At 58.3% G+C, this 56519-nt stretch carries 47 protein-coding genes (1 of these 47 cut by a window edge); 22 read left to right on the top strand and 25 right to left on the bottom strand.

Going from position 1 to position 56519, the window contains the following annotated elements:
* Positions 1–1428, top strand: a 1428-nt coding sequence (locus I7X13_RS20485) for a c-type cytochrome (protein ID WP_198076913.1), incomplete at its 5' end; no start/stop codon positions are given.
* Positions 1429–1659: 231 nt separating this feature from the next.
* Here I7X13_RS20485 and I7X13_RS20480 read toward each other — a convergent pair.
* The 5 genes from I7X13_RS20480 to I7X13_RS20460 form a co-directional block, all read right to left on the bottom strand.
* Entirely contained in the window at positions 1660–2592 is a 933-nt protein-coding gene (locus I7X13_RS20480; protein WP_198076912.1) for an alpha/beta fold hydrolase, read from the bottom strand.
* A 288-nt stretch (positions 2593–2880) separates the two neighbouring features.
* Positions 2881–3645 (bottom strand): LytTR family transcriptional regulator DNA-binding domain-containing protein, encoded by a 765-nt coding sequence (locus I7X13_RS20475; protein ID WP_198070549.1) that lies wholly within the window; start codon positions 3643–3645, stop codon positions 2881–2883.
* 32 nt (positions 3646–3677) lie between these two features.
* Positions 3678–5546 carry a sensor histidine kinase gene (locus I7X13_RS21970; RefSeq protein ID WP_198076911.1) on the bottom strand — a complete coding sequence of 623 codons (1869 nt, stop codon included), beginning with the start codon at positions 5544–5546 and terminating at the stop codon, positions 3678–3680.
* 174 nt (positions 5547–5720) lie between these two features.
* Positions 5721–6422, bottom strand: a complete 702-nt coding sequence (locus tag I7X13_RS20465) for a hypothetical protein (protein WP_198076910.1) — start codon at positions 6420–6422, stop codon at positions 5721–5723.
* Positions 6423–6483: 61 nt separating this feature from the next.
* The gene (locus tag I7X13_RS20460) at positions 6484–7269 is read right to left on the bottom strand and encodes a ParA family protein (protein WP_198070552.1); all 786 of its coding nucleotides are present in this window, start codon (positions 7267–7269) and stop codon (positions 6484–6486) included.
* Between the two features lie 697 nt (positions 7270–7966).
* On the opposite strand from I7X13_RS20460, the gene I7X13_RS20455 reads away from it, so the two are divergent.
* The 3 genes from I7X13_RS20455 (at position 7967) to mobC (ending at position 11304) form a co-directional block, all read left to right on the top strand.
* Positions 7967–8290: a plasmid mobilization protein gene (locus I7X13_RS20455; protein WP_198076909.1), complete on the top strand. Its 324-nt coding sequence runs from the start codon at positions 7967–7969 to the stop codon at positions 8288–8290.
* On the top strand, positions 8287–9159 hold the full coding sequence (locus tag I7X13_RS20450) for a relaxase/mobilization nuclease domain-containing protein (protein WP_198076908.1): 873 nt from the start codon (positions 8287–8289) through the stop codon (positions 9157–9159). Before I7X13_RS20455 ends, I7X13_RS20450 begins: the two co-directional genes overlap by 4 nt.
* 135 nt (positions 9160–9294) lie before the next feature.
* Positions 9295–11304 carry a conjugal transfer protein MobC gene (mobC, locus tag I7X13_RS20445; protein ID WP_198076907.1) on the top strand — a complete coding sequence of 670 codons (2010 nt, stop codon included), beginning with the start codon at positions 9295–9297 and terminating at the stop codon, positions 11302–11304.
* Between the two features lie 17 nt (positions 11305–11321).
* Here the strand turns inward: mobC and I7X13_RS20440 are convergent, their stop codons facing one another.
* The gene (locus I7X13_RS20440; protein WP_198076906.1) at positions 11322–12143 is read right to left on the bottom strand and encodes a hypothetical protein; all 822 of its coding nucleotides are present in this window, start codon (positions 12141–12143) and stop codon (positions 11322–11324) included.
* A gap of 70 nt (positions 12144–12213) precedes the next feature.
* Positions 12214–12768 carry an NYN domain-containing protein gene (locus tag I7X13_RS20435; protein WP_156126582.1) on the bottom strand — a complete coding sequence of 185 codons (555 nt, stop codon included), beginning with the start codon at positions 12766–12768 and terminating at the stop codon, positions 12214–12216.
* Positions 12769–12907: 139 nt separating this feature from the next.
* Here I7X13_RS20435 and I7X13_RS20430 point away from each other — a divergent pair, with 139 nt between their 5' ends.
* The 3 genes from I7X13_RS20430 (at position 12908) to I7X13_RS20420 (ending at position 17706) form a co-directional block, all read left to right on the top strand.
* Positions 12908–13093, top strand: coding sequence for a hypothetical protein (locus I7X13_RS20430; RefSeq protein ID WP_198076905.1), 186 nt, complete (start codon positions 12908–12910; stop codon positions 13091–13093).
* 223 nt (positions 13094–13316) lie between these two features.
* Positions 13317–15527: a DUF3945 domain-containing protein gene (locus I7X13_RS20425; RefSeq protein WP_198076904.1), complete on the top strand. Its 2211-nt coding sequence runs from the start codon at positions 13317–13319 to the stop codon at positions 15525–15527.
* Between the two features lie 103 nt (positions 15528–15630).
* A complete protein-coding gene (locus I7X13_RS20420; protein WP_198076903.1) occupies positions 15631–17706 on the top strand; it encodes a toprim domain-containing protein in 2076 nt (691 codons plus the stop codon).
* 85 nt (positions 17707–17791) lie between these two features.
* Here I7X13_RS20420 and I7X13_RS20415 read toward each other — a convergent pair whose 3' ends face one another.
* Entirely contained in the window at positions 17792–18127 is a 336-nt protein-coding gene (locus I7X13_RS20415) for a hypothetical protein (RefSeq protein WP_198076902.1), read from the bottom strand.
* Positions 18128–18625: 498 nt separating this feature from the next.
* Between I7X13_RS20415 and I7X13_RS20410 the strand changes: the two genes are divergently transcribed.
* Positions 18626–18871: a hypothetical protein gene (locus tag I7X13_RS20410; protein WP_198076901.1), complete on the top strand. Its 246-nt coding sequence runs from the start codon at positions 18626–18628 to the stop codon at positions 18869–18871.
* A gap of 193 nt (positions 18872–19064) precedes the next feature.
* On the top strand, positions 19065–19325 hold the full coding sequence (locus tag I7X13_RS20405) for a hypothetical protein (RefSeq protein WP_198076900.1): 261 nt from the start codon (positions 19065–19067) through the stop codon (positions 19323–19325).
* A gap of 36 nt (positions 19326–19361) precedes the next feature.
* On the opposite strand, the gene I7X13_RS20400 is transcribed toward I7X13_RS20405, so the two are convergent.
* The 10 genes from I7X13_RS20400 to I7X13_RS20355 form a co-directional block, all read right to left on the bottom strand.
* Positions 19362–19628: a hypothetical protein gene (locus I7X13_RS20400; protein WP_198076899.1), complete on the bottom strand. Its 267-nt coding sequence runs from the start codon at positions 19626–19628 to the stop codon at positions 19362–19364.
* A 25-nt stretch (positions 19629–19653) separates the two neighbouring features.
* On the bottom strand, positions 19654–20457 hold the full coding sequence (locus I7X13_RS20395; protein WP_233454870.1) for a ZIP family metal transporter: 804 nt from the start codon (positions 20455–20457) through the stop codon (positions 19654–19656).
* 20 nt (positions 20458–20477) lie between these two features.
* The gene (locus I7X13_RS20390; RefSeq protein WP_198076898.1) at positions 20478–21161 is read right to left on the bottom strand and encodes a DUF305 domain-containing protein; all 684 of its coding nucleotides are present in this window, start codon (positions 21159–21161) and stop codon (positions 20478–20480) included.
* Between the two features lie 29 nt (positions 21162–21190).
* The gene (locus I7X13_RS20385; RefSeq protein WP_198076897.1) at positions 21191–23299 is read right to left on the bottom strand and encodes a heavy metal translocating P-type ATPase; all 2109 of its coding nucleotides are present in this window, start codon (positions 23297–23299) and stop codon (positions 21191–21193) included.
* A 37-nt stretch (positions 23300–23336) separates the two neighbouring features.
* Complete coding sequence (locus I7X13_RS20380; RefSeq protein ID WP_198076896.1) at positions 23337–23669, bottom strand: YnfA family protein; 333 nt, start codon at positions 23667–23669, stop codon at positions 23337–23339.
* A gap of 21 nt (positions 23670–23690) precedes the next feature.
* Positions 23691–24869 (bottom strand): efflux RND transporter periplasmic adaptor subunit, encoded by a 1179-nt coding sequence (locus I7X13_RS20375; RefSeq protein WP_198076895.1) that lies wholly within the window; start codon positions 24867–24869, stop codon positions 23691–23693.
* 48 nt (positions 24870–24917) lie between these two features.
* A complete protein-coding gene (locus I7X13_RS20370) occupies positions 24918–29366 on the bottom strand; it encodes a CusA/CzcA family heavy metal efflux RND transporter (protein ID WP_198076894.1) in 4449 nt (1482 codons plus the stop codon).
* 176 nt (positions 29367–29542) lie between these two features.
* Positions 29543–29869, bottom strand: coding sequence for a DUF6660 family protein (locus I7X13_RS20365; protein ID WP_198076893.1), 327 nt, complete (start codon positions 29867–29869; stop codon positions 29543–29545).
* Positions 29870–29959: 90 nt separating this feature from the next.
* Positions 29960–30739, bottom strand: coding sequence for a Fic family protein (locus I7X13_RS20360; protein WP_198076892.1), 780 nt, complete (start codon positions 30737–30739; stop codon positions 29960–29962).
* On the bottom strand, positions 30736–31038 hold the full coding sequence (locus I7X13_RS20355; protein ID WP_044518280.1) for a hypothetical protein: 303 nt from the start codon (positions 31036–31038) through the stop codon (positions 30736–30738). Before I7X13_RS20355 ends, I7X13_RS20360 begins: the two co-directional genes overlap by 4 nt.
* A gap of 425 nt (positions 31039–31463) precedes the next feature.
* Here I7X13_RS20355 and I7X13_RS20350 point away from each other — a divergent pair, with 425 nt between their 5' ends.
* The 5 genes from I7X13_RS20350 (at position 31464) to I7X13_RS20330 (ending at position 35195) form a co-directional block, all read left to right on the top strand.
* Entirely contained in the window at positions 31464–32375 is a 912-nt protein-coding gene (locus I7X13_RS20350) for an ArdC family protein (protein ID WP_198076891.1), read from the top strand.
* Positions 32376–32623: 248 nt separating this feature from the next.
* The gene (locus tag I7X13_RS20345; RefSeq protein WP_198076890.1) at positions 32624–32761 is read left to right on the top strand and encodes a hypothetical protein; all 138 of its coding nucleotides are present in this window, start codon (positions 32624–32626) and stop codon (positions 32759–32761) included.
* 36 nt (positions 32762–32797) lie between these two features.
* Positions 32798–33217, top strand: coding sequence for a hypothetical protein (locus tag I7X13_RS20340; protein ID WP_198076889.1), 420 nt, complete (start codon positions 32798–32800; stop codon positions 33215–33217).
* A gap of 40 nt (positions 33218–33257) precedes the next feature.
* The gene (locus I7X13_RS20335) at positions 33258–34481 is read left to right on the top strand and encodes a hypothetical protein (RefSeq protein WP_198076888.1); all 1224 of its coding nucleotides are present in this window, start codon (positions 33258–33260) and stop codon (positions 34479–34481) included.
* A 27-nt stretch (positions 34482–34508) separates the two neighbouring features.
* On the top strand, positions 34509–35195 hold the full coding sequence (locus I7X13_RS20330) for a hypothetical protein (protein ID WP_198076887.1): 687 nt from the start codon (positions 34509–34511) through the stop codon (positions 35193–35195).
* 148 nt (positions 35196–35343) lie between these two features.
* Here the strand turns inward: I7X13_RS20330 and I7X13_RS20325 are convergent, their stop codons facing one another.
* Positions 35344–39549, bottom strand: coding sequence for a hypothetical protein (locus I7X13_RS20325; protein ID WP_198076886.1), 4206 nt, complete (start codon positions 39547–39549; stop codon positions 35344–35346).
* Positions 39550–39688: 139 nt separating this feature from the next.
* Positions 39689–40831 carry a replication initiation protein gene (locus I7X13_RS20320; RefSeq protein ID WP_196288757.1) on the bottom strand — a complete coding sequence of 381 codons (1143 nt, stop codon included), beginning with the start codon at positions 40829–40831 and terminating at the stop codon, positions 39689–39691.
* Positions 40832–42131: 1300 nt separating this feature from the next.
* Here I7X13_RS20320 and I7X13_RS20315 point away from each other — a divergent pair.
* The 8 genes from I7X13_RS20315 (at position 42132) to I7X13_RS20280 (ending at position 47258) form a co-directional block, all read left to right on the top strand.
* A complete protein-coding gene (locus I7X13_RS20315; protein WP_196294820.1) occupies positions 42132–42476 on the top strand; it encodes a hypothetical protein in 345 nt (114 codons plus the stop codon).
* A gap of 10 nt (positions 42477–42486) precedes the next feature.
* A complete protein-coding gene (locus tag I7X13_RS20310; RefSeq protein ID WP_198076885.1) occupies positions 42487–42777 on the top strand; it encodes a hypothetical protein in 291 nt (96 codons plus the stop codon).
* Between the two features lie 9 nt (positions 42778–42786).
* Complete coding sequence (locus I7X13_RS20305) at positions 42787–43122, top strand: hypothetical protein (RefSeq protein WP_198076884.1); 336 nt, start codon at positions 42787–42789, stop codon at positions 43120–43122.
* 28 nt (positions 43123–43150) lie between these two features.
* On the top strand, positions 43151–43486 hold the full coding sequence (locus tag I7X13_RS20300) for a hypothetical protein (protein ID WP_198076883.1): 336 nt from the start codon (positions 43151–43153) through the stop codon (positions 43484–43486).
* Entirely contained in the window at positions 43450–44052 is a 603-nt protein-coding gene (locus I7X13_RS20295; protein ID WP_198076882.1) for a hypothetical protein, read from the top strand. Before I7X13_RS20300 ends, I7X13_RS20295 begins: the two co-directional genes overlap by 37 nt.
* Before the next feature lie 83 nt (positions 44053–44135).
* Positions 44136–44423: a hypothetical protein gene (locus I7X13_RS20290; protein WP_213019121.1), complete on the top strand. Its 288-nt coding sequence runs from the start codon at positions 44136–44138 to the stop codon at positions 44421–44423.
* A 151-nt stretch (positions 44424–44574) separates the two neighbouring features.
* Complete coding sequence (topA, locus tag I7X13_RS20285; protein ID WP_198076880.1) at positions 44575–46899, top strand: type I DNA topoisomerase; 2325 nt, start codon at positions 44575–44577, stop codon at positions 46897–46899.
* Positions 46869–47258, top strand: coding sequence for a hypothetical protein (locus I7X13_RS20280; protein WP_198076879.1), 390 nt, complete (start codon positions 46869–46871; stop codon positions 47256–47258). The genes topA and I7X13_RS20280 overlap by 31 nt, the downstream gene beginning before the upstream one ends.
* Before the next feature lies 1 nt (position 47259).
* On the opposite strand, the gene brxL is transcribed toward I7X13_RS20280, so the two are convergent.
* The 5 genes in view from brxL to I7X13_RS20255 are tightly spaced (at most 3 nt apart) and all read right to left on the bottom strand, a layout consistent with a single transcriptional unit that may run on beyond the window.
* Positions 47260–48753 (bottom strand): BREX system Lon protease-like protein BrxL, encoded by a 1494-nt coding sequence (brxL, locus tag I7X13_RS20275; RefSeq protein WP_198076878.1) that lies wholly within the window; start codon positions 48751–48753, stop codon positions 47260–47262.
* A 3-nt stretch (positions 48754–48756) separates the two neighbouring features.
* Positions 48757–51093 carry a hypothetical protein gene (locus I7X13_RS20270; protein ID WP_198076877.1) on the bottom strand — a complete coding sequence of 779 codons (2337 nt, stop codon included), beginning with the start codon at positions 51091–51093 and terminating at the stop codon, positions 48757–48759.
* Positions 51090–55751, bottom strand: coding sequence for a hypothetical protein (locus I7X13_RS20265; RefSeq protein WP_198076876.1), 4662 nt, complete (start codon positions 55749–55751; stop codon positions 51090–51092). Before I7X13_RS20265 ends, I7X13_RS20270 begins: the two co-directional genes overlap by 4 nt.
* Positions 55752–55754: 3 nt before the next feature.
* Positions 55755–56189, bottom strand: a complete 435-nt coding sequence (locus I7X13_RS20260; protein ID WP_198076875.1) for a hypothetical protein — start codon at positions 56187–56189, stop codon at positions 55755–55757.
* Positions 56176–56519, bottom strand: partial view of a hypothetical protein gene (locus I7X13_RS20255; RefSeq protein ID WP_198076874.1) — the 3' portion only. Its footprint extends 460 nt past the window's final position; the window shows 344 of its 804 coding nt (coding positions 461–804); the start codon falls outside the window, past its right edge; the stop codon is at positions 56176–56178. The genes I7X13_RS20260 and I7X13_RS20255 overlap by 14 nt, the downstream gene beginning before the upstream one ends.

The raw sequence follows: 56519 nt of genomic DNA, 5'->3' as shown, positions 1-56519 counted from the left end.
GGCAACGCCGAGGCCGGCCGCGACGTGTACCGCAACGAAACCTTCGGCGACGAAGGCTTCTGGACCGATGCCGTGCGGATGCCCCAAGGCATGAAATCCGCCAAGCTGACGGTGCTCGACGCGCTGAAAGCCGGGGTCAGCTTCGACGTGGACGCCATGCCGGCCGACCTGAAAGCGGCCTTCGCCAGCGAGCTGAAAACCGACCACTCGCCCGCCAAAGCGCCCAAGCTTAACGACCCCGCCACCCTGGAGGCGCTGGTGAAGGCCAACGCCGTTATTGGCATGGTGCCCAAGGGCGGCAAGGTGGGCGTGACCTGCGCCCTGTGCCACGCCATCACCGACAAGTCGATGTACGAGCTGACGGGCAAAGGCACGATTGGCAAGCGCATCGACGGCCCTACGCCGCACGGCCTGAATGTGGGCAAGCTGCTGGCCACGGCCGCCAACTCCCGCGCCCTGTTTCCCACCTTGCAGCTGCAGCAGCCCGACGGCAGCACCATCGGCCGCGCCCCGAAGGGCCTGACGGCCAAATCGACCGAAGCCGAGGTGGATGCCTACTTAAGTAACCCGAAGTTCTACCCCGTGGGCACCTTCGACGACTCGCCCGACGGTAACGGCAATTCCGTGCACATCACGCCCTTCTTCCGGCAGGATTTGGCCGCGCCCTACGGCTCGTCGGGCCAGAACGACAAGCTGGACGACTTCAACAACACGGTCTACACGGCCCTGTTCGACCAGAGCAACCTGCTCTCGCCCGGCGGGCGGCAGTTCATGCACGCCCTCGGCGCGGCGGGCGGCGACTCCATCGTGGCCGGCTACGCCAAGGTGCTGGCCGCCACGGGCGTCACCGGCTACCCCTTCGTCACGGCCCACCTGCAGGGCAAGGCCGGCGACCCGCCCACGCCCACCGGCAAGCGCGTGGACGAGCAGAAGCTGCGCGACCTGAACGCCTACGTGTCGAGCCTGCAAGCGCCCAAGGGCGTGGTGCGCAATGCCGCGCAGGTGGCCAGCGGCCGGGCGTTGTTCATTTCGCAAAACTGTACGGCCTGCCACAACACCAACCAGGGCGTGGCTGTCCAGGCCAAGCTGGTGCCGATGAAGGTCATCTGGCCCGGCTACGCGCCCAAGGTGCTGGCCCAGCGGCAGGCCCCGCTCACCCCCATTCAGAATGCCCCCGGCACATTTGATGACAAAATGGTGGTAGTGGATGCCAGCCCCGGCGGCGGCATTCGCGGCAACGCATTGCCCCTGCTGCTGGACCTGGCCCGCAAGCCCGTGTTTCTGCACGACGATTCCGTGCACAGCCTCGACGAACTGCTAAATCCCAAGCGGGGCAAAACCGCGCCGCACCCGTTCTACGCCGTAACCCCGGCCGAGCGTACCGCACTAGTGGCCTACTTGAATAGCCTGGACACCGACAGCAAGTAATAAGCTCCTTGCATTTGCTGCGGCGTCCCGCACGGCCTTTTTATCACCGGGCAGGACAAGCTTAGCCGCGACCTGAATGTCTTTGTCACTAACAGCGGGGTACGCGGTGCCCAGAGCAGCTAAGCGAGTACGTAATTGAAAACGAAAGCCCCGGCCCTGATAAAGGGCCGGGGCTTTTTCGTGCCTGGAAACCCGGCCAGCCATCGTGCTTACGCCGGGGTTCTCGCCGGGCTACCGTCCCCGCTTTCCCCGCGACGAGAGCAGCCAAATGCCACCGGCTAGCAGCGCCAGTGCGGTTGCCACGACGGCCGCCTTCGGCAAAGTCGGTGCCGCCACTTCTGATTTTGACAAAGCAATGGATTCATCGGTGAAGGGCTGGCGGCTGGTGGCGGCCAGAATCAGGCGCGTGGCTTCGGCGGGCTGGTCCCACTGTGGGAAGTGGCCGCAGTGCTCGAACCAGTACAGGCGCGCATCCGGGAACTTCGCCAGCGCCAGCGTCGACTGGCTGGGTAGGCACACCCGGTCCTGCCGGCCCCAGCCAATGACCAGCGGCCCGGGGATGCTGCCCTTGGGCGCGGGCTGCTGCACTTCGCCGTGCGCCAGCTGGTCGAGCAATTCGTCAAAGGCGGGCGAGTGGGCGAAGGTGTACATCTCGTCGATGGCCTGCTGCGAATCTACGGCCCAGGGGCGGGCCGAAAACTGCGGGAGCAACACCGTGCGGCCCACCGCCGAGCCGGCCAGGGCGGGCATCACCGGCTGCAGGGCCTTCACCAGCTTTACCGACAGGTCCACCGAGTGGTAGAAAAAAGGAATCTGCCAGCCCTGCCAAAATCCGCCCGGGTCCAGCGAAACCACGGCGCCGAGCACACCGCCGCGCCGGGCCAGCTCCAGCACCAGCCGCGCGCCCATCGAACTGCCCACGGCATCAATCCCGAGCAGGTCATGTTGAGTGAGAAAGGACGTCACCGCGTCGGCCAAGGTGGCGATGGAGTTTTCGCCGGTCATCTTGGGGGTTTCGCCGTGGCCGGGCAAGTCCACGGCGATGACGTCACGCTCGGCGGCCAGCGCGTCGATGATGGTATTCCAGGACCGCCAACTGCCGCCGATGCCATGGACTAGTAACAGGGGGCGGCCGGTGCCGCGGCGGACAAAATGCAAATCCATAAACGGAAGAATGAAAACGGGTGAAAAAGAACGTACAGCCCTGTAACAGCCGACCTCCCGAAACGGCTGAACGAAGCAGGCCCAAAAACGAAATACTGCCCCTAAGGCCCGCAAGCTGCAGGTTGACGCTCTGGCCTTTCAATGGCCCGTCAGCCTAGCCTTTCCGGACGGTTGGGAGTACAAACAACCGATTCGAGAGACTTGGCTGCGGGTTCTGCAACCGCCACAGTGAATTTTGTAGGGTGGATTTTGTGGCCTGAATGCTAATCATTGATAGCGGGCATTAGGCTACCCCACCAGATGAATGCGGTTTTTCAATTCGTCCTTGGATGAACGGCTGACGGGCACGTAGTCCTCGCCGAGCAAAACGCTACTCTCCTCATAAGCCTGTACACGGTCCAGATTCACGATATAGGAGCGGTGGGTTTTAAAGAATTGGTCAGGCAGCTTCTGCTCCAGCTCTTTCATCGTGGAATCGAACACGAACTTTTCCCGCACCGTGTGCATCCGCACGAAATTCTGCAGGGCTTCGAAATAGAGAATATCGGCGAGCAGCACCTTAACGTGGCCGGAGCCCTTGCGCACAAACAGGTAGTCCTTGAACTTGGGACAGCGCTCGGCCGCTCCCAATACCTCCGTGTCGGCGGCATTGGCGTTGTCTAGGACGGGGCCGGTGGGGCCGGCCTGATAGGCATTGTAAAGGGCCAGCTCGACCTGCACCCGCAGCGAATCATCGGTGAAGGGCTTGACCAAGTAGCCGTAGGGCTGGGCCAGCTTGGCGCGGTTCAGGGTGTCGGCGTCGGAGCGTGCCGTAAGGAACACCACTGGTACAGCAAACTGCCGGCGAATGAGCAGGGCGGCCGCGATGCCGTCGCAGTCGCCGGCAATGTTAATGTCCATCAGCACCAGCTCCACGGGCTGCGTGGCCAGCACGCGCAGGGCTTCGTCGCTGTTGTCGACGGGTTCGAGTGGAGTGTGGCCGAGACGAACCAGCGTGCGTTCTATCTCAGCGGCAATAAGCAATTCATCTTCAACTATGAGAATGGTAGACATAGGGTGGGATAAAGGACACGCCGCGAGGCTCGTCATTCACGAGTAACCTCCATGCGTGTGCCCGTGGGAAAGGAACGGGTCACCGACAGCTTCGCTTTCAGCTGTTTGGTGAGCGTGCGGACCAGCTGCATGCCCAGGGAGTGGGCCTTCGCCGGCGCGTCCTGGGCCGGCATTCCGGCCCCGTCATCGGCGATGGTGAGCTGAAAGCCGGTGGGGCGGCTGGCGAAGGAAACGAGCAGGTGGCCCTGGGCAAGGCCCCGAAAAGCGTGCTTGTACGCATTGGTCACCATTTCGTTCACCACCAGGCCCAGCGTGCTGGCCTCTTTGGGGCTCATGATTACCGGGGCCAGGTCCGTACTCAGCTGGATAGCTTGCTCGGGCGTAGTAAGCGCTGTTTTCAGAGAATCAAGCAGTTCGCGCAGGTACTGGTCCATGCGTACTTCGGCCAGATTGTCGGCTTGATATAAGAATTCATGTACCATGGCCATGCTCTGAATTCTGTCCCGGCTGGCGGTTAGTGCGGCCACCAGGGCAGGCTCGGGCAGGGTGCTGGCCTGCCAGCCCAGCAGGCCGCTCACCAGTTGCAGGTTGTTCTTCACCCGGTGGTGAATTTCCTGCAGCAGCACCTCCTTTTCGGCTACGGACCGGCAGTTAGCCTGATTGGCCACCGCCAGCAGGGCTTTTTGCCGCCGCAGCCGCCAGTACAGCCAGCTGCCCACCCCGATGGTCGTGGTCAGCCCGCCCAGCAGCAGCCAGAGCGAATGCAGCTGCGCCCGCTGGCTACGCTGCTCAAACTCGGCGGCCCGCTTCTGCTCCGTGAGCAGCTTCACGTCGTAGCGCACCTGCAGCTGGGCCAGCGCCTGCGCCTTGTCGCCGTTGAAGAGGGAGTCGCGCAGGTTCTGGGCCCGGTTGTCAAGGTCGAAGGAGCGGCGCATCTGACCCTGGTCGGCATGCGCCCAGGCCAGGTTGGCCAACGCGTCGGCCTCGTAATCGGGCATCTTCAGCTCGCGGGCCAGGGTGAGGGCCAGTTCCGCCATCCGCTGCGAGACGGCCGGCAGTCCTTGCAGCCGGTACACGCGGGCCAGTGCCAGGGCCGAGCTGGCCGTCTGGGGCCGAAATCCGTGGCGCTGCATGATGCGCAGCGCCCGGTTCATGTTCGTCGCCGCCGAATCCAGCGTGGCCGTGGTCTGGGGCTTAATCATGGCGTACACCTCGCCCCGGAACTGGTACACGTAGCCCAGGCCCCGGGCATCCTTCGCCCGCTGCATATAGGGCAGGGCGCGGGTCGCATAGTGCAGCACCGAGTCGTAGCGCTGCATCACCAGAAAGGTGTTGGCCAGGTTGAGCAGCAGCCCGCCCCGCTCGCGGGGTGGAACATTGCCTACAGCTCCTTGCTGCTGGTAGGCCTGCCGCATGTACTTCAGGCCCCCGGTCACGTCTTTGGTATCCACTGATACCAGGCCCATGCACTGCGTGAAGCGCCACTCGTCAGGTAGCTGGTGCATCCTGGCCACGCCGGCGCCTTCTTGGCTGTACTGCATGGCGGCCACGTAGTCGGCGGCCCGCTCACAGTTCACCACCAGCTGGTACAAGCCATCGGCCACGCCCGGCCAGTCCCGCCGGTGGCGGGCCAGCTGCACGGCCTGCTCCCCCACGCGGCGGGCCTCCGGCTCATCCTGTGCAAAGAGCGCGTCGCTGAGCGCGCGTAGCGTCTGAAACCGGACCGAGTCCGGCAGCTGTGGCCGCCGGGCTACTGCGCGCAGCGAGTCAACGGTGGCGCTGTCCCCAGGCGAGGCCAGGCTGTTTTCGGCCGGCAAACAGGTTGCGCGGGCTACCGTACCGGCCCACAGCAGGGCCAGCACGGTCAAACGCTTACCGCCCGCCACGTCGCTTTGACGCACCTTGGGGGCTGGGAATGGAAGTACTGCTGCTGCGCATTGCTGGTAGAGAATAGGGTCCCTCCCCTACCCTGCCCAGGTGGGCCGGCAGCGGAGGAGATAGTTTGAAATAGGGAAGGAAGAACCGCCCGGCCCGACATTGAGCCGCGCCGGCGAAATAGCCCCTAACGGATATACTTATTTTTTGGGCGACATCATCTGGCGCAGCTGCCGCTGAAACGCTTTCTGAATCTGGGCCTCGTTCGCCGCCTTGAACTGGGCGAGGATGTTGTGAATAACATCAGTCGAGGAGGCTCCCCCACCCAACAGCAGGCCCATCTGCTGGAAAAACTGCTGGTGGCTGGCCGTGATGCGAATCTGAAAGGTCTTCTTCTCCGCCGAATCCGCAAAGAGGGAAGTCAGGTCCAGCTTATCCTTGCCGTCCCCCGTGGCAGCTGGCATCGGCGCAGCTTCCACTGCCACCGCCTCTTCTTCCTCCTCATCAGCAACGGGTAGCACAGCCGCCGGAGCGGCCGATGGTGCCGGTGCTACCACGGGCGATGGTTTTTCTCCCTTTGGTTCTACTGGTACTGCACTGGCGGCTGGCTCGGGAGCCGCAGCAAGTTGAGGCGCGGGCTCCGTGGCGGCAACGAGTGCGACTGGCACCGACGGTTCCGGTTTTGCTGCTGGGACCGGGGGCGCGGCTTCGACGGGCACTGCTGCCGCCTCCGGGGCCGTAGTCGCCGGGGTGGGCGTAGCCTCCGGGGCCGGGGTGGGCAGTACGAAGGGCTGACTGGTCCCCATGTGGCTGATGGCCGCGACGGAGCCCGTCAGGCGGGCCAGCTCAGCCATTTGTTCTTCCGGGGTGAGTTTAGGTTTCTTGGTGGAGGCTTTGGCCATGATGAAGGAGGATGCAGGAGAGTAATTTTAAAGGAAAAGCAGCGGCGGATGGGCCATGAGGCTACGCGCCGGGGGCTGACTCGACAGCCGGGGCCGTAAACGCAATGGTTTTACCCGAGGGCGTAACGGCCCCCTCCCCTACCACGAGGGTGAGGATTTCCAGAATGAGCTGGCCCAAACCGAGCCGGCTGAGGTCGCGCTCCGGTAGCGGAAACATCGTGGAGCGGTTTTCCTTGTAAGTCATTAGTAGCTCCACCCGGCTTTTGAGCAAGGGCAGCCCTTTCTCCTGAAACAGCTCCTCCGTCTTGTCATAAATCCCCTTTTTCTCGGACTTCACGAACTTGTTCCAGAAGGCGTAAAAGCCCAGCAGGTTGGAGTCTTCATCGCGGGCCTGCACGAACTGACCCAGGATGCCCATGTAGGACATGGTGGAAGCAATTGAGCCCTTATCCGGCTCAATCGGCAGAAAGATGTAATCTACCAGCCGTAGCAGTTCGGGGAGCCCCACCACGTTCACCGTGCCGGGCGTATCCACCAGGATGAAATCATAGTCCTGCTCAAACAATCCCTCGATGGAACTCACGGCTTTTTCCACGCTGGAAATGATGACTGGGTACGGCGGGATGCCCTGCTTAAGCAGGCGGGCCTGAAACGGCGCTTCCGACTGCAGCCGGTTCTGCTCTTCGAGGCGGTAGGCGTGCAGGGAGTTCTGCGGGTAGTCGCAGTCCACCATGGCCACCTTGTAGCCATAGTAGTAGCACAGCGCAGAGGCCATGTGCGTGCCGATGGTCGACTTACCAGCGCCCCCCTTCTGGGTGGCGAATGCGAGTACGTGGGGTTGATTCATGCGAAGGGCCAGAAGGTTTAGAAATGCTGGATTATTAGTTGCAAAGTGGCGTTGTGGTATAGCCACTTGGGTGCAATGGTGCAACACAATAAAGTTGCTTTGTTGCAAGAAGTAAAAGTTGTCTAGTTGCAAAGTTGCAAAACAACAAAGATTGGATGTGACAATGTTGTTTAGTTGTAATGTGGCGAAGGTAATTAGTTGTATTGTTGCAAAGCAACTTTATGGCAAAAATTTGTGAAGAAGCTGTGTGGTAAAGTTGCAAAGTTGTTTTGGTGTATTGGTGCAGTCAATCAAATGTTCGGGCGCAATACATCCTGTCCTGTTTCAAGTTGTATAGTTGCAAAGGTGCAATGGGGTAATGTGGCAGAACTAACCAGGAGATGATGCTATACTATAAAGACAAAATTGTTGAGTTTATAGGGTGTAAAGTTGCAAAGAGTTAAAGTTGCATTGTGGCATAACTCACTAAGCCTAGCCCTAGTCCTAGCACCGTGCAACGCCACCGTCCCAATAGCTCGTTCATCGTCCAGCAAGCCATGTCTTTGTCCGGACAAACTTCGTTTGCCCGAGTCAATGACACCGCCAAGTTCGCAGGCTCACTTGGCTTGGCTTGCTAGTTTAGCGTATAGCATTTAGCAATTCGTAATTCTAAAATAGTTTTAGCAAGCCTGGGTAAGCTAATATCCCCAGAATCATTATGGAACCAGAGAAGCAAGCTGAGAATACCATTGACGCAGCCCGGACTTTACGCATTGACGTGCGGGTTAGCCCGGATGAGAAAAAGGATTTGCAGGCAAAAGCTACGGCCGCCGGCTACAAAAAAGTGTCGGCTTATTTACGTGACGTAGGCCGGGGGGTGGAGGTCAAAGAAAATATCCCGCCGGAGTTGCGACGGCAACTGGTAGGTATCGGTACTAACCTGAATCAGATAGCTCGACTGGCGCAGGCTGGCAAGTCCTTTAGTTCCCACGAAGCTCAGTTAGTGCAGGCACTGGCCATTATCAGAGGGTACCTCGTATGATTGCAAAGACCACCACCGGCAATGACTTCGAGGGGGCGCTAACATATGGTGCGGGGCAGCGCCAGGGCCGTGGCAAGGAGCCGGGGGAGGCCCCGCTTTTGGTCGTGGCTAATCTGATTCCGGGTACTCCCAGGGAGATGGCCCAGGATATGCGGGCGGTGGCAGCGCAGAGCAAAAAGATTCAGAAGCCGGTATGGCACACCGTGCTCTCGTGGAAGGCGGGGGAGGTGGTGAGCCAGGCGCAGAAGGTGGCCGCCGCCCAGCGGTATTGTGAGTTGATTGGTGCGCCTATTGACCGGCATCAGGTGGTGGTTTATGAGCACCGAGATAAGAAGCACGCGCACGTTCACATCTACCTGAACCGGGTGCCGATTGATGGAGGACCGGCGTTGCGGACGGATAATAACTTCTACCGGCAACCGGCCATTACGCGGCAGATAAGCCAGGAGCTGGGGATGGACCCCATCCCCGAGCGGCGGCGCAGCCTGCGGGCGCTGGACCCCACGAAAGAGGCCGCGCGGGAGCAGGTCAGCCGGGCGTTGCAGCACTTACTCGCGCAAGCTGATAGGGGAGGGGAGGAATGGCTGGCTTTGCAATTGCAAAAAGAGCTGATTGGCGTTCGCTATACCCACGACAAGGGGGGCATACTTCGGGGTGTGAGTTTTGAACTGAATGGCGTGGCGGTCCGGGGGCAGGAGGTGGGCTATAAAGGAGCGCAGCTACGCGAGGCATTGGCCGCGCCCGGGTTGCAGGCGGCGCTAGGGCCGGAAGTTGCGCGTGCGCCCGCCACGGACACGCCCGCCGTGCTACCGAAGCCCAGTCGGCCCGAGCCTACGAAGCGCCCCCGCCGGAAAGGGCCCGCCCGGTAGCGGCCGGACGGGTAGGGCGGTTCATTCGTGTGCCCGGCGTGCACCTCACCGCTGACTTTGGACCGCTCGTCAAATAATCCGCGCCGGGCGCTGCCGGCGGGGGTAAGTTGCTTGATTCACCAAGCGTTTCATGCGATGGAAGACGAGAAAGGACTGCGGAAAATCATGGAGTTTATGCGCCTGTTTGCCATTGTGCTGATGGGCATTAACATCTACTATTACTGCTTCGGCTACTTCAAAAGCATGGGCTGGACACCGGCCGTGGTCGAGCATATTCTGGAGAGCTTTACCAAAAATACCTTCCTGTTTAAGGCCAGTTGGGTGAGTAAGACGCTATCCGTGGTGTTCCTGCTACTGAGCTGCCTCGGCACGCGGGGGCGGGCCAATGAAAAGCTCAAAGGGGCTTCCGTGGCGGGCTACGCGGTCATCGGGTTGGCGCTGATTTTCGGGTCGGATATCGTGCGCAGCTTCGCGCTGGGGGCCGGGCTAACAACGGCGCTATATACCGGGCTGCTGTCGGCGGGCTTTCTGCTGCTGCTGAGCGCCGGGGCCTGGCTGAGTAGGTTGTTTAACAACGACCTGATGAAGGACATCTTTAACAAGGCCAACGAAAGCTTTCCGCAGGAGGAGCGGCTGATGGAAAACGAGTATTCGGTGAACCTGCGCACCGAGTACCAGCTGCGGGGCAAGCAGCACCACGGCTGGCTGAACGTGGTGAATCCCTTTCGGGCCACGATGGTGCTGGGCACGCCAGGCTCGGGCAAGTCGTTCGCCATTATCAACGAGTTCATCCGGCAGCACCTGGCCAAGGGCTTCTGCATGTACATCTACGACTACAAGTTTGACGACCTGAGCCGCATCTGCTACAACACGCTGCTGCGCCACCAGGACAAGTTTGACAAGCCGGTGGGCTTCTACGTCATCAACTTCGACAATCCCCGCAAAAGCCACCGCTGCAACCCGCTGCTGCCCGAGCTGATGACCGACATCGTGGACGCCTACGAAAGCGCCTCGACCATCATGCTTAACCTCAACAAGAGCTGGATTCAGAAGCAGGGCGACTTTTTCGTGGAGTCGCCCATCAACTTTGTGGCGGCCATTATCTGGTTTTTGAAGCTGTTTGAGAAGGGTAAATACTGCACCTTTCCCCACGTCATCGAGTTTCTGAGCCGCGACTACGAGGAGATTTTCCCGGTGCTGGCCTCGTACCCCGAGATTGAGAATCTGGTAAAGCCGTTCGTGTCGGCGTTCCAGAAAGATGCCATTGAGCAGCTGGAAGGCCAGATTGCTTCGGCGCGGATTCCGCTGGGCCGGCTGGCCTCGCCACAGCTCTACTGGGTGATGTCGGGCAACGATTTCACGCTTGACATCAACAGCAACGAGGAGCCCAAGGTCTTGTGCGTGGGCAACAACCCCGAGCGCCAAGCCATTTACGGGGCAGCGCTGGGCCTCTACAATGCCCGGCTAGTGAAGCTGGTGAACCAGAAGGGCAAGCGTAAATCGTCCATCATCATCGACGAGCTGCCCACCATCTACTTTAAGGGGCTGGACAACCTCATTGCCACGGCCCGCAGTAACAAAGTGAGCACCTGCCTGGGCTTTCAGGACTTCTCGCAGCTGGAGCGCGACTACGGCCAGAAGGAGGCCGAAGTCATTAAGAACACCGTGGGCAACGTGTTCAGCGGGCAGGTGTCGGGCAACAGCGGCAAGTGGCTGAGCGAGCGGTTCGGCAAAATTCTGCAGCAGCGCCAGAGTCTGAGCATCAATATGCGCGAAACCAGCACCAGCCTTTCGACTCAGATGGATAGCATGATTCCGGCCAGCACCATTGCCAACCTCACCCAGGGCAACTTCGTGGGCGCGGTGGCCGACAACTTCGGCGAGGAAATCGACCAGAAGGTGTTTCACGCCCGGATTCAGGTGGACGTGAAGGCGGTGGCCGCCGAGGCCCAGGCCTACCAGCCCATTCCCGACATTACCAGCTTTATTAACCCGGCGACGGGCAAGGACGAGGCGGAAGAGATGATTAAAGCCAATTTCAACCGCGTGAAAACCGAAGTGAAGGAGCTGTGCGCCCGGGAGTTGCTGCGCATCGGGCAAGACCCCACGCTGCGGCACCTTATCAAGGAGAAAACGGAGAAATAGGGGTGTTAATGAGTCTTTTACTTTATTGCTAATTGCTCAATTGATTGTTCAACAGGATTATATTCAATTGCCATATCGAGCTTCAATAAATCTTTTGCTTTTTTTTCTAAAGCAGTAGATTCTTCAATCATTCGTCTGCTGTAAGAGGCCGTATATGCTGATTCGATGTCAAAGACAATAAGTGCTCCGTACTCTTTTGTTTCGACGCGCGTGCATTGATTAGCCAAGTTAGATATGATTAGTTTTCTTAAGTATCTATCTTCTGGCATGTTTCTTATCTCTGCTTCAATCCAAAAGAAGTTATCTTTTCCTACTCTATTGATGCTGTTATCGAAAAAGACAAACTCTAAATTATCAATTGCACTAATAATTATTGATTTGTCTTTAAAATTCAAATCAATCTTTGAAAAACAATTGAAATCAATCAGTTTTATATCTCTTTCAGAATTGATATATTGATTTATAAAATTTATTACTTTGCCAATTATTTTGAAATCAATATTCCACCTTTTAATCTCAATTTTAGCATTCACATAGCTTGAAAGTGTTTTGTTAAATGCTTTTATATCAAGCTCTATGATAGAACTGTGCCCATGTTGTGGTAAAATTTGCTTGGCTGAATTGACCTGAACGTAAGAGATTGCGAGAGGACAGCTAAAAAATATATTGTCAGTATCAATGAAGCCAGGGGCAAAGTAGTAAGCCTGATTTTCTACCTTTTCTACTTTGAAAACAGGTCGTACAATAGTGCGTTTGACCTCGGGATTATGGTCATGCACGTAAACTTTTCCTAAGTCGGAAAAATTATCAATATGTAGAAAGCTGCCATTTGGGTTCATATATGAAATGGTGTTTTGGCTGGCTCTAGTATTAATCAATATGATGCTGAATGTAAATTATTAGAACAGTCTATTTTGCCCATCGTTGATTGTTGACGAAGGTGACTTTGTCGTAAACTGATTCTAGTGAGCGATAAATGCCTCTGGCTTCTGCAAATTCTTTCAAATGCCTGTTGCATCCTTTATCCCAACTCACAACCTCAATACTCCATCCGTGTTTGAGGGCTCTTTCTAATTGTTTAATAAAGCCCTTGCCGTTGAGATATCCACTTCCATCTCCTGTTAGTAATAGCATATGACTTGGTGCTTCGCTATCTAGGATTCTATTCGCCATCTGTAGTTGAATGGATTCATCCACAGCTATTTCGCCGCCTGAGGTTTGTCCGCGTTCTTGCTTTTCAACTTTAATATCTAGTTTAGAAAAGTAATTCCAGAGCGGGTCAGAGTTTGGTGGAATAGAACCACCTACATATGCGTAATCTACCGTTCGTGAATCAACAGCAAAATCAAACAAATTTTTTACGTGAATGCGAAAATCAAATTCATAACCAGGCTCTCGCATCTTGCAAACTTGTTGCCCCACAAGCCATATATTGGAATTGTCCCAAAATAAGTTAATACTCATAATCAAGTCGTTTTATCTAATGATGTTGTCAGTGCGAACATTGTTATTACTTCGCCTATAGCAATTCTGCTGCAGGGTAATCGCAAGTTAGTGCAGTTAAAGCAACACAGCTACTAAGCTGCTACTGGATGGGCGCGCCTTGTCAGCTCTTTGTTACGCCGGCTTCATCAACCCACCCACGGGCAAGGACGAGGCCGAGGAGATGATAAAGGCCAATTTCAACCGCGTGAAAACCGAAGTGAAGGAGCTGCGCGCGCGGGAGCTGCTGCGCATCGGGCAAGACCCCACGCTGCGGCACCTCATCAAGGAGAAAGTAGAAAAGTAAGGCCTGGACAGGTGGGCAAGCCGAACGGCGCGGAGTCAGGGTTTGCGCCCTGGCTGCGCGCCGTTCGTGTGTCCGGGTGGCACCTCACGGGCCAATTCCGGCCACTCATCAACTTTCTTACCAGGGCCTAATGAGGGCCGGTAGGTTTGCAGGGTCGAATTCCGAGCCGGTCGCACCTGCGCCGGCCGGAAGGGCAGCTTTTATTCACCTACCCATTTCTCCTATGGCTGAGCAAGATGAAGTGAATACCCCCACGCCGGAGCGCTGGTACCTGAGTGCGGTGCCGACCTCCAATGGCAACCTCAGCGGGCAGAGCCTGCAGCGGCAGCCCGCCGGGCACTCCCTCTATGAGATTCAGGTAAATCCCGCCAACCCCAACCAGGCGGCGCTGCTGCCGGCCCCCGGCGCGGATGGCCGGCTGCTGAATGCATTTGACCACGCCCTGATGCGGGCCTTTACCACCAACCGCCTCCCCGGCCGGGAGGATAAGTTTCTCAGAGTGGAAAAGCCCACGCTGCTGGAAAAGGTGGGCGATAACTGGAAAATCACCGAGCAGGGCCGCGTGGGCTACAGCGCAACCGAACCCGAGCAGCGGTTGCTGGTATTTGGCCAGGCAACCCCACAAGCTACCCAGCAAGCTGAATTGACGACGCGGGCCGAGGAACTGGCTGGCGAGGTGGCCACCACTAGGGGGGCAGTTCGTGCCGAGGCAGAAGCGGAGCTGGAAGGGGTGGCCAACCGTGCGCAGCAAGGCCCGGACGAGAGCCGGGCCACCTACGCGGATGCGTTACGAGACGAGGCCCGGGCAGAAGTAGCAGAAGGTGTCTCCGCACCGGAGCGGCAACAACCGGTAGGGGAGGGGCCAGGCAGCGAGCAGCCGCCCCTGGTTTCTACACCCGTCCCGGATGCTGCGGCCACTGCGGAGCCGGTCGGAGAGCTGCGCATTACCTGGCAGCAGAAAGGCGAAGAGGTGGCCCCGCTGCTGGAAATGCGCGCCTACCTCGACCAGCTAAAGGAAGCCGGCGTGGCGGTGGGCGCTTTGCAGCTGGAGCGCGACCCGGCGGGCAAGCTCAGCGGCGGCTTCGCAGTTAGCTACGACCCCGAGTCGCACAAGCTGGTCCAGCTCGAAGCGGCCCTGCAGGGATTTCGGCAAGTGGGGAATGGCGTGGCCGTAGTGGAGAAGCCCGAGCAGGCGGCGGCCCGGCGGCAGGAAGCGGGCTACGATGATGAATACGAGCCGCAGCGCAGCAAGCAGGTGCGCGAAGCCTTCGGCGTGAAGCAGTGGGATGCGCTCAGCGCCCAGCTCTCGGCCGTGCCCAAGCACGCCCTCACCGCCCCGGAGCAGGTGCAGCAGGCGGCGGCCGGGCAGCGGGTGCAGCAGCTGGCCCAGCAGCAGGGCAAAACCACTGAGCAGGTCATCCGTGACGGCAAGAGCATCTTTGACATCGACACGAGCGGCAACCCTGCATCGGCGTTTCTGAAAAACTTCTACGCCCACCTGAACGGCGGCCCGAAGACCCGGCTGAATCTGGAAGTGGACTACGAGAAAACCCGCCAGGATTTGCAGGCCCGCTTGGCTAAGCAGGCCGGGGCGGCCCAGCCGGAGCTCGCGCCCGGCCCGCCGGCGCAGAGTAAAAAGCCGCTCAGCGTAGCGGCGGAACCCGTCAATGGCAATGCCGCCCGTCAGACCGTCGCGCAGCCGTCGGAGCCTGCGTTATTCAAAGCCGATGAAGTGCCGCAAAAGGTGCTGGTTTCTCTTAGCCTGAATCTGGCGGAGTTAGCCGACAGCGGGCAGCTGCAAAAGTTGCTTAATGGCGAGAAAACGGACCTTTTGCCCATGCAGGTAGCGGGCAAGGAAGGCCAGGAGCCCGTGAAGTTCGAGGGGAAGATGGTGCTCCACCGCGAGGCCGACGGCACGGCTACGCTCAAAATGGAATTGCCCCAGGAAAAGCTGGTCATTCCCAACGAGATTGGCGGCCAGCCGTTCACGCCCGAGCAGCGCCAGCGCCTCGAAACCGAAGGCAACGCTGGATTGATTCGGGGCCTCAAGGACGAGCAGGGCCGCGAGTTCAACGGCTATGTAGCCGTGGATAAGGCTATGAACAAGGTCGTAGTGCTGCCCGAAAGCAAAGTGACCCTGCACGACACCGTGGCCGGCGTCAAGCTTACCCTTGAACAAAGCCATGACCTGCGCGAGGGCAAAGTAGTAGCGCTGGCTAACATGGCCAGCGGCAGCGGCGGGCAGAAGTTTGACGGTACCGTGCAGGTAAACGCCGCCAAGGCCTGCATTGAGGTGACGCCCGCCGCCCACGAGCTGGCCCAGCGCCAAGCGCCGAAAGCCGAGCAGACGGTGAAGGCCACCACCCAGACCGTAGCCCCGGCCCCGGTCAAAACCGAAGCGCCCCAGGTAAAAACCCGGGGCCCCCGCCACTAGGTCGGCCCGCTCCAAACCCACTTTTCCTCACTCCAAAAGCCCGGAAGCCTACTTCCGGGCTTCTTTTTTCTGCCTTCCATCCTTCGAATTAATCCGCTTTACCATGGAACATGAACTCACCTTCCAGAAGATTAAGGAGCAGGTTGAGCTGCCCGAGCTGCTAAGCCACTTCGGCTACAACCTCAAAAAAGGCGAGCGTTTGGGCAAAGGCAAATGGCACGTTTTTGAGGGCGATGATACGCTGGTGGTCTTCAAGGGCCGGGGCGGCGACTGGATGTATTTCAACGCCCAGGACGACCGCGACAAGGGCAGCGTCATCGACTGGATGAAAAACCGGGTCAGCTCCGACCGCATCGCCGGCCTTGGTCCGCTGCCGGGCCGCAACCTGTGGCAATCGGTTAACGACCACTTCCGCGCCTACCTCAACCTGCCCGAGGAGCAGCGCCCCCGGCTCGACCTGCCACCCATCGTGGAAACCGCGCCGGGGGAGAAATTCCATAGCATCTACACCCAACATTGCCGGCCGCTCGAAAACACGGCCTATCTGGAAGGGCGCGGTATTACCAAAAGCACGATTGCCAACCCGCAGTTCGCGGGCCGCATTCTCAACCAGCTCTACACGGTGCAGAAGGAGGGACTGCCGGCCAAGACCTACGTCAATACGGCCTTTCCGGCCTATCACGAGGGGCGCGTAGTGGGACTGGAGCTGAAAGGGGAGGGCTTCAAAGGTCAGGCTCCCGAAAGCCAGTTCACCCGCTCGCTGTGGCTGAGTAGGCTGCCCGAGGGCCGGCCGGCGGCGGTGCTAGTCGTAAGTGAATCGGCCCTCGATACGCTTTCCTACGCGCAGCTGCACCCCGGCGACAGCGCCCTGTACGCCTCGACGGCCGGCACGCTCACCCAGAACAAGATTTTCGAGTTGAAGCGGCTGCTCAGCGAAGAAGGCATTCCGGCTATTCGGGCCGCTTTTGACAACGATACGCAGGGCCACCACTTTGATACCCGGCTGCTAGCGGGCCTGGCTAGCGAGCAAAATCCCATGAGGGTAGTACGGGAGCACGAGCACCTGCTGACCGTCGAAATCACCGCCGTCCACCCCGCCGGCGTGCAGGCGCTCAGCCAGCACCTCAAAAGCTACAACGACCAGGCTACCCGGCAGTACGCCCAGGAAAACGGGGAGCCGGGCAATCCGGCCAGCAGCCAGACCCTGCGCGACGAGTTGATTCACTCCAACAAGCTGGGGGCCCACACCTACCAGTTTCACGTGCCGATGAGCCGGGAGGCGCTGGGGGCCTTTAATGAGGCGGCCAGCCAGACGCTGGGATTTGAGCACCGGGTGGAGATTGTGAAAAGCCAGGGCAAGGACTGGAACCAGGACCTTAAGCACGACCAGCTGCAACGGGTGGTGCAGCGTGAGTTGGGCGGCATTGACGAGGACCAGTACGGCTTCGGCCAGCAGCACTGGGACAACCCACCCGTCGAAGGCCAGGGCAAAATCACGCAGCAGCATGAGGCCCAAGTCCTAGCCCGCAACCAGGGTGAGCGGCTGCTTGTAGTCGAGTTTCGGGAAAGCCGCGATGCCATCGCGCTGCTGCCCGCCCTGCGGGAGAACCTCGAAAGGGTCGGGCTCACCATTGACCACGCTGTTAAGCTGGACACCAATGCGCCCCGGGAAATTGCCACTGAGCTCACCCTGCGCTACCGGCTGGATTCGCCGCAGCTGCCGGCCATCAGCGACGCGCTGGATGCATTGCGGCTAAATCCCAGGGCCACTGTGATTGAGCCGGTGCCGGATGCAATGGAGCGCCGGCAGCTGGCCGCCGTTCAGGAGCAGCAGCGCCGGGAGGGGCCTCAGCTGGTGCCCAGTGACTCGCTCGCCCACGACCAAGCCCGGCAATCGTTTATCGAAGCGGCAGGCTTGGTGGCCCGGGAGCTGCGTGAGAGCGCTGCCACACTGAACGCGGCCCGTTTGCAGGAGGTCAGCCGGCAGCTGCTGACGAAGCCGGCGTTGCAGGGCCTGAACCGGGAGAACGTGGAGAAAGTGCTGGCCGTGGTCGATAAGCTTGACACGTTGAAGGATAATCCCGCCGTGCAGCAGCTGCGCCAGGCCGTGCAGCAACTGGAGCAGCCCGCCCAGACGCAGCCAATACCGCAAAAACCTCGGCCCGGCCCCCGCTTGTAAGTCGTCAGGGTTGGTAGAACAGGAATCCTCGTTTTCAGCCGCTCCTTAACCGGGGCGGCTTTTTTGTGTGCGGCAAGGCAATGCTCTACGTGGCTGGCGGCAGGAGCAAGGCTAGCAGCTGCTGCTGCAGTTGTTCCATGGCCGTCATGCGCCCGGCCAGCTGCCCGATGGCGGCCAGGATTTCTTCCGTGGCCGGTGAGGCCTGGGCGGCGGCCACGGCGGTGGGCGTGCGCCCGCGCTCCTTGCGCCGGCGGGCTTTGGTGGCCGACTGGCTTTCGAGCGGGTGGGCTCGCCCGGCCCGCTGGTTGCACGCTGCTACCCGGCAGGGGCTGCCGCAGTATTTCTGGACCCACCGCTTCTTGGGAACAAACTTTTGCCGGCAGTATTCGCAGGCAATCTGGGAGGTGTCGAGCAGGGACAAGGGCGTTTCGCGTTAATACCAATTGCAAGTAACGAAATCGCATTTTGTGTCCTATGATTCGCTGCCCGGCGGTCGCAGGTTTGCAGCGATGAACCTGCTCCCAATTTTTGCTTCGACCCTCCGGCGGGCTGCTGCCCGGCCGCCTCGTGATGAAGTTGTATCTGCTCCCCCGGCCAAATCATGCGTGCAGCCCCCATGAGTCGGCTATAAATGAGCGCGCATTTTCAGTAAGATGCTGACTTAAATAAAGTTGGCTTTCTGAAGGCATCAGATAAACCGTTCGCCGGCTTCGCTCACCTTTGCGAGCGTCCGAGCTGGTCAGTCGCAAGATTTCCCGGCTGCAAAAAAAAGTTTGCCATTTGTCCCCATATGGACTGCCGACGATGCAGCCAGGGGGCTACTTAGTCGCGTCGGGGCGGTTTAACGCCGCCCCACCCAAATCTGGTTTCCCTCCTCGTATCCCCGGGCCTAAAGCCCGGCTTTTAACAAACACGTAGCATGAGCACGAAGAAAATTGCCGTTTACACGGCCCTACTGACCTTGATGGCCGCCGGATTATTTGCCGCCTACCGGGTGGTGCAGTTCTATCACGAAGTGACCCGGCCCCTGGTGCCGTTGGCGGCCCCTGCGGCCCCGTTCGCGCACCCCGGAAAGAAAGTTACGACCTACACCTTTTCGGTTATTCAGGAAGTGGTGGTGCCGCCCACCCCGGTATCCACGCAGCGCCCACGGCGGCATCGGTAGGTGGGAGGACATTGCTTACGGGGTGTAATACTGGCTCAGCAGCACCAGCAGACCGACGGCCAAGTAGATGCCGAAACGTTGGAGTTTGAGGGCGGGCTTGTGGTGGTGGCACATGCGGGGCCAACACGGCCCCCGGCCATTCCGTTGCATTTGGGCGGTGTCCCGTATAATTCAGCTTTTCCGCTACTTTGTTATGGCCCACCCCGAGGACGATACTGCCGGCATGACGCAGCTTATGCGCTACGTGCTTACCATCGACAATATGTGTGCGCCGGACTGCATCGTGTGGGTGCGCGAGCAGTTGGTTGGCCTGGGCCTGGTGGTGGACCGCGTGGCCGTGGGCGAAGCCGAAGTGGCCACCGCCCACGTCAACGGCCCCGACCTGAAAGCCATTGAGGCCGCGCTGGAAAACGGGGGATACCGGCTGGTGAGGGCCGTGACCAAAGTCGGCTAGCGGGTGATGGAAAGGGTTACAACGCCCATAAGCTAATCAAGCTACGGTGGTGCTTACGATGTGACTACGGGCCTCGGGCTCGCCCTGCTGCGTTTCGTGCTGCACGTAGTATTCCAGCAAGGTGCCGGGCGCAAAGGTGTCGGTATCGAGGAAGGGCGAGCGGGCGTTGACGGCCACCCGCTGCCAGGTGGAGGCCTCGCCCCCGACGCGGCGAAAGACGTGGGCGACTTCCAGGAGCTCCTTCGAGAAAGCCAGGTGGCGGCCGGTAGGCTCCAGGGTCAGGTCAATTTTGGCGGTGTGCATGCGTAGCGTATTCGAAAAGGGTGGGTTAGGCGACCATGCCCAGAATCAGAAACAGGAGAAAGCCCACGAAAAAGGCCAGCGTAAGCAGCGGCGTTTCGGTTTCCTCGTGCGCTTCGGTCAGGAGTTCCTCGGTGACCAGAAACAGCAGCGCGGCCAAGCCAAAGGAAAGCACGATTTCCAGCATATTGCCGGTGGCCCCGCGCAGCACCGTGGTGCCGATGCCCGCCCCGACCAGCAGCATGAGCGAAGTGCCGGCCACAATAGCGACGGCCCGGCCCTTGCCGTGGCCGTCCTGCCGCAACTCAATGGCCGTGGCCAGGCCCAGCGACAGCAGCTCGATGGTGAGGGCAATGGCCAGCAGGGTGCCTTCCTTCGCGCCCGCCGCAAAGCCAATGCCCAGCAGCAGCCCGTCGATGAGGATATCAATGCCGATGGCCACCAGCAGGCCCCAGGGTAGGGAGGCCGCGCCGGGTAGCGCCGTAGCACGAGTGCCAGCCGCTGGCTCATTGCCGGCATCTCCAAGCTCCTCTTTCTTTTCGAGGCGCTGGGTGAAGTAGCGCAAGCCCAGCATGGTAGCCACGCCCAGCCCGAAGCCCAGGGCCACTTCGTAGGGCGCATGGTGCTGCACAATGTCGGGCAGCAGCTCGACGGCCACGACCGAGAAGATGACGCCCGCCGCGAAATGCAGAATGGCGCTGCGCAGCTTCGGGCCAGGGGCTCGCCACACGGCCAGGGCCGCGCCGGCAATCATGACCACGGCCGGCAGCAGCGAGAAGCCCAGCATGGTGGACCAGGGCGGCGTGACGGCGGTGGGAATAGTAAGCAGCATAGAAGCAGCAGGTAAAAGTGTTAATGGATAGGGGTTGCCGCGTGGGTCTTGAGCCAGCGCTGGTACTGCTTGATTTCTGCCTGCTCGTCGCGCACAATCTGGCGGGCGGCGTTTCTTACTTCCGCGTCTTTGCCAAAGGCCAGCTCCGTTTGAGCCAGGGCCACCCCAGTTTGGTGGTGCACCTGCATGAGCGTGGCAAAATCGGCATCAAGGGTGCCAGGCAGGGGCGGCGGCTGACGCAGGGGAGCCAGCGCGGCGGTAATGCGCCGCACAAACGGGTCCCTGTCGTTGCCCGGCCGGTACTCTTGGCCGGCCGGCGGCTGCCGGGTGAGGGCCAGCGTCAGCACGTGGTTGTCGCGCTCATGCCCCTTGAGCACGTGCTGAGCCAAGGCGCGCAGGGTAGAGTCCTGGCCTTGGGCCACTTCCACCGCCGCCAGTCGCTGGGCCCCGCTGTGGTGCACGCTCATCAGGCGGGCAAAGTCCTCGTCCCAGCACCCGAGGCGGCGCACCGTATCGAGCTGCTGCGCGAGTAGCCGCAAGGTGTCGCCCAGGGCCGGGGGCGCGACCACAGGAGCGGGTTTGGGCTTCGCGCCAGCGTGCACTTCCTGCTCGTGCTCATCGGTGTCATGCCGGGAGCTGCAGCCGCTGATGGCCCCGCTGCCCGCTAGCAGCAGCAGGACCAGAAAAAAGGGTGGGAACGTCATGTTTCGTGCTTCAATGAGTGCCTGACAGTCTATGTTTTGGCGCTTGCTGCTTTGCTGGTGAAGTCCATGCGCTGAATCCGCACGGCGTTGAGGATGGCCAGCAGGGCTACCCCCACATCGGCAAAAACGGCTTCCCACATGGTGGCCACGCCGCCGGCCCCCAGCGCCAGCACGATTCCCTTCACGATAAAGGCCAGCCAGATGTTTTGCCACACCACGTTGTGGGTGGCGCGGGCAATGCGCCGGGCGGTAGCAATCTTGCTGGGGTGGTCGGTCTGAATGACCACGTCGGCGGTTTCGATGGTGGCATCGGAGCCCAGCCCGCCCATGGCAATGCCCACGTCGGCCAGGGCCACCACCGGGGCATCGTTCACCCCGTCGCCCACGAAGGCCAGCTTGCGGCCCTCGGTGAGGTACTGCTGCACGTATTTGGCCTTTTCTTCGGGCAGCAGCCCGCCGTGGGCTTCGGTGATTCCTAACTCTTTGGCTACGCGCTGCACGATGCTGTCCTTGTCGCCGGAGAGCATGACCAGCTTGCTGATGCCGTCGGCTTTAAGCTCCTGCACGGCGCGGGCCGCGTCCTCTTTCGGGGCGTCAGCCACCGTGAGGTAGCCGGCGTATTTCCCGTCCACGGCCGCCACCACAATGCTGTCCACCACCTGGTCGACTTCGGGCGGGTAGGCCACGCTGAACTTGGCCAGCAGCTTGGTGTTGCCCGCCAGCACGTCGCGGCCGTCCACCTTGCCGTGCAGGCCATGGCCGGCGATTTCTTCCACGTTATCGACGGAAACGCCCGCCGCGGCCGTTCCGACGTGGGCCACCACCGCCTTGGCAATGGGGTGCGTCGATTTGGTTTCCAGCGCTCCTACCAGGCGCAGCAGCTGCTCGGGGGTGGTGCCGGCCGCCGGCTGCACCTGCTGCACGGCAAACACGCCCTGGGTGAGCGTGCCGGTTTTGTCCATCACCACGGTATCAATTTCGCGCAGCACGTCCAGGAAGTTGGAGCCCTTGAACAGGATGCCTGCTTTCGAGGCCGCGCCAATGCCGCCGAAGTAGCCCAGCGGAATGCTGATGACCAGCGCGCAGGGGCAGGAAATGACCAGAAACACCAGGGCTCGGTACAGCCAGTCGCGGAACACGTAGTCGCTCACCACGAAGTAGGGCACCACAATGAGCAGCACGGCCAGCCCCACCACGATGGGGGTATAGATTTTGGCAAACTTGGTGATGAACTGCTGGGTCTTGGCCTTGCGGCCCACGGCGTCCTGCACCATGGCCAGGATTTTCGAGAGCTTGGTGTCCTGGAAAGCCGCCGTCACGGACACCTGAATCAGGGATTCCAAGTTAATCATGCCGGCCAGCACGGCCTCGCCCGGCTGCTTGGTTTGCGGGGCCGACTCGCCGGTGAGCGCGGCCGTGTTGAAGTTGGCCGCCGTGGTGTTCAGCGTGCCGTCGAGGGCTACTTTCTCACCGGGCTTCACTTCCATTACGTCGCCCACCTGCACCGCTTTGGGGTCGAGCACCATGCTTTGCCCGTTGCGCACCACCGTCACTTCGGTAGCCTGAATTTCGAGCAGGGCCTTGATGCTGCGCTTGGCGCGGTTCACAGCCGCGTCCTGAAACAGCTCGCCCACGGTGTAAAACAGCATCACGGCCACGCCCTCCGGGTACTCACCAATGGCAAAGGCCCCGATGGTGGCGATGCTCATCAGCAGAAACTCGTTGAAGATGTTGCCGCTGGGAATGCTGAGCACGGCGGCTTTGACGACCTTCCAGCCCACCAGCACGAAGGCTAGCCCGTACCAGGCCAGGCGCACGTAGCCGCTGAAAAAGCCGACTTTATAGTAGTCCAGCGCGATGCCGGCCAGCAGCAGCGCAAAGCTGATGCCCGGCACCAGGTAGGGGTTTGATTCCGCCGGGCCGTGCTCGTCGTCGAGGTCCAGCTCACCGGGGTCGTGGTCATGGCCGGCGTGGTCCTCGTTGTCGGCGTGGTCGTGGCCCGGCACGTCGTGGCCCTGGGGCGCGGCAGCGGCTTCGGGCGTGAGCTGGTCGCGGCTGAGTGCGCCCACGTTTTCGGGCTGCACCTGCTTGGCGGTGTTCAGCTCCTCGTTAAGCTTATCGGATGATGGGTCAGGCATGAAAGTCGGTCAGAATGTTAATAAGAAAACTGCCTGTTCAGGCACGGGGCCAGAACAGGATGATGCCAATGCCCACGAAGCAGACAACCCCGCCGATGACATCGAAGCGGTCGGGCCGGAAGCCATCGAAGTACCAGGCCCACGCGATGGACATGACAATGAAAATGCCGCCGTACACGGCGTAGGTTTTGCCAAACGAGGTGGGCTGCCAGGTCGCTATCCAACCGTAGAGCATGAGCAATACTGCCCCCACGACCCCCATCCAGCCGGGGCGGTCGGCCTTCAACCACTGCCACATGAGGTAGCCGCCCCCGATTTCGCAGAGGCCGGCCAGGAAGAAAATCAGCAGCGGTTTGAGCAGGTGGAGCATGGGCGTTTGAACAAAGGCAGCTTATTCTTCCTCCTCGGCGTTTTTGAGCTTGCCCAGCAGGGCGTAAGCTCCCTCTACGACAAAGCGCAGCGGTTTACCCTGTTCTGCCGTCGGTAGGTGGAATTCGGTGTAGCCGTCTTCGCTCACGCCCCGTGTCACGGGCACGAGGCGATAGGTGGCCCGGCCGGCCGCGGCGGCCGAATCGGCAGCCACGAACACGTAGGATTGGGCCCCGTACTGCACCACCGCTTTTTCGGGCAGCGTGGGCACGGTCACGCGGTTGGTTTCGATGACGGCCCGCACGAAGGTGCCCGGCAGCAGTTGCTCATCCTCGCGGTCCAGGTGGGCGTGCACGCGTACGGTGCGCTCGTCGCTGATGGTTTTGCTGATGAGGTACACGTGGGCCGTGCGCTCCCGGCTGAGCGAGTCGTTGCCCAGCGAAAAGCGCACCAGCTGGTTCTCCTTCACCTGCGGAATGTCCTTTTCAAACACCGTCAACTCGACGTGCAGGTGCTCGGGGTTCACGATTTCAAACAGCACGTCGGTCGGTGTCACGCTCTGGCCGATGCTCACGTTCACGGCCTTCACAAAGCCGCCCTTGGGCGCGCGCAGCGTGGCCGTGCTCACGATGGCCCCGCCGATGGGCAGGCCGGCCAGGCGCAGGCGGGCGGCCTGGGCGTTGGTTTTCACTTGCAGGGCCTCGTATTCGGCCTGGGCGCGCTGGAAGTTCTTCTGGGGTGCGACCTCCTGCCGGTACAGCTCGCCCTGCCGCTCGTACTCGGCGCGGGCCAGCTTAAGCTGGCTGAGGGTTTCGAGGTAGTCCTGCTGGAGCTGCACGAAATCGGGGTTGCGGATGACGGCCAGCACCTGGCCGGCGCGCACCCGCGAGCCCTGCAGCAGGTCAGTCCGGTCCACGAAGCCACCGAGCGGGGCACTGACCGATACCAGGTTTTCGGGCGGCACGTCGAGCACGCCGTTCACTTTCAGCCCCCCGCTCATGGGGCGCTGGGTGAGCGAGCCCAAGCGCACGCCGCCCACCTGCTGCTCGGCAGTGGTGAGCGTAATGCGGTCGGCGGGGCCTTTTTCGGCTGCTTCCCCGCCGGGGGCGGCGGCCGTTTCTTCTTTGTCCGTGGGGGCTTCCTGGGAGCCGCAGCCGCTTAGCAGGCCGAGCAGCACCAGGCAGAGGGGGATATAACGCATGATGATTCTGAAGTTGAAGGGAAAAGGCGGCGCGCGGCGCGGACCGGGCTACTGGCTGCCCAGCAGGTATTCCAGCTCGATAACGGTCTGGTTGTGTTGCAGCAGCGCGTCGAGGTAGTCGAGGCGCAGGCGGCGGGCGCGCTCCAGGTTGAGCAGGTATTCGGAATAGCCGGTTTCGCCGGCTTTGTAGGCGATGGTGGAAAGGCGGGTGATAACCGTGGCCTGCGGCAGAGCGGTGCTTTCGAAGTAGTCCAGGCGCTGCTGCTGCTCGCTACGCCGCAGCAGCAGCTCATCGAGCTGGCCGGCCAGCTCAGCCCGGTAGCGCTCGTAGCCGGCCTGGGCCACCTGCTCCTGCAGGCGGGCGGCCTGCACCCGCGCTTTCTGGGGCCGCCGCCACAGCGGCACGGCCACCCCGGCCTGCACGCCCTGAAAGCGAGCGCCGCCGCCAAAGTAGCGTTCGGTGCCGGCCGCGTCGAGGCGCTGGTAGCCGATGATGCTCTGGTTGAAGTAGCCCACGGTGAACTCGGGCAGCCCGGCCGCCTGCGCTACCCGGGTTTCGGCGCGGCGCTCGGCTACCTGCTGGGCCAGCACCCGCGCCTGCGGGTTGGTGCGCTTCAGCAGCGTATCGACCAGCGCCGGGGCCATGGTGTCGGCCAGCTGGGCGGCCCCCAGCAGCGCGAGCGGCCGGAGCACGCTGTCGGCCAGGGCCACGGCGGCCGGCACTTGCAGCAGCGCCTGCAGCTGGCGCTGCGCCACCCGGAAGTCGGTGCGGGCCGCCCGCAGCTGGGTGCGGACTTCGCCCTGCTGCACCAGGGCCGTGGCGGGTTCGAGCCGGGCCGCCTCGCCGGTCTTGAAGCGCAGGTTGGCCGAGCGCAGAAATTCCGAGTAGAGGCTGTCCTGGCCCCGCAGCACCCGCAGGCGGTGCCGGGCGTGCACGGCCTGCTCGTAGCTCAGGCGCACCTGCCGGCGCAGCTCGGCCTGCACCTGCGCCAGTTGCGCCTGTTGGCCGGCAATGCGGGCATCGGCCAGCCCGGCGGCGCTGCGGTACACGCCGGGCAGGGCCAGCGACTGCGTGAGGGTGAACTGGTTGTCGCGGTTCAGGGAGTTGTACTGCCCGTAGCTGCCGGTGAGCGTGGTGCGGCCGAAGTCGTAGGCCGTGCGGCGAATGGCCTGCTGGGCTTCGAGGGCGCGCTGGCCGGCCAGTACGGTGCCGTTGGTTTGCAGGGCCTGGCTTACGGCCTGCGCGGCGGTGAGCGGGCCCTGCGCCCGGCCCGGCAGGGGCAGGCCGAGCAGCAACATGAGTAGTACCGGGGCCACGGGCAGACTTTTTGCGGGGGCCGCCATGGTAGCGGTGGGCTGCGGTTCTTCAGGGGGGGCGCCGGCTTTCACGCGCTCACTCAGCGCGTAGAGTACGGGCAGCACCAGCAGCGTAAGCAGGGTAGCCGACACCAGCCCGCCAATAACCACGGTGGCCAGCGGGCGCTGCACTTCGGCTCCGGCCGAGGTGGCGAGGGCCATGGGCAGGAAGCCGAGCGAAGCCACGGTGGCCGTCATCAGCACCGGGCGCAGGCGCACTTCGGTGCCGCGCAGAATGCGCTCCATCAGGTCGGTCACGCCTTCGGCCTTGAGCTGATTGAAATAGCCGATGAGCACGATACCGTTGAGCACGGCCACCCCGAACAGGGCAATGAAGCCCACCCCGGCCGAGATACTGAATGGCATCCCGCGCAGCCACAGGGCCGCGATGCCCCCGATGGCCGAGAGCGGAATGGCCGTAAAAATCATCACCGACTGCTTGAAGGAGCGGAAGGTGAAAAACAGCAGCACGAAGATGAGCACCAGCGCCACCGGAACGGCCACGCTCAGGCGGTCAGTGGCCTGGCGCAGGTTCTCGAACTGGCCGCCGTAGGTGGTATAGTAGCCGGGGGCGAACTTGAGCTGGCGGTCTATTTTGCCCTGCAGCTCCTCGACCACGGTTTCCACGTCGCGGCCCCGCACGTTGAAGGCCACGCTGATGCGCCGCTTGGCGTCGTCGCGCTGAATCTGGTTGGGTCCTTCGCGCAGCTCGACAGTGGCCACCTGCTCCAGGGGCACCTGCCGGCCGTTGGGGGCGGCGATGAACAGGCGGCGCACGCTGTTGATGTCCTTGCGCAAATCCTGGCGCAGGCGCAGGACCAAATCGAAGCGGCGCTCCTGCTCGAACACCTGGCCGGCGGTTTCGCCGGCGAAGGCCGTTTGCACTGTGCGGTTCACGTCCGAGACGTTCAGCCCGAACTGGGCGAGGCGGTTGCGGTCGAGCGCCACCACAATCTGGGGCAGGCCCGTTACCTGCTCCACGTACACGTCTTCGGCCCCCTTCACCTGGCGCACGAGCCGCCCGGCCTGCTGGGCGTAGTCGGCCAGCTGCTGGAGGTCCTCGCCGTAAATCTTGAGCACCACGTCCTGCTTGGCCCCCGAAATCAGCTCGTTAAAGCGCATCTGGATGGGCTGCTGGAAGCCGAACGTGACGCCCGGCATCACGCTCAACGCCTTCGCCATCTTATCGGCCAGCTCCTCGCGGTTCGGGGCGGAGGTCCATTCCTTCTGGTCCTTGAGAATGACCATCACATCGGCCGCTTCCACCGGCATGGGGTCGGTGGGAATCTCGCCGGCCCCTATTTTGGCGACTACTTCCTTGACCTCGGGAAACTGCTTTTTGAGAATGCCGCCGGCCTTTTGGGCCTGCTCGATGGTGTAGCTCAGCGAGGAACCGGTCAGCACCCGCATCTCCACCGCAAAGTCCCCTTCGGTCAGGGTCGGGATGAACTCGCCGCCCAAGGTGCGAAACAGGAAAAAGCCGCCCACCAGCAGGCCCGCCGCCGTGAGCAGCACCGCCGCCTGGTGGCGCAGCGCCCCCTTGAGCAGCGGGTGATAGAGGCGGGTGTAGAAGGCCATCATCCGGTCGGAAAAGGTCTTGTTGTTTTCCGTCGACCGGCTCAGAGCCAGCGCCGACATCATCGGCACGTAAGTCAGAGACAGGATAAAAGCCCCGAGAATGGCGAAGGCCACGGTTTCGGCCATGGGCCGGAACATCTTGCCCTCGATGCCGGCCAGGGCCAGCAGCGGCAGGTACACGATGAGAATGATGATTTCCCCGAAGGCGGCCGAGGAGCGGATTTTGCTGGCCGCGTGGTAGGTTTCCTCGTTCATCTGCTCGGTGCTGAGGCGGTTGCCCGGCACCACCAGCTGGCCGCCGTGCAGGCGGTGAATGATGGCCTCGACGATGATGACGGCCCCGTCCACAATCAGCCCGAAGTCGATGGCCCCGAGGCTCATCAGGTTGCCCGACACGCCGAACAGGCGCATCATGCTTACGGCAAAGAGCATGGCCAGCGGAATAACCGAGGCCACGACCAGCCCGGCCCTCCAGTTGCCCAGAAACAGCACCAGCACGAAAACCACAATCAGCGCCCCTTCCAGCAGGTTTTTGCTCACCGTATGAATGGCGCGGTCCACCAGGTTGGAGCGGTCGAGGAAGGGCTCCACGCTCACGCCCTCGGGCAGGGTTTTGCGGATGGTGGCCATCCGCTTCTGCACGTCCTGAATGACTTCGGCCGCGTTGGCCCCTTTGAGCATGAGTACGAGCCCGCCGGTCACTTCGCCCTGGTCGTTGAGGGTCATGGCCCCGTAGCGCACGGCCGCGCCGTAGCGCACCTCGGCCACGTCGCGCACCAGCACGGGCAGGCCGGTGCTCGTGCTGCGGATGACGATGTTGCCGATGTCGGCCGGCGAGGTGGCCAGGCCCTCGGTGCGGATAAAGGCGGCCGTGGGGTTCTGGTCGAGGTAGGCTCCGCCGGCGTTCTGGTTGTTGCTGGCCACGGCCTGGTACACCTCGTTGACGGTCACACCCAGCGAGCGCAGCCGCTCGGGGTCCAGAGCCACTTCGTACTGCTTGAGCAGCCCGCCGAAGCTGCTCACGTCGGCCACGCCGGGCGTGCCCAGCAGCTGCCGGCGCACTATCCAGTCCTGAATGGTGCGCAGCTCGGTGGCGTTGTACTTCTTTTCGTAGCCGGGCTTGGCGCGCACCAGGTACTGGTACACCTCGCCCAGGCCGGTGCTGAGCGGGGCCAGCTCGGGGCGGCCCGTGCCGGCCGGAATCTGGCTTTCGGCCTCCTGCAGCCGCTGCGAGACTTGCGTGCGGGCCCAGTAAATGTCGGTCTGGTCCTCGAATACGACGGTGACCACCGAGAGGCCAAACCGCGAGAAGGAACGCACCTCGACCTGTCCGGGAATGGTGGCCATCGCCTGCTCCACCGGAAAGGACACCAGCCGCTCAATCTCCTGGGCGGCCAGGGAGGGGGCCACCGTGTAGACCACGACCTGGTTGCTGGTAATATCGGGCAGCGCGTCAATCGGCAGCCGACTCAGCGAGTAGCCGCCCCAGGCCACCAGGGCCAGGGTCAGCAGCCCGATGATGAGCTTGTTGTGAATGGAAAAATGAATCAGCCGGTCGAACATCCGCTGGTTGGGGGTTAGGTCTAACGCTTCCGTGAAACCCTGCGGCCCGCAGGCTCCGGCACGGGTGGCGGGAGCACAAGGGGCATAACCGATTCAGCGCCAAGCGCCAAATCGCCCGTCACGCACCGCGACGGGCCACCCGGAGGGGGTGGTCAGCAGGAAAAAATGGGGAAGGGTTAGGCCTGGGGCGGCTGCCACACGGACCCGAGCGCCCGCGTCGGGGCGGCCACGACCAGCCGGCCGTGCCGGGGGCTGGTAGCCCACTCAGCGGGCGGCGAATACGCCACCGGGTTTGCCAGGGGCAGGGGTATTACGGCCCCGCCGCAGCAGTGGCACTGGCACAGCGGCGAGCACCAGTCGCCCAGCGCGCCGGCCCCGCAATCGGAGTGCGAAGCGGCCACGGTTGTCTGCTGCTGGTCTTTGCACACGGTCGCCTCGTCCGTGCAGGAAAGGCACGAGAGGCAGGCAAAGTAGAAAGCAAAAAACAGGGCTAGCAGGCGCATGTGCTGGCAAAGGTAGCGAATCCGGGTAAACGAGCCGGAATTTTGGGGCCGCTCACTTACTGCGCAACGTCTCCAAAGGGGGGCTACCCGCTAGATACGGGGAACCGATGCGGACAGCTGATACGTCAGAGATTTTCCGTGCTGACCCCGCATGAAGTCCATAAACACCGCCAGGTCCTCCGCTACCCGGCTCTGCTCCAAGGCCTCGAAATACGCCTGGCGGTCCTCGCGGAACACGATGGTCAGCGGCTGGCCGTAGTAGCGCTGCACGTAGTTCATGAGCAGCCGGGAGGTGCGCCCGTTGCCGTCGTTGAAGGGGTGAATGCTCACCAGCCGCTGGTGGGCTTCAAAGGCCAGCTCCAGTTGCTGGCGCAGGGTGGCCGCCGCGGGCATCCGCTCGCGCAGTTCCCCGACCAGGGCCGCGACCAGGGCCGGCACCTTTTGCGCGTTGGGAAACGAGCTGGCCCCGACGATGAACACGTTGTTGCGGCGCAGGTCGCCCTGCGTGGGGTCCACGGTGCCCAGGGCCGTGTTAGTGAGCCGGCCGGTGCTGCGCATGACAGCCGCCGCCAACTCCCGCAGGAAGGCCGGGCCGGGTAGCTGCCGCGCGTCGGCTCGCTCCAGGGCCAGGTCGAGGGCGCGGGCGTGGTCGCCCAGCATGTCGTAGCCCTCCAGCGGCTTGCCCGGTCCCAGAATGGGTGCTTCACCTAGCAGAAAATCCATGGCTTCGAGCACCGTCACGCGGGAGCCCTCAATCATGGTGGAGTGGGCCGAAACCATTACCTGGCTGAGCTGCTGGCTGGATTGCTGGCGCACCGGGGGCAACTCCTGCACCAGCTCGGTCAGGCGCTCAATCTCGGTCCAGGTCATGCGGCCTGGCGCAGGGTGGCCGCCCGCAGCGCCGCTACGTCCACCGTGGCCAGGGGCAGGGGCGTGGCCAGGCCCGCGCCGTGAATCAAATCGCCAGCCCAGGCCGCCAGGTCGTGGGCGTAAATCATGCGCCGCCCGGCCTCGTCCTGGTACTCGGTTTTGCCGCGCATGAAGGCTTCCAGGCTCGGCCGCAGCGCCGCCGGCACCTCCACCAGCGCCTGGTCGGGGTGGGTGGGGCTGAGCAGCGAGTTCAGGTAGTCCCGCAGGGCCTGATAAGCAGCTTGGCTGGCAGAAGTCATGGATTGAAGGAAAATGAGCACACGGCTTAAAGCGTTACCAAAAGTAGCAAATCCACGGCTAATGCCTATGCCGGGCGATGCGGTCGCCGCTAGTGCGGAGGAGGACACGGGGGCGAACCCCTCCGGGCCGGGCTGTGCGGGGCTCCGGTGTTGCCTGCGGTCCTGCGGACTAAACCCCTCCCATCCCTTTCGCGAACCACAGGAAAAAGCCGGGATGCCAATTCAGGGCGAACTCAGTGGTCATCGGGCGGATAATGCCTGAGCGGTGCGAATAAAGTACAAAAGGGAAAAATCAGAACCCGTGCCAAATACGGCGATATAATACGCAATAATTGACACTTTAATTTACATATTATTGAAACATAAATGAGTGTTTTTGCGTTTAAATAATATAAGCAGCAAGCATAAAACCAACCTGTTAAGCCATGAAAAAGCCCGCTCCTTTCGCTCCCCGTCCTGACGTGTACGAAATCATCACCAACCGCATTATTCTGGCGTTGGAGAACGGCGTGACCCCGTGGAAGCAGCCGTGGAATGCCGCCCACGGCGCGCCCCGCAACTACCGCAGCAAGCACGTGTATCAGGGCGTGAATGCCCTGCTGCTGGGGATGCTGGAGTATGAGCACCCGTATTTCCTGACCTACAACCAAGCCAAGGAGCTGGGCGGGCAGGTGCGCCGGGGCGAGAAGGGTATGCCGGTGGTGTTCTTCACCGTGACCAAGAAGGACGACGGCAAGGGCGAGGAGAAGAAAAAAGCCTTCCTGAAATACTCCACGGTGTTCAACGTGGCCCAGATTGACGGCGTGGCGTGGACGTTCCCCGAACTGCCCAGCCGCGAGCATACGCCCGAGCAGGCCGCCGAGCAGGTGCTGGCCGGCTACGTGGGTGGCCCCCGGGTGCTGCACAAGGGCAGCGAAGCCATGTACCGCACCAGCATCGACACGGTGACCATGCCCGAGGCCAGCAACTTCCACACGGCCGAAGACTATTACCACACCCTGTTTCACGAGCTGACCCACTCCACCGGCCACGCCAAGCGGCTGGACCGGGCCACGCTCACCGAATTAGCCGCCTTTGGCAGTGAAACCTACGCCAAGGAGGAACTGGTGGCCGAGTTGGGGGCCTCGTTCCTGAGCCACGCGGCCGGGCTGGACCTGACCCGCACCGAGCCCAGCAGCGCCAGCTATATCGCCAACTGGCTGCAAGCCCTGCGCAACGACAAACAGCTGATAATTTCCGCCGCCAGCCAAGGCCAGAAAGCCGCCAACCACATTCTGGGCATCGTACCCAGCTACGAAGCGGAGGAAGTCCCCGGCACCGAAGCCACTCCGCAGTAAGGCCAGCGCCCGCCCGATGGAGCCATTCCGTCGGGCGGGCGCTACGGCGGGCAACAAAAGGAAATTGCAATTGCAAAAAGGCAATTGTTAAGGCTATACAAAAGGGGAAAATCCGTTCGTAGCAATACCCTTAGCGGCTGCTTAAGCAGTCAATAATTACCACTTTAATTTAAACAAAATTGAAACATTAATGCTTATTTTGGCGTTTAATAAGTATAAGCAACGAACGATAAAACAGCCCTTTATTCATGGTTGACGAAGCTTTTGATTTAGCGCCCGGCGAGGTGTGGGCCGACCGGTTTGACCCCGCCGACGAAGCGCTTGCCACCCAGCCGGCAGTGTCCGCCGCCGAGCTGGCCGCTTGGGAAGCTGCCCCCTGGTTCTAGCCGACTCATTTCTTAATTCATTCCACTTGCCGCAGTATGAAAACCATCCCCACCACTCGCCCCGCCCGTCGCATTCCTGCCGCTCGCTTAGCCCGGCTCCGCGCTGCCAACGCCGCCAAGCATCAGGCCGGCGAAGATGCCTGGCAAGCCAACCAAGATGCCACTGAGCAGTTGACCAATCCGGTGCCCGAGTTCGCGGCCGCGCCTCGCTTAACGATGCTTCCCGGTGGGCTGCATTGGTCGGCTCAGCAGCCCGTGCCAGCGGTAGGGACCACGGTAACGGTGAACCGCGACGGCCAACAGGAGCGTGCCGAGGTGAAGGGCTACACCCACGCCGCCGGCTTTCTGGGACTTGTGACCGAAACCACTCACCACGCCAAGACCGCCAGCCGCCGCAAGCGCAGCAGCCCCCGGGCCGGCGTGGTATTCGGCAGCCAGCTGGCCCTTGCCGCCTAGCGCCTGGCTCATCTTCTCACTATTTCCTTTCCCCTTCAATATGATAACCCCCGCCCCCAAGCAGCCCCAAATCAGCCCCTTCGATTGGGCCGGCGACCCCGAGCAGTGCCCGCAGTGGGTAGGATTTCCCACCCGCGCCGGCTTACCGGCCGGCCTCCAATGGTCGGGCAGCGGTGAGGTGCCCGCCATCGGTTCCCGCGTTCACATCTATATGAACAGCATCGGCCCGGCAGAGGTGAAAGCGTACTTTCACGCGGAGGGCTATGTAGGGGTGCTTTGCCAGCCAGACAAGATGCCTGAGCATCTGGCGAATCACGGTGTAACGCTGGGCCATTTTTTCGGCCGTGAGTTGGAGCCCTACACGCCCGGCCCCGCCGCGCCGGCCCAGGTGCCCGAAGTGGTAGAAATCAGCTCGCAGGAGTACCGGGTGATTCCGGCCCCGCTGTACTACCGCAACCTGCACACCGGCCGCATTACGGTGGTGTACGGCGGGCTGGCCGACTACTACGGCTTTTATGAGGTGGAACACTTCGCCGGCACGGACCGCCAGGACGAGGCCCAGCTGGCTGACCCGGTCAACTGGCAGGAGATTCCCGAGCACCATTATTTGGAAGTGCACGAGGCCAGCCACGAGCGCAAGGGGCCACAGCTTTTTGCCCTTCGCGCCGGCACGGCGGACCAAGTGGACTACCTGAGCGAGCAGTTCCCCGGCCCGTTCCGCATCCCCGCCGCCGTGCCCTACTCCTTCGACCAGTACGACACGTTGAGCGCCCTGGCCGAGGCCATGAAGGAGCAGGGCCAGCAGTACCGGGGCCGCATCGTGGAGAAAAACGAGGGGCGGACGTGGGTAGCGTTTGAGGAAGAAATGGGGGGCAGCGGGGAATGCCCGTGGGAGCGGGTAGAGCTTGATTTGGGCCAGCTGCCGCTGGACAGCTACGCTTACATTTCGGGCCGGCGGGCCACGGCCGAAGAAGGGGAGGGCAACGGGCGCGTTACGCTGTGGCAGCAGCCCAGCGGGCAGTACTACGTGGAAATCGAGCCCCGCTTTCACTACGGCCCGAATTATCCCACCCTGACCCCGCTAACGCTGGCCCAGGTGCAGGCGCGGTATGCCTTCGACTTCACCCCCAACGGCCAGGAGCCCGCGCCGGCCGAGCACGGCGACTGGATTCCCGAGTACCCGCCCCAGGAGGGCGACGAGTCGGCCGACAACCAGGACAGTACCGACTACCCGGAGTACCCGGCCGATGAGCAGCGCGACTAACCTCATTTTTTACAATTGCAAAACCTGATGCTACCGAACCTCCCCGCCATCGAAACCCACGCTGGCCGCATTGCCATTGGGGCCACCGTCCGCAGCACCCGCTACCGCGACGTGCAGGGCCTCGTAACTGCTATCTACTGGAACGGCTATCACTACGCCATCAAGGTAAACGACCGCCACAGTGACGACGCGGGCCAATACGAACTTCTTTCTGAAAACACCCAGCAGGGCTTTAACTACGTCAATCCGAACACCCAGCAGGTGCTAAGTGGCCAGTTTGAGGTCCTGTTGCCAGGGGAGGGCGACCGGATATACTTTGCTGACACCGCCGAGCAGGCCATTGCCCTGCTGGCAGCCACCATCGGCCTGCGCGACCAGGCCCGCGAAGTCGAGTACCTGAAGCAGCGGGCCGCGGCCGGCCCGGTGGATGAACTGCGTTGGCGTGGGCAGGCCGTGGGCAGCATCGTTGGCCAGCTCGCTTACGTGAGCACCGGCTCTGGCAAGCAACACCCGACCCCCAGGTTTCTGGTGGGACACCAAGTGCATTTTTTCAGCCCCCACACGACCCACACGATTAGCGGGCTGGCTTTGTACAAAGACCGCCTGAACTATGGCAAATCGCAGTGGCACTACTTCTACGAGGGAGCCTCAGGCACTCACTACCCCATGAGTGAGGCCAACATCACGGCCGCGTCGGCAGAACTGGCCACTTAGCTCATTGTTTTGCAATTGTACCATCAGCAACTCTTTTCCCCCTCTTGTTATGGGTTTGACTCCCCAATAAATCACTACTAAAGCCGCAATAAAGGGATGCCCATGGCCGAAGCCGTGGAGCTGACTGGCATCAGTATTCATACTCAACTTATATTTCGCGGTATTGGTAAAGCCAAGTATCTCGGGGTGAAGGCACTGTTAAATCAGCGGCGGCTACTGCTGGTTGTAGGAGCAGCTGCACCGCATGCGGTTCGGTGGCAGCTACATTCTCAATAGACTCAAGTAAATCGTCTAGCTCAGTTCGGGTACCAACAAAACACTCGCGGATAGATGTTTTGCTGACCTGTCTGACAAAAGGAATCAAAACGAATCGAAATACTGCCGGTCTTATTTTAAGCGTCTTATCCAAATACGGCAGAACTTTAAACATTTCGTGCACTTGCGAGCGTCCATCTGTCGCTTGGGCAATAGCGCCCAGCAGACAGATAACTTGCAAGTCCCGTTGTCCTTCCTGAGCGAAGGCAGATGCCTTTGTCAGTAACTGCCGGCTGCTACTAGTAGCGGTAAGTACTTCGGTGCTTACCTCACTTACGTGGCTCCATAGGCCCTGGTCTGAGGCCTGGGAGCGGTACTGGTCCAGAGCCAGCTGGCAAGCTTGGGTCAGTTCTGTGCGCCGAGCATCATTCGTTAGCTGAGCAGTTAGTGTCAGGGTGACCATTGGAATAACGGCGAGCGTTACCGCCGTAGCCTCCGCGTCATTCCATACGGGGCCTGGCCGGCGCGAATTCAGCTCTTCCAGTTGGAACGTCTCCATGGCCTGCTCCTGAGTTAGCCCTTCGTGTTTTACGAAGGCGCTCATTGCTGCCGCAAGCAACTGAGCTTCCAGGCCTTCTACATAGTGCCCGGTAGCCAATGCATATTGCCCGCAGAGGGCAGCAATCATCAATAAGGCCTGCTCGCCTGGAGTTTGTCGAGCGGCATCGAAAGCTCTCTGTGACCATTCGTAGGCCTTATCGATATCGCCGATGCCTTCTGCAAACAGGGCCATCGTATAGAATAAGACGTGCGGAGCCGGGTTGTCATCATATAAATCTGACACATCTTTCGTGTTAAACGAAAAGAATCCCTGGTAAGGAGCCACGTATTCCCCGCCGTCTGCTACCCTTTCAGGAGCTTGTTCCCGGGCAGCTACGCGGGCAATGTAGCCCAGGGCGTGGCGGAGCCATACGTACAACCGCTTCCAAGCCTCAGGCGACGCACTGGCTTTGGCTTCTACCAACTGCTGGACGACCTTCTCAAACCAGCGGAAGCTTTGCTCAATATCGTGATGCAGCCAGTAGGCTAGCGCCAGTTCAGCTGCGACTTTAAGGTAGTCTATTTCTTGAATCAGCGTGTCAGCAGCAGCCAGTTCCTCCGCCTGCTGGTTGAACTGCAGCGCGCGTGCCGTATCGTGGGTGGATATGGCGGCCCCTGCATAAATTAAAGCCTCTACAAAGCTGTCTTGCTGAATACACTGCAAGTCAACCGCCTTAGCTAACCACTCTATGCTTTCAGCCTTCATGTTGGCATCGTAGCATGCTTTGCCCAAAGCAAAGAAAAGTAGATACTGTGCATCGGGGAGGGCCAGCCCAGCAGCACTAGCCGCTACCTCAGCAATAATGTTTGAGCGCTCAGCTACCTGCTGGAATTGTACAGGAATACTGACTGCTTGAACAGTTGCCCGAAGTAGCTCCTGCTGTTGCTGAGCATAATAGTCTGCCCACTCGTTCAGAATAACCAGTGCGGCTTCAGCACTTGTTTCGACGGCAGCAATGGCCAACTGCCGACTGATGAGGGTAACGGCCGTTTGTGCAATGGGTTCCTGCCAGACATCAAAGCCGGTCTCAGCTTGAAAATGCTCGGCAAGTTTCCGCCATTGCATCAGAGCGCTGACCGAATTAATGCTGCGAATAGGCAACCAGAACAGCATCGCTAGTTGGGCCGGCGTAAAGTCATCCTCGGATAATTCTGTCAGCGCCGCCCGATTGGCCAGCACAAACAAGAAGTCCTCACTGAATTCCGGAAAGTGCCATTCTTCAGCGTTAATCAGCTTGAATAGGCGCACTAAGACCTGTTCATTCAGCGTTCCACCCGTTTCGTTTGCGTAGTGCGTCAGCCAATGCTGGTAAGCCGTGATATCAAGGCCTAGCAGGTGGTGTAATCGTAGCTGCTCGTAGCGGATGGCAGCCCGCAGTAGCCGGGGCATTGCCGCCGGAATGTCAGTGCTAGTTGCGTAGGTAAGCAGTCCGCACCGTCGCAGCAACTGAGCTTGTTCCGCATTCTCAGCTGTTCGGAGTATCCCCAGCAGCAATCCGCCGGCCTTCGTATAATCTTGGCCTTTGTTGAGCGCCCAAAAACATCGCGTAGTATCCAGCAAATCCAGGGTCTGGTTTTCCAGGATTGACTGTGCTACGGCCAAATGAATGCCTCGCACTACTGCCGGCGACAGGTTTTGTTCGCCTAAGTTGTGCACTAAAGGGGAAACATAATATACTTTGCCTATCGACTGAATCCAAAGGTTGAGTATGCGCTGCAACGCTTCGCGAGGCGCTTCAATAATAGCTTCTACTCCACTGACAGCCTGTACCTGCGTAAAGCCAAATCCCCAATTCAGCAAACTCAGCCGGTACAACAGCTGCTTTGCTCCCGGGTCCGAAAGACGGCGGGTAATGGCATACTGCGCATCCTCCAGCGTGGCCGCGGAAAATTCTTGTCTAATCAGCACATCAAGCACGTCGGCGCTGTCAGCTCCCCAGTTCATCGCCTGCAGGTGATATACCAGCGCGCCGACGAGCGTAGGATTGTAGTACGTTACCACGCCAACCAACCCAGCCAAAGCCACTACCTCCGGGCCTGCGCCACAATTGGTCAGGTACTCGGCAATTTCCTCGTCCGTGAAATTGACATCATGATACTCACTGAATGTCGCTGCTAGTAGTAGCCGGCGCGTAGATGGAGTGACATCAAAATTGGAAGTAGTTAGTAGTAGGATGCCCCCGGCGGCCAATTGATTAGCTAGAAAAACAAGGGTTTCCTCCAGGGCCGAACCTGCTTCTATGCGCGGCAGGTCATTGAGTACCAATAGCGTTTGGGCGGGAAGTTCCGTAACTACCTCTTGGAGCCAGCGCTGCCGGTTAGTGGAAACCGGTCGTTGCGTGATAAGCGCCAGAAAGGCCTCAAGTAGCAACACCGTCTTTTCGATGCTGTCATTATATGCTCGCAGCTCCAGCCAATGCACGCTGCTGTGCTCACGTGCGACAAGGGCGGCCAGTTGCGATTTGCCGCTACCGTTAATGCCCTGCAGATGCACCCACGGCGTCGCTAACAGCAATTGCGTGAGGTGCCTGACCTTGCCCGCGCGCAATGTTCCGTTCTGTACGGGTGGGGGTGGGGTGCTGGCCAGGTTACCAAGCCGGTAATCGAATACAGTGTCCGACTGGCTTAGCACCTCTACCTTGCTTAGCAGCTGCGTCAGCTGGGTTGCGTACTGGCTTGCATTTTCCTCTAGGCTGCTAACCCGGGCTTCCAACGAGCTAAAAAGGTTTTCAATCACCTGCAACAAACGCAGGTCAGAAACGGAGAGCGCAGGTAGTTGTGCCTGCACTCTTAACTCGGCCGGGTTAAGCTGCTTTAGGCCTGCTTCACTCAGTTGTTTGGCGATATAAAGGAACAGGCGGGCATAAAGGCTTTTAGCATTTGCTGCATCCGGTACCAGTTGGGCAGTCAAAAGCGCCGCTTCTACCTGCTGGCTCATGGCGCTGTAATCGGTCTGCCGAGTACTCCAATCTACCCGACGAACGAAATCTAGCAATTTATCAGGGTCAGAGATATATGCATCGAAGGCCAGCCAGTCAGCTTTTACCGCTGGCTGCACGGTTGCTGGCATACCTTGAATGTGTTCCCGTATTTTGCGCTGCAGGTGCTGCTGAATAACTAATAGTCTGTGGTCACTGCTGGCAACGTTCTTGTCCGTTGCAATAACCTTCCAGACTTCGATGCCACTGCTACCATTCAAAGCAAGTGCCGGCCTCTCTAGCGTATAGGCTGCATTGGTGACGTAGCGAAACAGTAAATCCTGGCCAGAGTTGTTGCTCAGGTGCTGGAAAAAATTGTGCAGCATCTCAAGGGCAAACTCCTGGTTCAGCGAAACCTTGGATTCGCGGTACTTGACTTGCTCAAGCTCGCGGGAAAGCTCTTGAGCTGAGGAGTTATTTGCGTTTGTGACGATATCAACATCCTCGCCCCTCTCCAGTTGCAAGACCTGATTATCCTTCAGTGCAATCCAGCGGAGGAGTGTAATGTCTAGTTGATACACAAACCCACGTATTGTCGCCCAAGCGTCTCGATTTTTAAGCTCAGTAAAATTCACGCAAATGCACTCTTGTTGGATTTTAATTTAGATTGGCAGTCTTACAGTGAACAATCGCCAAGAATGTTGCCTTGGTGACCTTACACTATAGGTTCAGCGCTTGCTGCACAATCAGCTTTGCCTCGGCCGCCTCGTTCTTGGCGTCAATCTTGGCCTGCTTGGCATCTTCCAGCGCCTGCTTGCCGGCCCGTACGAAGGCCGCGTTGCAGTAGCGCAGCTTGTCATCAATATGCCGATTCGAGCGGTTCTTCAATTCCCAGGCCTTGAGCAGCTCCAGGGCGCCTTCCTGCTTGAGGATGGGAGCATACTTGACGATATTGGCATCGGTCACCTTCCAGTCGCGCAGCCGGGCAATGATGCTGCCGGTGGCCGCATTTTCTAGCCAGGACGCGGGAATGTCTTTCAGCGTCGGCCCTTTTTTCAGTTCGAACCGAAACCGGATAATCTTCTTGCGGCCCCGGGTGGGCCGGGTGGTTTCGTAGATGGGGGTGAAGGTGAACTCGAAGTCGGTACCGGCCAGCTCCTTTTCCGGCTCCTTCATGGTGTTGGCAATGAGCAGCATGGTGTTAGGGTACTTCATCAGCGCCTTGCCGGTCTTGCCCTTCTTCACCTGCCCGCGCTTGTCGTACTCGTACCAGCAGTCCATATACTGCCGGTACTCCTCCACCGGCACTTCCCAGTAGCCCTTATCCTGCCAGGCGGCCAGAATTTCGAAGAACCGCATGCTGTACCAGCTTTTCAGGTTCATGTAGCCGTGCAGCGGAAACTTGCTGAAGTGGGCCGCTTTCACCAGGTAAGGAGCCAGCTGCGGGTTGAGTAGGATGGTGATGATGCCGTCCTTGTAGCCCACGCGCTGCTCGCGGGTGGTGTCGAGCAGGTGCCGGAAGTACCATTCCTTCTTCTCGATGCTCTCAAACTCCCATTTCACGTCGGCCAGCTCGTAGAGCGCCCCCTTGATTTTCGAATACGCCGTTTCCGGCTCGATGTCAGTGCCCTCCAGAATGGAGGAGATGTGCAACTGGTAGAAATCCCGCAGCTGGTAGTCGTTGTCCCGAATCTGGTCAATCACCCGGGCCATGATGCGCTTGCCGTACACCGAAATCTTCTTCTGGTGGGCAAACGTGACGTTCCAGTGCTGCTTAACTTCCCCCCGATACTCGGGTTCATACTTGAGGTCCAGCTCCAGCATGGGAGCCGCCGGGACGCGGGAGATACGTTTATCAGCCATGGAGTTAAGCAGCAGGTAGCGGTGGGAAGCATACGCAAGATATACCAAAACGGCTAAAAAGGTAAGGTGCTGCTTTGCCTACCTTACCTTTTGACTCAACCCGGCCCCAGTTGCCAGCCAGAAAGGCGCGTTTAAGAGCCGCCGGTACTACCTGTCCAAACCTTAGTTTATTCACCCAGCGCAGCCAGACGCCATCTATCAGGAAGCCCTTGACCCGAGCCGGGCACCTGTCCAAACCTTAGTTTATTCGGTTTGACGACCCGCTGCAGCAGCCGAAACCTGCAGAGCAATGTGGATAACCCACCTGTCCAAACCTTACTTTTTACCTGTCCAGAACTTACTATTTGATGGCTAAAAGCTGTCCAGAACTTAGCTTTTGAAACTGAAGCACCTGTCCGAAACTTAGCTTTTACCTGTCCAGAACTTAGCTTTTGGCCGTTTACTCCTTATAGTAAACTAGTATGTTCTTTTTAACTAATCAGTAAAAGACTACTATTTAGTTTGTCGACCAAGCGAAGGCATTTAGGACCGAAGGGATGTACCCCACTGGCACAAGGGGCGAAAGGAAAACAAATAACAAAGTTTAAAAAGGTAAAAAACAGGGATTGCACTTTTCTGCTTTTTTATACTATTATTACAAGTTAAGAACATACTCTTGTACTGCTAAGATACTGGAATAAGTAGCCACTGCTCAGAGAATCATCAGCGGCCACAGCTTCTGGAGCAACGGCCCCCAAGCGGCAAGCTCTGGACAGCGCTCCAGGAAGCAATACATACCCAAAAATCGAAAAAACTAAGCCCAAGGCATCATTATGGCCATAGTAACCAAAAAAACACTAGAAAGCTACCCTGAATAAATAACAAAAGGGGAAAATCAAGGACTGAGCCAAGAAGACAGTCGCAAAAGTCATAAATTGACACTTTATTTTAAACAAATCTGACTCATTATAAGGTGAATAATTGCCTGTTTACTGCAATTAAAGCACAAAATGACAGTTATTTAGCTATAGGACGTAGCGCAGCTTTATTGTACTAAGTTTCACAGGTTTTATACCATGAATCCTCGGCGGATTTGGCTGGCCCAAGACTAAACATCAACGCCTCCAAACACGAACAAAACGGCTCCACCGAATAAGCCTTTCTTCTGAAAAGCATTGCCAGTAGGTAAATGCCCTTACGCAAGAAAAATCCCCGCATAATTAATCAATAATAGAAACTTTAATTTAAATGAAATTGAAACATTAACAGGCTATTTTGCGTTTAATAACTGTCAGGAACGCAATAAAACAGCCTTTTGCTTATGAGCGCTAAACCCGAAGTCGTCGAAGAAGCTTACACCATCTTGTCACAGCTGGGAGGCCGCCGCTTCCTAGTAATGACCGGGGCCGACAAGCTCATGGCCGCCGGCCGGACGGCCAGCAACCCGAACCCCTGGCTACGCATGGACCTGCGCCGCAACCAAGCCCAGGTGAACCGGCTGAAAATTACGCTCATGCCCACTGACACCTACAAAGTGGAGTTTTACCACCAGAAGCTGGTCGACTGGGAGCCGGTTATCACCAACCAGCAGACGTTTGAAATGGTGTACGGGGAGGATTTACCCGCCCTCTTCACCTCGGTCACGGGCTACGATACCCACCTTTAGCGCCTGCCGGATGCAAGCCAGCGAAGCCCCCACCATCATCCATCCGGGCTGGAACCAGTACCGCCGCCGGGTTATCGCCGCCATTACCGACGTGGAAATGCTGATGCAGCAGCTGGGCAAAGGCTTGGACAGCAACGGCCTGACCGCCGAAGTGGCCCAACGGCTCGGGCTGCGCATCGATACCCAGGCCGATTTCGACGTGCTCAGTGCCCTAGTGCGGGCCGTGCGCCCCATCGGCCGCGAAGCGCTGCGGGCCACCCGTGAGGACCAGGGCGGCCAGTTTTCCCTCCTGCTTCTTTAACCCCAATGCTTGCCCCAGGCCCAGGATTTAGTTGTTGGCGATGCCGTGTATTACGCCCGGGAGCGGGCGGTAGGCCTGATTTACACCACCTACGAGCGGGGCCGCCACGAGCGCCCGGGTGTGCAGCTGCTACTCAGTGACGGCCGCGACCTGAGCGGCTTCAGCGCCGAGGAGGCCGACCGGTTTTTGCAGCCTTTAGGCGATACGGGCCTGCGCTACGAGTTTGCCAACGTGGGTCAGCTGGCCCGTGACTACCAGCGCGGCGTGTTCGGCCAAGCCTTCCACAACGCTCAGGTGCTGTTGCTCGCCCGGGAGCTGGCCAAGCCCGGCCCGCCCACGAAGTAGTCATTCTCTCCCTTTTGTTCTTTTTGCCATGCCCCCTACTGCTCAATACCCCCTGAATAGCCCCATTTTCGCCCCGCAGCTGGCCTATCTGGCCGTTGAGCAACAACCGGCCGATTCCACCGAAGCGCAGCGCCTGGAGCAGCTGCGGCAGCTTATCGAGGCTGCCCCCGATACAGCCGACCTGCGCGGGTTCGCCGAGCCCGCCCGCCAGTTGCTAGGGCCCGGCTACCAGGTGCACTGCGGCAGCTCGCACATCTGGATAAAGCGCGACGACCAGCCCGAGCGCCTGGCCATCGTGGCCGACCGCCACACCACCGCCTACCGCGAATGGAACAGCCCGCAACAGGCCCCGAGGCCGGAATAGCCACTTATAAAAAGTGGTTTTTCAGTTCCGGCTTTGCCTTAACTTGCCTCTCCAACCCTGACTACGCCCCCATGTACAACTTTCAGAGCCTCACGAAAAAGGACTGGGTCGCCGACTACGGCTTCCGCAAAGCGCTCGCAGCCGAACCCGGCACAATGAAGTTTGGCGGGCAGGCCATGGGGACCGGCCGCCGGGACATCGTGGAATACTGGCAGCGAGAGAAAAGCCACTACCGGCTCTGGGAGCTGCTGCTTTACATGGGCAGCCACACCGTACCGCAGACGGTGGCCTACTTCGACCTGCCAGCCGACTCGGACGAGTTCCTGCGCTGGGTGTACAACGAGGTTTCCCACGAGCAGCGTGAGCAGGTGGAGGAAATGGTGCAGGGCTTCGCCAGCGGCTTCGACCAGATGAATTTTTTCCCCTACGCCGAGTTGTACGCTGTCTGGCAGCGGGCCGAGGAGCGCCAGGCCCGCGAGGGCAACGTGCTGGTGTACCTCGACCGCATCACCGAGCCGGACGGGGCGGAGATACTCCGCTACCAGGCACCCAGCTTTTTTGAATAGCCGAACTACGGGGCGACGGGGGCCGTAATGTTGCAAAAATTGACTAATCTTTGCTCGTGTTAGACCTCTTTGCGGCCCCGACTATGCTCAAACCAAGTTCCTATAATTCGCTGGCCGAACTCATTCATGCCCTGGGTATGCGCAGCGACACGGCCCGGCACATCGGCATCTCGCACAACACCCTGAACGTGCGCATGGCCAAGCCCGGCAGCTTTACGCTGGATGAGCTGGTGAAAGTGGCCGAGCTGGCCAAGTCCGACCTACTGACAATGACCAGGCTGGCCCAGAAACAGATGGACAACCCCGTGGAGCCGCCCGCGCCGGCGCTGGGCCGCCCGCGCTTCAAGAAGAACCAGCCAGACGCCAGCTAGCTTTTAGTCAGCAAACGCCTAGCTCAGGCAGCAGCTGTACTACCATTCGTAGCCAGTTTCTGCACTTCACCCGCGACTTTTTACCACTCATCCTTTTTTCTCCAGAAGGCTAATCGGGCTGGGTAGTTTCGCTGCGTACTAGCTACCCAGCATGAAGCTTATTATCGTCGAAAGCCCCAACAAGATTAAGAAAATCAAGGGCTATGCGGGCCCCGATTATGAGGTGGCAGCCTCCGTGGGCCACATTCGGGATTTGCCCGTGGGCGGGGGCGACATTGGGATTGACCGCGAGCACGGCCACGCCCTGAAATACGTCGTCAGCGACGACAAGAAGGCCGTGGTGGCCAACCTGCGCCGCCTGGCCAAAGCCGCCGGCCCCCAGGGCGTGTACCTGGCCACTGACCCCGACCGGGAAGGCGAGGCCATTGCGTTTCACCTCTGCGAAGTGCTGGGCCTCGACCCGCGCACGACCAAGCGTATTGCCTTTCAGGAAATCACTGAGAAGGCCATCAAGGCCGCGCTGGCTGCGCCCACCACGGTGGACCTGCACCTGGTGCACGCCCAGGAGGGCCGCCGGGCCGTGGATAGGCTGGTGGGCTTCACTATTAGTCCAGTGCTGAACCGCAAGCTGGCGGCCGGCCTCTCGGCAGGCCGGGTGCAGTCGGTGGCCGTGCGCCTGGTGGTGGAGCGGGAGCGGCAGATTCAGCAGTTCAGCGACGCATTCACCGTGCCGGTGGTGGCCACGCTGCAAACCAGCCACGGCGAGCAGCTGCGGGCCCGTCGCACGGCCGCGCCCTTCGCCGCGCTCGACCAGGCGCAGGCCTACCTGTCGCAGGTGGGCCGCGGCGCAGGCTTTGGGGTGCTGAGCGTGGAGAAGAAGCCCGTGGAGCGCCAGCCCGCGCCGGCGTTCTCCACCTCGACGCTGCAACAGGAAGGCGTGAAAAAGCTGCGGTTTACTGTGCAGAAGGTATCGGACCTGGCCCAGAAGCTGTTCGAGGGCGGCCACATCACCTATATCCGCACCGACAGCGTGAACCTGGGCAAGGAGGCTACCCAGCAGGCCCAGGCGCAGATTGTGGCGCAGTTCGGGGCCGGCCAGTTTCAGGCCCGTCAGACCAAAAACAAGGACGGCGCGCAGGAAGCCCACGAAGCCATCCGCCCCACGCACTGGGAGCAGGCCCACGCCGGCGACACGCCCGACGAGCAGGCGCTCTACCGGCTGATTTATACCCGCGCCCTGGCCTCGCAGATGCTGGCCGCTCAGTACGACCAGACCACGATAACCCTCGCGCCGGCGGCCGATGCCGCCGACACCTACACCAGCTCCACCCGCGTGCTCACCCGCGCCGGCTACTTGGCCGTGTACCAGGACGTCGAGGAAGAAGGGGAGGAGCCCGTTGACGAGGCAGAAACGACCCTCAAGCATCCGGTGCAGGAGGGCGAGGCGCTGACATTGGTCAAGCTGGAGGCGCGGCAGAGTTTTGCCCGGCCCGCCAAGCGCTACAACGAGGCCACCTTGGTTGCGGATTTGGAAAAGCAGGGCATTGGCCGGCCGAGTACCTACGCGTCCATCCTGCACACGATTTTCGCCCGGAAGTATATCAGCACCGGCAGCGTCGCAGGCAAGAAGCTCACCGCGCAGGTCCTAACTTGGCAGGGTGGCCAGCTGACCACCAGCCAGCGCAGCGAAACGCTGGGCGCGGATAAGGACAAGTTGTTGCCCACGGCCACCGGCACCGAGGTCACGGAGTTTCTGGAGCGCAACTTCCCCAAAGTGATGGATTACAAGTTCACCGCCGGCTGCGAGGCCGTGTTCGACAAGATTGCCCGGGGCCAGCAGACCTACCAGCAGTTCGTGCCGATGTTCGACCAGAACCTGCTGGGCTGGGTGGCCGCCGCCGACCAGCTCACTCCGGACCGGGCCGAGCTGCAGAAGCGCTTCATCGGCCACTTTGAGGGCGCGGAAATGCTGCTGGGCACCGGCAAAAACGGCCCCTATATTCTGCACGCCGAGAAATACTACAACCTTCCCGAGGGCGTCAGCCCCGCGCAATTGAGCGAAGCGCAGGCGCAGGACCTCATCACCCAGCGCCGGGCGTCGACTCCCCGCGAAGTGGGCCTGCACGAGGGCCAGCCAGTGGTGGTAGGCCAGGGGCCAAAAGGCGTGTACCTGAAGTGGCGCGAGCAGTATTTCAACGTGCCGGCCGGCATATCGGCCGCGGCCGTTACCCCGGCGCTGGCCGTCAATTACCTCATCAAAGCCCAGGCGGAGGCCGCCAAAAACGTGCTGGCCACCGTGGGCAAGTACACCATCGGCCGCAACGAATGGGGCCTCTATGTCACCGATGGGGAGGTAAAAGCTAAGTTTAAGCCCGACTGTACGGAGGAGCAGGCCCGGGCTACCACGGCCGAGCAGGCCGCCGAAATGATTAAAAGCTACAAAGCATGGAAGAAGAAAAACGCGGGCCGGAAGTAGCGCCCCTGAGCTTTCCCGACCTGAGCCTGGCCCTGCCCTATCAGGACGCGCTGCTCTACGCCCAAAACAGGTTGAAGATGATTGCTAGGGGCGGGCTGTTACCGTTTTGCGAGGCCCACAAATTTCCCTACACCACCATCATTAATCTGAAAAACGGCAACCTGAAGAAGGAGGAGCCCCGTTTGCTGCACCGCCTGCTGCGCAGCCTCGACGTGCCGAACGAGCTGCTGCAGTTTCCACCAGACAGCCCGAGTCAGCGGTTTCTATTGCCGGATGGCGAGGCGCTGGCCACTTTTCAAATGCAGATGGCTTTTTTCAAATCTGCTTGTTCTACGGGTGCAGTGGTTATGGATACGTAAGCTAGGCTTCCACTTCATTCGTTTCTTCGGACTCTTCTACCGAAACAACCTCGTGGTTCATGGCGGAAGCTGGCACGCGCCGTAGTGTTATTTCATGCCTAGAAAACTCTGGGTCCATGTAAGAAAGCTGCTCACGCAAACGTTGGCGCAGGTTGATGGCAGGTTGCAGGCAGTATACTTCAAATTCCTGGTCCGTAACTGTAGAAAGGTCTGGGAACAAAAGTTTAAGGAAGCCGGCGGATAATTTTAAGATGGCGCGAACGTCGCGAAAATCCTTAGAGTCAATTAAGTGCTGTCTCTCTTCGACAAACTTGTCATACTCTATGCGGAAGCGAAGAGCATGAAATATTTCACCTAGATAATCGGCTTTTAAACCTACGCCTTTCGATAGGGCATCCACTCCCATTCGTGGCAAATGCCAGCCAGGCAGAAGCCCGTGGATACGGTCGAGGAGGGCGGTTTCTTGCAGTATGGTTGGTAAATCACTAAATAAATGCTTGGCGTTAACAGGCATTTTATCCCGGTCAATCTGAACGTTGGCGATAAAAACTGCGCCAGCATCTGCTGATACTGTGAACTTGCCTTTGGAGTATTTGCCTTGCTCCAAGTAGCCCTTTAGCTTGGCCACCGTTTCGTCAGGACTGCTGAAAGAAAGGGATTGTGCTTCGTCAAACACAACGATATCAAACTGAGTAAACAACCCAGGAACCTTTGTATTCTCGTTGTAGAAAAGCACAGCCGGAGAAACAGCACCCCCTTCAATCAGGCGAGAGTAGCGCGAGAACTGGCCAAACAGAAATGATTTGCCAGTTCCTTTCGGAGCTAACTCAAAGAGATTGACCCGCCTTTGCACAAACGGTATTAAGCGAGTGAGCAGTGCCAAGCGGGTTTTATCTTCCGTATATCCTCCTGGCCCTTCAGCATTGTAGCCGAGAGAGTTGATAAGAAGTTGCGTCCACTCCTCTCGGGAGAACAAGTGGCGCTTTTCTACATACTCGTCAACCTCTATTTTGGCAGCCTGCAAGGGCTTAAATTCGCTCAGCCATACTTCTCCGCCCTTATCGGTCCGGCGGTACTGGTAAATGGCTATGCCCCACATGCCCCCTTTCAGCAAGCGGGGATAGCGGCTGAGCAAGTGCTCCTCAATTTGGACTTTCTGGTTACCGAGACTGCCTGATTCTAAAAAGGTCTGGTCTTTAGTTAAGTCTACCCTCGGGCTAACGTATTCGAGTACCGACACATTATCGCCGTTACGAAGGCGCTGTTTGAGGTCCTCGACGTCATCTTTGCTCGGCATGAACTTGCGTACAAAAGCAATTACCTGCTGCTTGACATCCTCATCCCATTCGCCCCCTTTTAGTTGACGGTCAATAAGCCATTCTCCAACGAACACCGGGATGCTTTGCTCATTAAGACCGGAGCCACTATAGAGACTTTTATCAATGCTATCTGACTCGAACACGTCAGTTACTTTTTGGCGGAGCGCGTCGTTCATACTCTACAAAATATCAAAGTCAAAGTCATCCAACTCATTAGCCTGCTGGATAGGCACTGAAACAGAAGCTTGCGTAGTGTAGGGGTCTCCCTGTACCACGTATTCTAGCGAGGCGGTTAGACTTACGGATTTCTCTTTAGGGCGTAGTGATGAAGGCAGCTTTAACTTAGTCTTCAGTGCCACGCTGCTATTTGGTGCTAGCTGTGCTGGAAGAACGAACTCAGTCTTTGAGTCTTCCGCTAATGATAAGCCCCGTAGCTCAACGATAAAGTCATTAGGGTTATGTATGCGGAATTGCACGTCCTTAAGGGTTTTACCCAACTCCAACTCTTTCTTGCCGAAGTAGCTTATAGCTAACTCAGTTACAGTTATCACCCCCATTTCTGCCACTAAAACTGGGACAATGGTTTCTTCTGGCGACAGGCCGCCATGACGGTAGCCGTGGTCATTCCTGCCGAAATACCGGTAACCGCGGGCTGCTACCCAATCATCCTGGTTGTAGGTTATTTCTCTCGTCAAGTGGTAGGTTTCTTCAGCATCAAGGTGCTCATGTTCTAGCTTGCCGACAAGCTTAATACAGCGCTCGTGTGATTCGGCAGCGGCCTCCCTTATCTTCTTATTGCTGATACCCGACTCATTACGCAGACAGCGGGTAGCCCCGTGGTCAGTTGAAATGAGCAGTTTTGTGCGACGGTCAGGATTCGCCCGCATAGCTGCTGCTAGTAATCCGATACGCTTGTCCAACTCGTAGCCGATGTAATCAGCCCGTGTTCCTTCAATCTGATTATCTTCCTTATGCTGGTACTCGTCTAAATCGCGCCAATGCAAGCAGTACAAGTCCGCGTTAGCATCGAGTGTTTCAGCGAAATTTCCAGTTAGATTAGAAAAAGCAACATTCTGATTAGGAAATGCTTGCACTAAGGCTTCTTTGCGTTTCTTAGAATCGGAAATGAATGCAGAAGCGTCTGGCCTAAGCCCATTTAGCAATGCCGGAATACCTATCGCTGTAATAGTAGGTAGGGCAGTTAGCGCATACTCCGTCTTGATTTTGTTCAGGCCATGCTTTTTTAACGCTGCCATTAGAAGTGCGGTGTAAGCATCAGGCAAGCCATCTATTATAAGCCAAATGAGCCGGCTGCCAGGTGAGCTAAGTAACTGCTGGGCTCGTTGCCGAACGTTACTATTTGTTAAAATACGCTCATCATCAATCAGTGTCGAGTAGTTGACAAATAACCAATCGCCATACTGGTTGGAAAATTCCTCAACCCTATCTAGTACTTCGGCCGCCGGGTCTTTCACCTGGTCAAGCCAGAATTTGTAGGGGATAAAACTGGTTGTAGCCCATTTCTGCCAAACCCGTAATTGCTCCAACAATGGTAGGCTGGCTAACGCTTGTTCATCTGGAGGCGTTACAAGTTCGGGATTTACAAGTACCCGAAGCTGTCTATGCAGTTGTGAATCATTTGCTATAATATCCGCATAGCGGGTTTCCAGAGCCGATAGTAGCGCAGCATCAACCTTTATAGCAGCCGAAAGAATAGCTTGTAGCTCGCCACTATAGCGGCCTGGAAGTACCTCTAACGGCGGCACGCCTTTTTTAAGCTCTGCTGTGACACAGTGCTTAACCTTCTTCTCCAACACTGATTCGGCATCCGCAATCTTAAAGGGTGGCTTTGTCCAACTCAATAACTTGAGCTGCTGCAAGTCAGTTATTTGAATCTGATAAGTCCTTTTTAACCAGACAGTATTATCATGCTCCCAATCAGAGGCTAACTCAGTGTTGCCACCAAGATAGATGCCCTCTCCCAAGGTTTTCGCAAAGGCAGCGTCAGCCAGTTTAAGCGGCTCTAAAGCAGTTGGGAGTTGCTCTAGATGCTGGCTCCAGAGTTGGCGTAGGTATCGTTTGTTGTACAGAGTGGGATTCTGAACAACAAACCGTGCCAGCGCATATACGGTAGAGGCATCGGGGGTAACAGGCTGCTTAAATAGCTTACTAAAAAAGTGCTTTGTGATGCCAGCGACAGAAGGCTCAAAATCAATATCAACGAGCAAATTCAACTCTTGCACATCTTGCTCTACAAGGTCAGCTGGCAACGTGACGTTGGGATGCTTCTGATGGAGTAGTGCTAAAGGGGAAACTCGCGCGATTAGAGTCTGAGGCAGGTCACCAAACCATTCAATCCATGGTTTTTGGCGAACAATCACATCTCGATTGCTTTGTCCAGCGCTACGCATAAAGTCAAGTAGTAGGCAGCGAGCCACTACATAACTCGCATCATCCGCCACTTCTAGTGCTTCAGAGGCCGGTTGTAGGCTAAAAGGGTCTAGGTAAATTTTCATAGTACCTGCGCAGCCGGCACCAACTCGTTGATGAGGTCGTTGAGAAGTTTGCGTCGTTGAGTAGAAGTCAAGCCTTTGGTGTCGCAGAATTCTTGAACGAAGCTGCTCAGCTCAGCTCGGGCATCCTCTAGTTTGCGGTCTTCAGGAAAGGTCCACCCTTGAATGGTCACTATCGCTTTATTCCAGCTATTTACGAACTCCTTCTGCTGGTCTTTATCCCAGGTATGATTGTCAACCGGTAGCCCGAGGTCAGCTGCCACTTCTTCGACAAGCTTACCCAGGCTCGCTTTGCTTCTAGCGCGACTGAGCATCAACCTTGCTAAGGAGTCGGTAAGCAATGTATCATCGCCATCTGCTTTAACTGCAAAAGCCTCTTGGCTACGCAGATTGTCATAAAGCCAACTCAAGTACTCTGTTTCGTGCCCGTACTTCTTCTTTCTGTCGACCGCAGCAACAACTTCCAGTAAGGGCCGACGATACTGCTCGACACTACCTTTTAGATTTTCTACTTTCTGTAGAAACTTAGGTAGCTCTTCAGCGCTGATGTCCTTTAGGATTGGTAAGGCCCAGCGCGTGGGCAGCGTCTGAGTAAATAAATTGTAAAGTGAGGTTTCGGAAAGCAACTGATTCAGCAACAATGCGTCATCCGACGTCTTATTGAGCCAGTCTGCTTCCCGTGTGCGAGCGGGCAAGTTGGCGAACCACTCAGATAGAATGCCTTTGTTGAGGACCTCAATGGAGGTTATTTCTGCTAAACCAAACACCTGACCTACTCCGGCAAAGAATTCTTCTTCCGTTACAGGTGGCTGCCAAGCATCTATCAAGGTATAGCACCGTTGGTATTCAGCAGCGACAGCGGATATATGAGTATTGGTCCATTCTTCCCACTTCGTAGGAATAATGCTTGGTAGGTTTCCTTTTTCTATCCAGCGCCTCGGAATAGTATCGAGATATAGAATCGTAGTGGGCGCGGTGGAATCGATATTATCCATCATCCACTTTGCGGCCGTGTCGGAGTAGTTATGATTCTGCTTGAGCTGGCCTAACGAAACCCACCAGGTTTTAAACAATGCCCCAAAAACAGTTTCAGTTGGGCATTCACTAACAGGTACTTCAAATACTTCCCGCGCAATATGTTGCAACACCTTAATGGGGTCGCTAGTGAAGTCTTCGATGGTCGTTTTATAACCCTGAAACTCCTGCACATATTTTGCCTGACGAATATGGAGGTTACCCTCCCAATCGTTCAGGGGGGTATCAGTCAGCTCGGAGAAGTACCAAGACAGAATGTCCTTACTCATCGGGCCATTCTTGATAAGGTTTACCCAAGACGCTATGCGCGGATTAGCATAGGAAGCCATGCGCTGAGCTGCTGACAGGCCCTTAAACCATCGCTGCGTTACGCCAAGGATTTCGTCTTTGCTGATGATGGTTTCTCCAAAAACCTCTTTCGCCAGTAATTGCAGGGTTTCCAAGCGAAACCGCTTATCTGCGTCTAATGGAAACTGCCTGAAGGAGCGTAGCTTGTCGAGGAGCTTAGGTTTATTTGCTGGGTCATCCTCAAAAGCTTCCTGCGAAGCAGCGCCTACCAAGCTGTTCGGTAGTGTTTCCAGGAAAAGTGCTCGTGCTTCTGGCTCTGGGATAGTCGCTTGCCTTCCCAATTCAGCAACAGCCTCGAAAAAGCCCTTCACTTCACCGCCTTGCTGTACTATCAGCGTTTTTTGCAGGGCCGAGAGCTGTATCCCCTGAAGTTGGCGCGCAATTTCCCCAAATGAGTTTGCTGTTTTTTTATCAAATAAGTCCCTCAAATCTTTGAAGTAGCTTTCCTCTTTGGAGGACATATCTACTCGCCGGACTCTAAAATCAACCGGTTTTTTAAACAGTTCTTTGAACAGTTCGGTATTTTTCTCCTTGAACATCCCTCTTTGAAAGAGAGTGATTTGCAGGGAATGAAGGCGTACATAGCACCCGAAGAAAAACTTAATCAGGTGCTCTGACAACCCATAAGGCGCTTGCAACAGCGGAGTGAATAGCTCAGGTGCTGGAGCACCGCTATCCTTCCCTTTCAAAATTTTATCAAAGTGTTTGAAAATGGCTGCTTCAGGAGTACCAGAATCAGGCGAAGTAACATCGCCGTACTGAATACCCTTCTCGCTAGACTTCTGCTTTGATAAGGTAAGCTTCTGAAAGAAATTACGCAGGATGCGCTCTTCTGGGGCATTCCCAGTGCTATCCAGTGGGATTCTGTTGGGTTCAGCATTATAGATGCTGGCAAATGCTCTATCACGGTCGGCAGCGCGCACGGTTCGTTTGACGAACCACAAAGCTTCGTCTTTGATAGCAGGAACCTCCGAGAACCGTTCATCTACTTTCTCTTCAAACCAGCTGTTGAAACCGCGAGTATTTGTAAATTCCCGAGCGGTTTTATCGTCTGCATAAAACCATTCCCAGTTGATTGGCTCGAACAGGCGCTTGATAATATTACGCAGTTCTGCCTCTACGGTGCGTAGCTGCTCGCTTACTTTTTCTTTACGGGCAGGATTGTTAACGATATCGTCGCGCTGCATCGCAATTCGCAACGCCTCATACTTTACCGTCTTCTTCAGTGGCTCAGCAAAGAACAACGGGTCTCGTGGCTGAGCATAAAATACATAAGGTAGGGCGGCTTTATTAGCAACGACTCCTTGGGCAAGCTGTTTGACAGCATCAGGATTATCAGCTATCAACGGAAAGACATAGCCCGTTGTCGACCAGTTTTCAGCTTGGCCTTTGTAGTATTCTGCCAGCTTTTCTAGTTTCTCTCGTGAATCGGCAGCTTGGTAGATAGGCACTACTTCATACCGCCTTAGTTGGTCAGCCGATTCGAGCGCTAGGCGGGGCTCCAGACTATTCCAAATGCCTATGCAAGTCCCCAGCTTAAAGCCAGCTAGGTTAGCTTCTTCTTCCTTCACTACGTTTCCCACCGATAGGGCACCCGAGGAAGGGAAATCGTATGTATGGTCCGTTGGATTATGCTCTAACCATTCTTTACTCACTAGGCCATCCAGGAGAGCGTTGAATTCAGCGATGCGAGTAGTACGCCAGTTCTGTGCCCAAAATAGCATTTCTCGACGCGGTGCTAAACGCTTATCGCGCACGGCTTTCATTATGAGAACATTGCGAAGTAAACGTTCTGCATCAATTTCTCCGGTTACTTTGGCAGCAGCATTTTTATAATCATCGAGCAGATTGATGCCAAACTTGACTTCCTTTAGGTTGGCCTCAAAAAAGTCAAATAGCCGGTCAGGCGTGAATAGGGTCGGCCTTCCACTATCGTCGATTAATGGCTGATTCGTCAGGAAATGCTGTAAGCCACCTATCTCAAGCTGACTAGGGCTGAGGAAATTGAACATAGTCCGCGTGTTTTGTGCGAACTCATTCGAGAATTTAGGTAGGAGCCGGGCGGTAAGTGGGTGGAGCGGGAACAGGTTTTCGACCACGTTGTGGCCTATCCATTCAGCAGTTTGCTTACCATATAGCCCTTGTTTACGCACCGAATCAACTGCATCACTCGCGTAATCATCCGCTTTAAGCAGCGCATCTAACTGGGGCTTTGTATCAGCTGGCCGAATGAAAACCGTTCCCATTATCTCGGTGGCATCGGTGATTTCTACATCATCAGATGAGCCATCCAACGTGTCTTTCGTAGCACCAAGCAAATGAGTGTCGAATCGACCGATAATCTTGCTTATATCCTGTTTTTTGTCTTCTTGCAGAGAAGAAGGGTTTTGGTGGGTAGCGGCCAGAAACAGAATGTTTGCTCCGTTCCCACCACGTTTCACTCCTTCTACAAACTTCTGCACCGCTAGGCCAGACCCCTCTGGCGAGTTTATCATTCGGTTTAGCATATCGCCAAACTCATCGTAGAGCACTACGATGCCCCGATAGCCATGAGGAGCAATGCTTTTGGCAGTATCCGCATACACAGTGTACACGTCAGCCATGTCAGACTCATCAAATGAGTTATGGACAATCTCCCGGAAGTAGGTTTTAAAGGATTGGTAAGTGGGCGCATCTAACTCGCGAAGGAGCCCAATAAAATCCTCGATTCGAATGCCGCTAAGCTTTTGAGAGAATTGCTCATATACTGCTTTATTGGAAACGGCCCAGCCTTCCAGCACCTCAGCAGCACGCTGGTATATAGTGGGTGGCCGAGTAAGGCCTTGCTTATCCAAGGCCGCAATCAAGCCTTTCAGTAGAGCGTGCCGAAAGTTGGTTTCTCCATAATTGGGGATGACAACCAAAAATCTATCATCGCGCTCAGTCAGGGCCGTCAGCTTTGCAGTTAAGCCATCCTTGATTTGGGCTTCTTTGTCTGCAATTTTGTGCAGAAAAGTAGCCAATACCTCGGCGTTATTATTGCCCAGCAAGTGGGCCAACATAAGCAGTAGATACGACTTGCCAGTACCATATGATGCCTGAATAAGGTGCACCTTATGGTCAGTACCTGGCGAAATCGTGTCCAGAATTGCCTTCATCACGCGCCTCGAACTGCGATTGGGCAGGTAGCCTTCAATCTTTTGGTCGGGAGCGGTGAGGTTATAGCAAAAATCCGTCGATAAGTCAATCTCAGCGGAAAAAGCCGTGGAGAGTTGAATTAAACTGCTTAGCGTAGTCATATGTCATGCAAAATACTGGTTATCGGCCAAATTGAGCGTATGCTGAGGGGTGGACGGCGACTGGTTATATACAGCGTCGAACGAAGAGAAGACCCGCGCTGAGTACAGTAAAAACACAATTGGTTGCCTTGGCTCCATCACTACTAGCTTTTGAACAAGCTGTTTCAGATAGCCGGGGTCGTTTAACCGTGGCGCAACATACATTTCCAAGTTCAAAAAAAGGCAGGGCGCACCACCGGCCAGCAGCTTGACTTTGTCTAGCAATTGGTCATCCGTTAATAGTACCCTTCCATTATGGAGTGCCGAACCGTCGACCACTGCAAAGCCACTCTCTTTACTTTGCTCAATAACAGCCTCAAAAAGGCCATCCGCTAGAATGGCCCCAGTGCGTTTTCGTGCCCGCCGAATAGTAGTTAGCAACTCCTCAGTTCTCTGCATAGTACTGTTCGACTAATGCGAGCGGGGAGCCAACGTAGGGTAGTTCTATCATGTTCAGGTTAGCAGACTGTATCCGTTTGACCAACCCAAGATTGGACAAGTCATTTAGCCGATTCTCTAAGCTACTGGGACTATAGCCAAAAAATTGCCCTATGTTACCAGGCTCAATCAGTAGTTCGTTAATAGTGATGGATTGCCTGCCATTTCGAGTGTCGTAGAGTATATAAGCCAACAGTAAAGGATGAACACCATATGGGTCTGTGCGGCGCACCATACCGTCAGCAACAGTAAGTAAACTTAGTGCGCGGAAAGCGCCTTCGTCCACCAATG

The sequence above is a fragment of the Hymenobacter negativus genome (assembly GCF_016056375.1).
In the GTDB taxonomy this organism is placed as follows: Bacteria; Bacteroidota; Bacteroidia; order Cytophagales; family Hymenobacteraceae; genus Hymenobacter; species Hymenobacter negativus_A.
Note: the sequence above shows the minus strand (reverse complement) of the source record. Positions and strands in the feature narration are given on the sequence as shown.

Excerpts from the sequence above, each read along its gene's own strand:
- I7X13_RS20460 (WP_198070552.1), bottom strand. The coding sequence starts at position 7,269 with ATGAATCAACCCCACGTACTCGCATTCGCCACCCAGAAGGGGGGCGCT.
- I7X13_RS20355 (WP_044518280.1), bottom strand. The coding sequence starts at position 31,038 with ATGACTTCTGCCAGCCAAGCTGCTTATCAGGCCCTGCGGGACTACCTG.
- mobC (WP_198076907.1), top strand. The coding sequence starts at position 9,295 with ATGGAAGACGAGAAAGGACTGCGGAAAATCATGGAGTTTATGCGCCTG.
- topA (WP_198076880.1), top strand. The coding sequence starts at position 44,575 with ATGAAGCTTATTATCGTCGAAAGCCCCAACAAGATTAAGAAAATCAAG.
- I7X13_RS20320 (WP_196288757.1), bottom strand. The coding sequence starts at position 40,831 with ATGGCTGATAAACGTATCTCCCGCGTCCCGGCGGCTCCCATGCTGGAG.
- I7X13_RS20315 (WP_196294820.1), top strand. The coding sequence starts at position 42,132 with ATGAGCGCTAAACCCGAAGTCGTCGAAGAAGCTTACACCATCTTGTCA.
- I7X13_RS20480 (WP_198076912.1), bottom strand. The coding sequence starts at position 2,592 with ATGGATTTGCATTTTGTCCGCCGCGGCACCGGCCGCCCCCTGTTACTA.
- I7X13_RS20295 (WP_198076882.1), top strand. The coding sequence starts at position 43,450 with ATGGAACAGCCCGCAACAGGCCCCGAGGCCGGAATAGCCACTTATAAA.
- I7X13_RS20435 (WP_156126582.1), bottom strand. The coding sequence starts at position 12,768 with ATGAGTATTAACTTATTTTGGGACAATTCCAATATATGGCTTGTGGGG.
- I7X13_RS20440 (WP_198076906.1), bottom strand. The coding sequence starts at position 12,143 with ATGAACCCAAATGGCAGCTTTCTACATATTGATAATTTTTCCGACTTA.
- I7X13_RS20265 (WP_198076876.1), bottom strand. The coding sequence starts at position 55,751 with ATGACTACGCTAAGCAGTTTAATTCAACTCTCCACGGCTTTTTCCGCT.
- I7X13_RS20260 (WP_198076875.1), bottom strand. The coding sequence starts at position 56,189 with ATGCAGAGAACTGAGGAGTTGCTAACTACTATTCGGCGGGCACGAAAA.
- I7X13_RS20425 (WP_198076904.1), top strand. The coding sequence starts at position 13,317 with ATGGCTGAGCAAGATGAAGTGAATACCCCCACGCCGGAGCGCTGGTAC.
- I7X13_RS20280 (WP_198076879.1), top strand. The coding sequence starts at position 46,869 with ATGGAAGAAGAAAAACGCGGGCCGGAAGTAGCGCCCCTGAGCTTTCCC.
- I7X13_RS20345 (WP_198076890.1), top strand. The coding sequence starts at position 32,624 with ATGGTTGACGAAGCTTTTGATTTAGCGCCCGGCGAGGTGTGGGCCGAC.
- I7X13_RS20420 (WP_198076903.1), top strand. The coding sequence starts at position 15,631 with ATGGAACATGAACTCACCTTCCAGAAGATTAAGGAGCAGGTTGAGCTG.
- I7X13_RS20450 (WP_198076908.1), top strand. The coding sequence starts at position 8,287 with ATGATTGCAAAGACCACCACCGGCAATGACTTCGAGGGGGCGCTAACA.
- I7X13_RS20400 (WP_198076899.1), bottom strand. The coding sequence starts at position 19,628 with ATGCACACCGCCAAAATTGACCTGACCCTGGAGCCTACCGGCCGCCAC.
- I7X13_RS20455 (WP_198076909.1), top strand. The coding sequence starts at position 7,967 with ATGGAACCAGAGAAGCAAGCTGAGAATACCATTGACGCAGCCCGGACT.
- I7X13_RS20405 (WP_198076900.1), top strand. The coding sequence starts at position 19,065 with ATGGCCCACCCCGAGGACGATACTGCCGGCATGACGCAGCTTATGCGC.
- I7X13_RS20335 (WP_198076888.1), top strand. The coding sequence starts at position 33,258 with ATGATAACCCCCGCCCCCAAGCAGCCCCAAATCAGCCCCTTCGATTGG.
- I7X13_RS20385 (WP_198076897.1), bottom strand. The coding sequence starts at position 23,299 with ATGCCTGACCCATCATCCGATAAGCTTAACGAGGAGCTGAACACCGCC.
- brxL (WP_198076878.1), bottom strand. The coding sequence starts at position 48,753 with ATGAACGACGCGCTCCGCCAAAAAGTAACTGACGTGTTCGAGTCAGAT.
- I7X13_RS20375 (WP_198076895.1), bottom strand. The coding sequence starts at position 24,869 with ATGCGTTATATCCCCCTCTGCCTGGTGCTGCTCGGCCTGCTAAGCGGC.
- I7X13_RS20410 (WP_198076901.1), top strand. The coding sequence starts at position 18,626 with ATGAGCACGAAGAAAATTGCCGTTTACACGGCCCTACTGACCTTGATG.
- I7X13_RS20370 (WP_198076894.1), bottom strand. The coding sequence starts at position 29,366 with ATGTTCGACCGGCTGATTCATTTTTCCATTCACAACAAGCTCATCATC.
- I7X13_RS20390 (WP_198076898.1), bottom strand. The coding sequence starts at position 21,161 with ATGACGTTCCCACCCTTTTTTCTGGTCCTGCTGCTGCTAGCGGGCAGC.
- I7X13_RS20360 (WP_198076892.1), bottom strand. The coding sequence starts at position 30,739 with ATGACCTGGACCGAGATTGAGCGCCTGACCGAGCTGGTGCAGGAGTTG.
- I7X13_RS20290 (WP_213019121.1), top strand. The coding sequence starts at position 44,136 with ATGCTCAAACCAAGTTCCTATAATTCGCTGGCCGAACTCATTCATGCC.
- I7X13_RS20330 (WP_198076887.1), top strand. The coding sequence starts at position 34,509 with ATGCTACCGAACCTCCCCGCCATCGAAACCCACGCTGGCCGCATTGCC.
- I7X13_RS20465 (WP_198076910.1), bottom strand. The coding sequence starts at position 6,422 with ATGGCCAAAGCCTCCACCAAGAAACCTAAACTCACCCCGGAAGAACAA.
- I7X13_RS20270 (WP_198076877.1), bottom strand. The coding sequence starts at position 51,093 with ATGAAAATTTACCTAGACCCTTTTAGCCTACAACCGGCCTCTGAAGCA.
- I7X13_RS20340 (WP_198076889.1), top strand. The coding sequence starts at position 32,798 with ATGAAAACCATCCCCACCACTCGCCCCGCCCGTCGCATTCCTGCCGCT.
- I7X13_RS20310 (WP_198076885.1), top strand. The coding sequence starts at position 42,487 with ATGCAAGCCAGCGAAGCCCCCACCATCATCCATCCGGGCTGGAACCAG.
- I7X13_RS20380 (WP_198076896.1), bottom strand. The coding sequence starts at position 23,669 with ATGCTCCACCTGCTCAAACCGCTGCTGATTTTCTTCCTGGCCGGCCTC.
- I7X13_RS20475 (WP_198070549.1), bottom strand. The coding sequence starts at position 3,645 with ATGTCTACCATTCTCATAGTTGAAGATGAATTGCTTATTGCCGCTGAG.
- I7X13_RS20365 (WP_198076893.1), bottom strand. The coding sequence starts at position 29,869 with ATGCGCCTGCTAGCCCTGTTTTTTGCTTTCTACTTTGCCTGCCTCTCG.
- I7X13_RS20300 (WP_198076883.1), top strand. The coding sequence starts at position 43,151 with ATGCCCCCTACTGCTCAATACCCCCTGAATAGCCCCATTTTCGCCCCG.
- I7X13_RS20350 (WP_198076891.1), top strand. The coding sequence starts at position 31,464 with ATGAAAAAGCCCGCTCCTTTCGCTCCCCGTCCTGACGTGTACGAAATC.
- I7X13_RS20395 (WP_233454870.1), bottom strand. The coding sequence starts at position 20,457 with ATGCTGCTTACTATTCCCACCGCCGTCACGCCGCCCTGGTCCACCATG.